This is a genomic window from Companilactobacillus bobalius (assembly GCF_009764355.1).
This window is the reverse complement of record NZ_LNUA01000029.1, coordinates 1-57,671: the sequence shown is the minus strand read 5'-3', so window position 1 is coordinate 57,671 and position 57,671 is coordinate 1. Positions and strand designations below refer to the sequence as shown.

The 57,671-nt window shown below is 34.8% G+C and carries 52 protein-coding genes and 1 tRNA gene (1 of these 53 running past the window's edge); 35 read left to right on the top strand and 18 right to left on the bottom strand.

Features of this window, described 5'->3' with window-relative positions:
- Nucleotides 1–1,041 carry the 3' portion of a cation:proton antiporter gene (locus ATN92_RS04065; RefSeq protein WP_056954861.1) on the top strand. 552 nt of this gene lie to the left of the window's left edge, so 1,041 of the gene's 1,593 nt are visible here — the last part of the coding sequence; its start codon lies beyond the left edge, outside the window; its stop codon occupies nt 1,039–1,041.
- 67 nt (nt 1,042–1,108) lie between these two features.
- Nucleotides 1,109–1,654 (top strand): 5-formyltetrahydrofolate cyclo-ligase, encoded by a 546-nt coding sequence (locus ATN92_RS04060; protein ID WP_056954859.1) that lies wholly within the window; start codon nt 1,109–1,111, stop codon nt 1,652–1,654.
- Between the two features lie 45 nt (nt 1,655–1,699).
- Here the strand turns inward: ATN92_RS04060 and ATN92_RS04055 are convergent, their stop codons facing one another.
- The 4 genes from ATN92_RS04055 to ATN92_RS04040 all read right to left on the bottom strand — a co-directional run bounded on the left by ATN92_RS04055 (nt 1,700) and on the right by ATN92_RS04040 (nt 5,097).
- The gene (locus tag ATN92_RS04055; RefSeq protein ID WP_056954857.1) at nt 1,700–2,446 is read right to left on the bottom strand and encodes a helix-turn-helix domain-containing protein; all 747 of its coding nucleotides are present in this window, start codon (nt 2,444–2,446) and stop codon (nt 1,700–1,702) included.
- Between the two features lie 16 nt (nt 2,447–2,462).
- Nucleotides 2,463–2,981 (bottom strand): ABC transporter permease, encoded by a 519-nt coding sequence (locus ATN92_RS04050; protein ID WP_220096145.1) that lies wholly within the window; start codon nt 2,979–2,981, stop codon nt 2,463–2,465.
- Between the two features lie 200 nt (nt 2,982–3,181).
- Nucleotides 3,182–4,036: an ABC transporter ATP-binding protein gene (locus ATN92_RS04045; RefSeq protein ID WP_056954853.1), complete on the bottom strand. Its 855-nt coding sequence runs from the start codon at nt 4,034–4,036 to the stop codon at nt 3,182–3,184.
- A gap of 104 nt (nt 4,037–4,140) precedes the next feature.
- Nucleotides 4,141–5,097 carry a LytTR family transcriptional regulator DNA-binding domain-containing protein gene (locus ATN92_RS04040; RefSeq protein WP_056954850.1) on the bottom strand — a complete coding sequence of 319 codons (957 nt, stop codon included), beginning with the start codon at nt 5,095–5,097 and terminating at the stop codon, nt 4,141–4,143.
- Nucleotides 5,098–5,365: 268 nt separating this feature from the next.
- Here ATN92_RS04040 and ATN92_RS04035 point away from each other — a divergent pair, with 268 nt between their 5' ends.
- Nucleotides 5,366–5,749: a YbgA family protein gene (locus ATN92_RS04035; protein ID WP_234032529.1), complete on the top strand. Its 384-nt coding sequence runs from the start codon at nt 5,366–5,368 to the stop codon at nt 5,747–5,749.
- 1 nt (nt 5,750) lies between these two features.
- Nucleotides 5,751–6,116 (top strand): TIGR02328 family protein, encoded by a 366-nt coding sequence (locus tag ATN92_RS04030; protein ID WP_056954848.1) that lies wholly within the window; start codon nt 5,751–5,753, stop codon nt 6,114–6,116.
- A 195-nt stretch (nt 6,117–6,311) separates the two neighbouring features.
- Here ATN92_RS04030 and ATN92_RS04025 read toward each other — a convergent pair.
- A tRNA-Lys gene (locus ATN92_RS04025) sits at nt 6,312–6,384 on the bottom strand.
- A 181-nt stretch (nt 6,385–6,565) separates the two neighbouring features.
- On the opposite strand from ATN92_RS04025, the gene yycF reads away from it, so the two are divergent.
- The 9 genes from yycF to ATN92_RS03980 all read left to right on the top strand — a co-directional run bounded on the left by yycF (nt 6,566) and on the right by ATN92_RS03980 (nt 17,655).
- Entirely contained in the window at nt 6,566–7,267 is a 702-nt protein-coding gene (yycF, locus tag ATN92_RS04020) for a response regulator YycF (RefSeq protein ID WP_054642603.1), read from the top strand.
- A gap of 319 nt (nt 7,268–7,586) precedes the next feature.
- Nucleotides 7,587–9,485, top strand: a complete 1,899-nt coding sequence (walK, locus tag ATN92_RS04015) for a cell wall metabolism sensor histidine kinase WalK (protein WP_056954846.1) — start codon at nt 7,587–7,589, stop codon at nt 9,483–9,485.
- Entirely contained in the window at nt 9,475–10,788 is a 1,314-nt protein-coding gene (locus tag ATN92_RS04010; RefSeq protein WP_056954844.1) for a YycH family regulatory protein, read from the top strand. Before walK ends, ATN92_RS04010 begins: the two co-directional genes overlap by 11 nt.
- Entirely contained in the window at nt 10,789–11,604 is an 816-nt protein-coding gene (locus ATN92_RS04005; protein ID WP_056954842.1) for a two-component system regulatory protein YycI, read from the top strand.
- On the top strand, nt 11,594–12,400 hold the full coding sequence (locus ATN92_RS04000; protein ID WP_056954840.1) for an MBL fold metallo-hydrolase: 807 nt from the start codon (nt 11,594–11,596) through the stop codon (nt 12,398–12,400). Before ATN92_RS04005 ends, ATN92_RS04000 begins: the two co-directional genes overlap by 11 nt.
- 89 nt (nt 12,401–12,489) lie before the next feature.
- Nucleotides 12,490–13,875, top strand: coding sequence for a S1C family serine protease (locus ATN92_RS03995; RefSeq protein ID WP_056954838.1), 1,386 nt, complete (start codon nt 12,490–12,492; stop codon nt 13,873–13,875).
- 394 nt (nt 13,876–14,269) lie between these two features.
- A complete protein-coding gene (rlmH, locus tag ATN92_RS03990) occupies nt 14,270–14,749 on the top strand; it encodes a 23S rRNA (pseudouridine(1915)-N(3))-methyltransferase RlmH (RefSeq protein WP_025085807.1) in 480 nt (159 codons plus the stop codon).
- Between the two features lie 148 nt (nt 14,750–14,897).
- Nucleotides 14,898–16,514, top strand: a complete 1,617-nt coding sequence (locus ATN92_RS03985; protein ID WP_056954836.1) for an SLAP domain-containing protein — start codon at nt 14,898–14,900, stop codon at nt 16,512–16,514.
- Nucleotides 16,515–16,701: 187 nt separating this feature from the next.
- A complete protein-coding gene (locus tag ATN92_RS03980; RefSeq protein ID WP_056954834.1) occupies nt 16,702–17,655 on the top strand; it encodes a hypothetical protein in 954 nt (317 codons plus the stop codon).
- A gap of 109 nt (nt 17,656–17,764) precedes the next feature.
- Here ATN92_RS03980 and ATN92_RS03975 read toward each other — a convergent pair whose 3' ends face one another.
- Together ATN92_RS03975 and ATN92_RS03970 are read right to left on the bottom strand one after the other, a co-directional pair.
- A complete protein-coding gene (locus ATN92_RS03975) occupies nt 17,765–18,703 on the bottom strand; it encodes a nucleoside hydrolase (protein WP_056954832.1) in 939 nt (312 codons plus the stop codon).
- A gap of 4 nt (nt 18,704–18,707) precedes the next feature.
- Complete coding sequence (locus ATN92_RS03970) at nt 18,708–19,133, bottom strand: MarR family winged helix-turn-helix transcriptional regulator (protein WP_056954830.1); 426 nt, start codon at nt 19,131–19,133, stop codon at nt 18,708–18,710.
- A 219-nt stretch (nt 19,134–19,352) separates the two neighbouring features.
- Here ATN92_RS03970 and ATN92_RS03965 point away from each other — a divergent pair, with 219 nt between their 5' ends.
- From ATN92_RS03965 to ATN92_RS19020, 10 genes are all read left to right on the top strand, one after another.
- Nucleotides 19,353–20,000 carry an NAD(P)H-binding protein gene (locus ATN92_RS03965; RefSeq protein WP_056954828.1) on the top strand — a complete coding sequence of 216 codons (648 nt, stop codon included), beginning with the start codon at nt 19,353–19,355 and terminating at the stop codon, nt 19,998–20,000.
- Between the two features lie 312 nt (nt 20,001–20,312).
- Complete coding sequence (locus tag ATN92_RS03960; RefSeq protein ID WP_054642593.1) at nt 20,313–21,659, top strand: PTS sugar transporter subunit IIC; 1,347 nt, start codon at nt 20,313–20,315, stop codon at nt 21,657–21,659.
- A 26-nt stretch (nt 21,660–21,685) separates the two neighbouring features.
- Nucleotides 21,686–22,615 (top strand): DUF7916 family protein, encoded by a 930-nt coding sequence (locus ATN92_RS03955; protein ID WP_056954826.1) that lies wholly within the window; start codon nt 21,686–21,688, stop codon nt 22,613–22,615.
- Nucleotides 22,616–22,811: 196 nt separating this feature from the next.
- Nucleotides 22,812–23,267, top strand: a complete 456-nt coding sequence (locus tag ATN92_RS03950) for a PTS sugar transporter subunit IIA (protein WP_056954824.1) — start codon at nt 22,812–22,814, stop codon at nt 23,265–23,267.
- Nucleotides 23,264–23,584, top strand: coding sequence for a PTS fructose transporter subunit IIB (locus ATN92_RS03945; RefSeq protein ID WP_234032528.1), 321 nt, complete (start codon nt 23,264–23,266; stop codon nt 23,582–23,584). The genes ATN92_RS03950 and ATN92_RS03945 overlap by 4 nt, the downstream gene beginning before the upstream one ends.
- 4 nt (nt 23,585–23,588) lie before the next feature.
- A complete protein-coding gene (locus ATN92_RS03940) occupies nt 23,589–24,689 on the top strand; it encodes a PTS fructose transporter subunit IIC (RefSeq protein WP_056954822.1) in 1,101 nt (366 codons plus the stop codon).
- A gap of 29 nt (nt 24,690–24,718) precedes the next feature.
- A complete protein-coding gene (locus tag ATN92_RS03935; RefSeq protein WP_056954820.1) occupies nt 24,719–27,388 on the top strand; it encodes a glycoside hydrolase family 38 N-terminal domain-containing protein in 2,670 nt (889 codons plus the stop codon).
- Nucleotides 27,389–27,508: 120 nt separating this feature from the next.
- Nucleotides 27,509–29,470, top strand: coding sequence for a BglG family transcription antiterminator (locus ATN92_RS03930; RefSeq protein ID WP_056954818.1), 1,962 nt, complete (start codon nt 27,509–27,511; stop codon nt 29,468–29,470).
- A gap of 386 nt (nt 29,471–29,856) precedes the next feature.
- Entirely contained in the window at nt 29,857–31,320 is a 1,464-nt protein-coding gene (locus ATN92_RS03925) for an MFS transporter (RefSeq protein ID WP_056954816.1), read from the top strand.
- 212 nt (nt 31,321–31,532) lie between these two features.
- The gene (locus ATN92_RS19020; RefSeq protein WP_256970469.1) at nt 31,533–31,667 is read left to right on the top strand and encodes a hypothetical protein; all 135 of its coding nucleotides are present in this window, start codon (nt 31,533–31,535) and stop codon (nt 31,665–31,667) included.
- 51 nt (nt 31,668–31,718) lie between these two features.
- Here the strand turns inward: ATN92_RS19020 and ATN92_RS19015 are convergent, their stop codons facing one another.
- The 10 genes from ATN92_RS19015 to ATN92_RS03875 form a co-directional block, all read right to left on the bottom strand.
- A complete protein-coding gene (locus ATN92_RS19015; protein ID WP_056954814.1) occupies nt 31,719–32,033 on the bottom strand; it encodes a GGDEF domain-containing protein in 315 nt (104 codons plus the stop codon).
- On the bottom strand, nt 31,996–32,850 hold the full coding sequence (locus tag ATN92_RS19010; protein WP_056954812.1) for a GGDEF domain-containing protein: 855 nt from the start codon (nt 32,848–32,850) through the stop codon (nt 31,996–31,998). The genes ATN92_RS19015 and ATN92_RS19010 overlap by 38 nt, the downstream gene beginning before the upstream one ends.
- A gap of 159 nt (nt 32,851–33,009) precedes the next feature.
- Nucleotides 33,010–34,380: a DHA2 family efflux MFS transporter permease subunit gene (locus ATN92_RS03910; RefSeq protein WP_056954810.1), complete on the bottom strand. Its 1,371-nt coding sequence runs from the start codon at nt 34,378–34,380 to the stop codon at nt 33,010–33,012.
- A 205-nt stretch (nt 34,381–34,585) separates the two neighbouring features.
- Entirely contained in the window at nt 34,586–34,969 is a 384-nt protein-coding gene (locus tag ATN92_RS03905) for a YxeA family protein (RefSeq protein WP_056954807.1), read from the bottom strand.
- A 237-nt stretch (nt 34,970–35,206) separates the two neighbouring features.
- Nucleotides 35,207–36,334 (bottom strand): 5-methyltetrahydropteroyltriglutamate--homocysteine S-methyltransferase, encoded by a 1,128-nt coding sequence (locus ATN92_RS03900; RefSeq protein ID WP_056954805.1) that lies wholly within the window; start codon nt 36,332–36,334, stop codon nt 35,207–35,209.
- Between the two features lie 539 nt (nt 36,335–36,873).
- Nucleotides 36,874–39,342 (bottom strand): hypothetical protein, encoded by a 2,469-nt coding sequence (locus ATN92_RS03895; RefSeq protein ID WP_056954803.1) that lies wholly within the window; start codon nt 39,340–39,342, stop codon nt 36,874–36,876.
- Between the two features lie 374 nt (nt 39,343–39,716).
- Nucleotides 39,717–40,721 (bottom strand): D-2-hydroxyacid dehydrogenase, encoded by a 1,005-nt coding sequence (locus ATN92_RS03890; RefSeq protein ID WP_056954801.1) that lies wholly within the window; start codon nt 40,719–40,721, stop codon nt 39,717–39,719.
- A gap of 91 nt (nt 40,722–40,812) precedes the next feature.
- A complete protein-coding gene (locus ATN92_RS03885; protein WP_056954799.1) occupies nt 40,813–41,730 on the bottom strand; it encodes a DMT family transporter in 918 nt (305 codons plus the stop codon).
- Nucleotides 41,731–41,900: 170 nt separating this feature from the next.
- Entirely contained in the window at nt 41,901–42,371 is a 471-nt protein-coding gene (gene greA, locus ATN92_RS03880) for a transcription elongation factor GreA (RefSeq protein ID WP_056954797.1), read from the bottom strand.
- Between the two features lie 141 nt (nt 42,372–42,512).
- Nucleotides 42,513–43,949 carry a C69 family dipeptidase gene (locus ATN92_RS03875; protein ID WP_056954795.1) on the bottom strand — a complete coding sequence of 479 codons (1,437 nt, stop codon included), beginning with the start codon at nt 43,947–43,949 and terminating at the stop codon, nt 42,513–42,515.
- A 127-nt stretch (nt 43,950–44,076) separates the two neighbouring features.
- Between ATN92_RS03875 and ATN92_RS03870 the strand changes: the two genes are divergently transcribed.
- The 10 genes from ATN92_RS03870 to ATN92_RS03825 all read left to right on the top strand — a co-directional run bounded on the left by ATN92_RS03870 (nt 44,077) and on the right by ATN92_RS03825 (nt 54,029).
- The gene (locus ATN92_RS03870) at nt 44,077–45,369 is read left to right on the top strand and encodes a nucleobase:cation symporter-2 family protein (protein WP_056954793.1); all 1,293 of its coding nucleotides are present in this window, start codon (nt 44,077–44,079) and stop codon (nt 45,367–45,369) included.
- Nucleotides 45,370–45,472: 103 nt separating this feature from the next.
- Nucleotides 45,473–46,249, top strand: coding sequence for an FAD:protein FMN transferase (locus tag ATN92_RS03865; protein ID WP_056954791.1), 777 nt, complete (start codon nt 45,473–45,475; stop codon nt 46,247–46,249).
- A gap of 123 nt (nt 46,250–46,372) precedes the next feature.
- Nucleotides 46,373–47,170 carry an FAD:protein FMN transferase gene (locus tag ATN92_RS03860; RefSeq protein WP_056954789.1) on the top strand — a complete coding sequence of 266 codons (798 nt, stop codon included), beginning with the start codon at nt 46,373–46,375 and terminating at the stop codon, nt 47,168–47,170.
- Nucleotides 47,171–47,406: 236 nt separating this feature from the next.
- Nucleotides 47,407–49,434: a BglG family transcription antiterminator gene (locus ATN92_RS03855; RefSeq protein ID WP_056954787.1), complete on the top strand. Its 2,028-nt coding sequence runs from the start codon at nt 47,407–47,409 to the stop codon at nt 49,432–49,434.
- A gap of 7 nt (nt 49,435–49,441) precedes the next feature.
- On the top strand, nt 49,442–50,080 hold the full coding sequence (locus ATN92_RS03850) for a bifunctional 4-hydroxy-2-oxoglutarate aldolase/2-dehydro-3-deoxy-phosphogluconate aldolase (RefSeq protein ID WP_056954785.1): 639 nt from the start codon (nt 49,442–49,444) through the stop codon (nt 50,078–50,080).
- On the top strand, nt 50,077–50,553 hold the full coding sequence (locus ATN92_RS03845) for a PTS sugar transporter subunit IIA (protein WP_234032527.1): 477 nt from the start codon (nt 50,077–50,079) through the stop codon (nt 50,551–50,553). The genes ATN92_RS03850 and ATN92_RS03845 overlap by 4 nt, the downstream gene beginning before the upstream one ends.
- Nucleotides 50,554–50,572: 19 nt before the next feature.
- Nucleotides 50,573–50,866 (top strand): PTS sugar transporter subunit IIB, encoded by a 294-nt coding sequence (locus ATN92_RS03840; RefSeq protein WP_054643972.1) that lies wholly within the window; start codon nt 50,573–50,575, stop codon nt 50,864–50,866.
- Nucleotides 50,867–50,898: 32 nt separating this feature from the next.
- The gene (locus tag ATN92_RS03835; RefSeq protein WP_054643973.1) at nt 50,899–52,269 is read left to right on the top strand and encodes a PTS galactitol transporter subunit IIC; all 1,371 of its coding nucleotides are present in this window, start codon (nt 50,899–50,901) and stop codon (nt 52,267–52,269) included.
- Nucleotides 52,270–52,288: 19 nt separating this feature from the next.
- Complete coding sequence (gene dgoD / locus ATN92_RS03830; protein WP_056954784.1) at nt 52,289–53,434, top strand: galactonate dehydratase; 1,146 nt, start codon at nt 52,289–52,291, stop codon at nt 53,432–53,434.
- Between the two features lie 19 nt (nt 53,435–53,453).
- Complete coding sequence (locus tag ATN92_RS03825; protein WP_056954782.1) at nt 53,454–54,029, top strand: hypothetical protein; 576 nt, start codon at nt 53,454–53,456, stop codon at nt 54,027–54,029.
- Nucleotides 54,030–54,088: 59 nt separating this feature from the next.
- On the opposite strand, the gene ATN92_RS03820 is transcribed toward ATN92_RS03825, so the two are convergent.
- Nucleotides 54,089–54,982 carry an aldo/keto reductase gene (locus ATN92_RS03820; protein ID WP_054643976.1) on the bottom strand — a complete coding sequence of 298 codons (894 nt, stop codon included), beginning with the start codon at nt 54,980–54,982 and terminating at the stop codon, nt 54,089–54,091.
- Nucleotides 54,983–55,117: 135 nt separating this feature from the next.
- On the opposite strand from ATN92_RS03820, the gene ATN92_RS03815 reads away from it, so the two are divergent.
- Together ATN92_RS03815 and ATN92_RS03810 are read left to right on the top strand one after the other, a co-directional pair.
- The gene (locus tag ATN92_RS03815; protein WP_056954780.1) at nt 55,118–57,007 is read left to right on the top strand and encodes a fructose-bisphosphatase class III; all 1,890 of its coding nucleotides are present in this window, start codon (nt 55,118–55,120) and stop codon (nt 57,005–57,007) included.
- 139 nt (nt 57,008–57,146) lie between these two features.
- Nucleotides 57,147–57,566: a helix-turn-helix domain-containing protein gene (locus ATN92_RS03810; RefSeq protein ID WP_056954778.1), complete on the top strand. Its 420-nt coding sequence runs from the start codon at nt 57,147–57,149 to the stop codon at nt 57,564–57,566.
- Nucleotides 57,567–57,671: the final 105 nt, after the last annotated feature.

Here is a 57,671-nt window from a genome sequence, read left to right as displayed (position 1 = left end):
TTCATTTCAGCTGGAGGTGGTGTTCTGTTTGGCTTTGCGGCAGCTTGGGTCATGGTTCTGTTCCGACAGATACTTTTGAGAAGCTCGTATAATTCCCTAAATGCGCAGAGTTTAATTTACATTCTGACACCATTTGTTTTGTATTATGCAGCTGAAGAAATTCACGTTTCTGGAATCATTGCCGTAGTTTGTGCCGGCTTAGTCCATAACGCCGAAGCACAGCGTAGCCGTTTGATTAACGCACCCCAAGTTCATTTAGGATTTGATTTAGTTTCAATGATTACTGAAATTTTTAATAGTACAGTTTTCGTAATTTTAGGATATATGTTTACGAAGATTATTTCCGATGAAAAATTTACAGATGCCTCGTTGACCTGGATCATGATTGGTATAACGCTTTATTTGGTCAATGTTTTGGCGAGATATCTCTATGGTCGTTTACGATTAGATTTTAACAATAAGTCGTCTTGGATCTTTGCCTTAGGTGGTGTTCACGGGGCTGTTACACTAGCTTTGGCCTACACATTAGCTGAATATCACGTAACCAATGCTGATTTCAATTTAGTTTTAATGTCGGAAAGCGTTCTTATCATCTTGAGTTTGATAGTACCAACGATTGCCTTTCGCTTCCTATTGAAGAAAGACGTAACAGATGATGATGCAGAAAAAGAAATCGACAAAGTTAGAGTAGAGATGGTTCACCGGGCAATTGATTCGGTTAATAAAATGTATCTACCCGATAATGTTAAAAAATCGGTTATCTTTGACTTGATGGCACAAAAACAGCGTACGAGAACCAGAGACTTTATCAAAGCCTGGGTTGAGGTCGTACGCCATCCAGAGTTTACAGGGGCAGAAAAAGAGTTGGAAATGCGTGCCTTTATGAATGCCTTTGTTCAAGAACGAGAGTATTTAGATATGATTTCACAAAGTGAAGTAAAGTACCAGAACTATGTTTTTGAACTTTACAATGAGATTCTTTTAGCAGAAACTTTGGTAATCGGGCCCACTGTTTCGGAAGATGAAGAAGAAACAGATTAAGTTGGTTCCTTTTCGTTAACGATAAATGTAAACTTATAAAGCAAGAATTTAAGACCGGGAGGGATTTATCATAGATAAAAAAACCTTGAGACAACAACAAATTCAAAAATTGAAAACCAATCAGGCTAAGACTAAAGTTGAAGCTGCCAAGTTATTGCAGAAATTGATGGCAACAACTGAATGGCAAAATGCTAAAAGTATTGCGACAACTGTCAGCAGTCCAATTGAAGTACCAACACCAATTATTGTGGAAGCAGCCCGTAAAGAAGGTAAAAAAGTTTATTTACCTAAGACAATGCCACATCGCCAAATGGTCTTTTTACCATTTAACAGTCGTGAAGATTTGATTACTAGTAAGTTTGGAATTCCTGAACCGGCATATGATGAAACGTTGGTTAATCAGGAACCAGATTTAGTGATTGTTCCCGGATTAGCTTTTGCAGAAGATTCAAATTATCGAGTAGGTTTCGGTGGCGGTTATTATGACCGTTTCTTGGCTCAATATTCTGGTTCTACAGTAGCCTTAGTACCTTCAGCAATGCGTTTTGCTACAGCTGATTGGGAAATTGAAGACTATGATGTTAAGATTCAAAAATTAATTTTGGTAGATTAAATTTTAAAAGAGTTCACTATGTATGATTCTATAGTGAACTCTTTTTTAGGAGAATTTTGGATTGAATTTTTGAAAGAGATTCTCCTTTTTAGTTAAGGCGAGAAGAACTCTTTGTTGATCATATACGTCGACACCTTGATAAGTGAATACTCTAATCAAAGTTAGAAGATTTTTTTCGAGAGATACATTGAGATTTATGGATAATTCTTGATTATTTTTCAGGGTACAAATTAATTGAAGAATATCTGGATTGATGTCGAATGGACCAGTACGGGGTCTTGTACGATAAATAACGTTAATATGATCGATATCTTGATATGAAATTGTTCGTTGAGTGAGGGGAATTATGTGGAGCAGTTGAGTAAGTTTAGTAGTGCTGGAAGAACTGAATGCATTTATTTTGAGACCATCCCTATTAATTAACCAATAATCGTTAAAACAACTAGGCAATGTTACGAATAGGCCGATTAATAGTACTAATAAAAATACCCAGAAAGGTTGATAGCCAAAGCCCGTGAATAGAAGACTAACAAAAATAATGAAGATAATAGAAAATATTACTCGTCTTAATTTGATTGGTTGACCGAATTGAAAATCGTCGGCTACTACTGGTGGGGTCAAATTGACCTTTTGTTTAGAAAATTGGATAATTTTTTGAGCCAAGGATTCATTAGGGTAAAATTGCTTGTTCTCAATTAATTCAACTTTAGCGATAGAAATACCTAGTCGATTGGATAATTCTTGATTGGAAAAACCAGATGTCTTTAAAATTTCACTGTAATCTATTAACATAATGAATCCCTCCAGACTAATCGAAATGTTTATATCTGTAAGCATAAATTAGAACAATAGAAAAAATAATTAACCAGACTATCAAAACACCAACGTCAAATAAATTCCAAGTGAATCTATGCTTGAGTAAACTCTGATTAATAAATTTGGCGATTACTCCTGAGTATAGAAAATCGGATATAGTGGAGATAGTCTTGTTAAAACCTTTAAACATAGGAATAAAAGTGAAAATAACGGTTGGTAATAAACTTAAAACACCAGCACTGGTTTGATTGTGAGAAAAAATTCCAACTGTGAAACCTACTAAGATACTGATGATAGTACAGATAATAGTGATAACTAAATAATTAATGATAGATACTTGTTGCCAAGAAGTACCGCTTAAAGGCACGAGAATAATACTTACTAAGGTAAGAATTAAAAGTGAAGGCAGCAAACTACCAATGAAATATTCAGTAGCATTGACCGATGAAGTCATCAAGACCCTTAGAGTGTGATGTTCTTTTTCTTCAGCAATTGGATAAGAACCAAACATGATTCCACCCATTGTTATGTTTAGGATGATCCCCATATTTAAAGTTAGAGCTCTGAGGGAGGGTAAATTAGATGGAAAAAAATTTTTAAAAGCGATAACGTATCCGATTGCCATCAGTGGCGCCATGAGTAATGAGAGGTTCTTTAAAATTAGGTGTAATCTCAAGATAAAAATTGCGCTTATTTTTCGCATTGATATATTCATTTTAGTTTTCTCCCCGTCACTTCTAAAAAGACATCTTCTAAAGTTGGTTCACAGGAATGAATAGTTTGTAGTTCACTATTTTCCATCCACCAATTGATTTTTTGTCGTGTCTCTTCAGAATCGGTTAATTTCAGTGCAGTATTATCTTTTAAAAGAATTTTGTATTGGATTTTCTTGTTGTACTTCAAACTTAAAGCTTGTGGAGAACCTATTTCAGCAATTTTTCCATTGTTTAGAAGTGCCACCCGATCACAAAGTTTAGCGGCCTCATTCATATTGTGCGTAGTTAGAAAAACGGTAGTACCAAAATTTTTTAATTCTAAAATTAATTGATGAATTTTTTGAGTTGTGCCAGGGTCAATACCATTAGTCGGTTCGTCGAGAAAAAGTATTTGAGGGCGATTGAGGATGGCTCGTGCCAAAATTAATCTTTGTTTCATACCTTGTGAGAATTTTTTGACTAATTTTTTTCTATCATTATAGAGATTGACTCGTCTTAATAAAGAATCAATACTCGTTTTATCAACGTTAAAGATACGAGCAAGGGTCCTTAGATTCTCGTAAGCAGAGAGACTTTCATATAAACCACTATCATGCGTTACGACACCGATATGCTCATAAATGTCTTCTTTGAAGTAGTGGCTGTTGTTTCCTAAAACGGTAGCGGTGCCGGAGTTTGCGATGAGCTGTCCCGTGAGTATTTTGATAGTTGTTGTTTTACCAGCTCCAGAGGGACCTAAGAAACCAAAGATCTCACCGGAACGAATTGAAAAATCAAGATTCTTTAGAGCCGTTTGGTTGTCGAAGTTTTTATAAAGATGTTTAACTTCTATTATTGGTGCGATTGCCATGTTGTTTCCTCCCTTGTTTTTACAAACATAGAATACAAGGAAAGAACAAATAAGTTTTCAAAAATTAGCGAGTTGTGGAAGAGATAGGTTGAAATGTACCCACATTATTGAAGTAGATCCTTGAGTTGATCCAATTTGGCTCGAGATAAAGGAAGAGTTTCTTTACTATTTTTTAAAATTAAAGTGTAGCTATTTTTGGAATAACTGATCAATTCTGAAATGCGTTGTAAATTAACGAGATAGGAGCGGTGACATCTGAAAAAGCCGAAGTGAACAAGCTTCTTTTCGAGTTCTTCCATTGTTAAAGAGGAAGGAAAATACTCAGAATTGACGGAAAAATTGCTAACACCATTGATACTTTCGATGAAGTCGATTTCGTTAGGACTGAAGAAAATTGTTTTATCATCAAGATGGCTGGAGAGACGGAAGATGTTTTGTGGTTTAGTGGAATCTTTATCTAGTTCTAAATCGATTTTTTCTAATTGATGGTCGACACATTGATATATGGTAGAACTGAGTTGCAAGAGTTCTTCCATATATGATGAAATAACGACAACAGTTGATTTCTGGCGAACGACTTTTAAGGCCTTGAGATAAGATTTGATTCCTTCGTTTGATAAGTCTCTTAAGGGACTTTCAATAAAAACTAAATCTGGTTGTGAAAGAGCAATTCGAAAAAGGTGTAGTCTTTCAATCTGATCAGTAGTAAGAGTGTTGGTTTTCATTGCCAAATTGTCTCCTAGAGAGAACTGGGGTGCTAGCTTCCTTATGTCGACGTGTTGAGCAGCTATCTGATTAAAGAATTGGAGATAACTTTTAACAGTTATTTTTTGGTAAATACCATCGTTATGACGCTTGATTGAGGTGCTTTGAGCGTGATTGGTGATTGAACCACTGTTAGGCAGGGTATTTTGTTCTAATAAATCAAAAAAAGTGTTTATTTCAGTGTGTGACATCTTTAAACCAATGTTTTCTTGTGAATTGATTTTTAAAGAAAGATTGTTAAAGATACTTTGATTTTTGTTCTGTTTGGCAACATCTTTGAATTCAATTAAATTCATTTTCCACTCCACAATTGAGACTTTAATAGTAATTCAATTTTAGCAAAGACCATCTCTTTAGAATGCCATTTCAACTAAAAAGTCCCACAATTTCAAGATTAGTTGAAATAGTGGGATTAGTTTTAACTTTTTTATTGGAATTATTAAATTATATTTTGAAATTCAATTTCTTGTATTCAAAACATAGTGTATATATGATTTTTATTTATAGAATATTATGTCATTAAGACGTGTGGATAATTTAATTGTTTAAATAAATACAGGGGTGATGATAATTATTAATTGGCAAAATAAGTGGGCATATAATAAATATTGGGTAATGTCGAAATCTCAAAAAAAGTATGATGAAATTCGTTTGATGGCTAAAAATAATGAGTGGTCCAAAACTAAGGACATAGAATTTGAAAGAGTTATAAAGTCTTTAGAGAATGTTGAGCCTACAAAGAAAACATTAACCAATGTTTATCAACATATTTGGGGTTACTTTAAGAGAATATGTACTGATTCTGAAAAAGAAGAGTATGTTAAATTAATTGCGTCTTTAGAGCCTGAAAATGACCAAGTAGGGCTCTTCTTAAGAGACTTGACCTATAAGTATCAAATAAAGTATCTTATGCAATCAAGAATAGTAAAGGAATTGGGAAAAAATTAATATGAGATTATGGCATGAAGATTTAATTTCCAAATTACCTAGACAACAATTACTAGGTCAACATAGAGAAATTGCGGCTCTTAGAGGTAACGGCTGGGGTAAAAAGCACTCTACTGTGAACTATGTTTTTAAGCATTCTCCTTATAAGCTGTATCAATTTCACCTGTTAGTCATGAATGAGATGGTCAGTCGAGGATATAAGCCTAACGATAATTGGTTTGATCCAAAGTATAGAGGGATACATTGTGAACCATATAATGAATTAGAAAAAACGCCTAATACACGTCCGATATATCCTGAGCATAATGATGCATATTTAAGAGAGTGTATTGATAATTTGAAGGCAAAAGGAATTTTTATTCAGTAGCATTATCTTAAGATACTATAGGTATTTGTGCAGTTAATCTTAATGAAAAATGTTATTTTGGCACATCATAGAAGAAAGTGTTAGTATGAGTAACTGCTAGTTTTATTACTAACATTTTTTGTTTGAAAAAATTAAAAAAAGACACTAAAAAACCGATCATGATTTTCATCATAATCGGTTAAGCGATAATTGCTATGGGTGGTTGGGGGATCGAACCCCAGACCCACGGATTAAGAGTCCGTTGCTCTGCCAGCTGAGCTAACCACCCATGAATTTCAATTGATTGATAAGTTGTTTCCCTCTCAACCAACGAGATATATCTTACCATAAGCTCCAAATTTATAGCAAGTACTTTTTTAAAAAAAGTTCAAAAAATTTAAGGTAGCTTTATGGGTATTTTGTTTTAATGGTTAATAACTAGTATAATAATTGTGTCAAGGAGATATAAAATGGCTAAAAAAATTCTAGTAGTAGATGATGAAAAACCAATTTCCGATATTGTTAAATATAACTTGGAAAATGAAGGCTACGAAGTCATAACTGCTTTTGATGGACAAGAAGCCTTGGATAAAGTAGATGAGGATAATCCAGATTTGATTTTACTAGATCTAATGCTTCCAGTTATTGATGGTCTTGAAGTAGCTAGAACTATCAGAAAAACTAAAGATACTCCAATCATTATGTTAACAGCTAAGGATACTGAGATTGATAAAGTCATTGGCCTAGAACTTGGGGCTGATGATTATGTTACAAAACCATTCTCAAATAGAGAATTAGTTGCGCGTGTCAAAGCACGTCTTAGATCACAAAGTCATATGCAGAGTGATGATAAAAAGACAAGTGAAATTAAAATCGGTGATCTAACCATCCTTCCTGATGCATATACAGTAACTAAAAATGGAAAAGAAATTGAATTAACACACCGTGAGTTTGAATTACTACATTATTTAGCTCAACATATAGGACAAGTTATGAAGCGTGAACACTTACTTCAAACTGTTTGGGGATATGATTATTTCGGTGACGTTAGAACAGTTGATGTTACTGTAAGACGTTTACGTGAAAAAATTGAAAATAATCCTAGCCAACCAGAATGGTTAATGACCAGACGTGGAGTTGGATATTATTTGAGAGATCCTGATGGAGAATAGAGAGGGCGGAGCAAAGGCGGTCAGCCTCCGAGGATTTGCCTAAGTAGTGGAATCGCACGTGTACTTTACGTGCAATTCCACTACTGTAGCAAACCGGAAGAGGTTGCCTTTGCGGAGCCCGTTTGCAGCAACATAAGCAAATAAACCATCGCAGCTGCAAACAAACTAAACCAACCATCAAAAGAGACTGAAGAATTTCATCATTGAAAATAAAAATAAAATTAAAAAGCTGATTGGCATATAAAATGTCAGTCAGTTTTTTTGTCATCTGGATAGCTGTATAATGTAATTAAGTCTGTATTGTTTAGGTGGAAATATTGTGAAAAATAGATTTGCTTTTTTACATTCAATTAATTTTAAAATCGGATTATCTTTTATCTTGATTCTTATAGTCACAATTGAAATCATTGGGGCTTATTTTGTACGTCAATTGGAAGATCAGAATGTTGCAAACTTTGAAACTTCTGTTTCAATTCCAGCGTATACGTTGAATCAAATTTCAGAGAATTTGACTGATAATGATGATCATACTCGTGACAATATCAGTAACGCGATTCAAGATTATTCGCGAATCAGTACTGATATTACCGATGTACAAGTCATTGATCGAAGTGGAATCATTGTTGGGGCCAAGGATTCCGAAAGTAATAGTATTATTGGAACGCAAACTTTGAAAGATAATATCAAACAGAGTATTCGAACTGATAAACGAATTACCCAAATTTACTATGAAAGAGATAACGGTAGTTCTTACGAATCGATCGTGCCAGTGACATCTCCAGATAATAGTACAGTTGTGGGAGCAATTTATGTTCGTGCCAGTATGGAATCAGTTTATACCGGTATTAATAACATTATTTTGATTTTCCTAACAGCTTCATTAGTAGCTGGACTTTTAGGTGCTGTGATTGCCATTTTCATTTCTCGAGCAATTACCAGACCGATTGATGAAATGAAGCAACAGGCCGTTCGTATGGCTGAAGGAGACTATTCTGGTCAGGTTCGTGTTTATTCACCTGATGAGTTAGGACAATTGGCTATGGCTGTTAATGATCTGTCGGTTAAAGTTGAAGAAGCGACCGAGAATTCGGAATCCGAACGACGAAGGTTGGATAGCGTTTTGACGCAAATGTCCGATGGTGTTATTGCGACAAACCGTCTCGGTAACATAACGGTTATTAATGAAATGGCACAAGAATTTTTGGATAAAGATGAAGATGAGGCTATCGGCCAACCATTAGTTGATATTTTGGGGATTAAAGATCGGACGAGTTTTGACGATTTGTTGGAGAATCCTGATCCAATGGTAATTGAAACCAATGATTCGAACGAAGATTATGATGATGCCAGTGGCGATAATTCATTGATTCTGAACGCTGATTTTTCATTGATCCAAAGAAACAGTGGCTTTATTAGTGGTATGGTTTGTGTCCTACATGATGTTACTGAACAACAAAAGATCGATAGTGAGCGTCGTCAATTCGTTTCCAACGTTTCTCATGAATTGAGAACCCCACTAACAAGTATCAGTAGTTACATTGATGCTTTGAATAATGGTGCTTGGAAAGATCAAAAATTGGCACCACAGTTCTTAGGCGTTACTGCTGAAGAAACTGATCGTATGATTCGAATGATCAAAGATCTACTAAGTTTGTCAAGAATGGACCAAGGTCGTTCGAAATTGGATAAGGAACTAGTTAACTTTAACGAGTTCTTCTCATATATTTTGGATCGATTCGATATGATGCTGAAAAAAGAGAAGGCTGATGCTAAAGAAAATGGTTCTAAGATTGCCAAAAATTATCGAATTAAACGTATTTTTACTAGCAAAGATTTGTGGGTAGAAATTGATACTGATAAGATGACACAAGTAATTGATAATATTATGAATAATGCTATCAAGTATTCACCAGATGGTGGTGTTATTACATGTCGTTTATTGGAAACTAATAAACATATAATTATTAGCATTTCCGATGAAGGATTAGGTATTCCTAGAAAGGATATCAAGAAGGTCTTTGAACGTTTCTATCGTGTTGATAAGGCACGTTCTAGAAAACAAGGTGGTACTGGACTTGGACTTTCTATCTCCAAAGAGATCGTCGAACAACACAAAGGTAGAATTTGGGTAAATAGTGCCGAAGGTAAGGGATCAACATTCTACATTTCCTTACCATTTGACCCTAACGAGACAGGAGGAGAATGGGATGAAGTTTAGTCGCTTGATCATTCAGATCTTATTAGTTATCGCCGTTATAACGAGTATCGTACTCTCATTCTTTATATGGACGAATACAGCTCGTTATCAACGAGGACGCAATATCGACGTTACATCGACACAATCGAATAAAAATGAAGTACCAATCAATCAGGTTATCAGTGCCACATCAGTAATTTGGCATGATAATGATGATCAAAAATTGATTTATAACAGCAATGATAATATTGCTTTGAGTATTCAAAAAATTATGCAAGATTGGAAAATTGATAGTCCCAAATTAGTTTCTAAAAAGGATGGGGCTTATTATCAAAAGATTATCCAGTCAAAAGATGTTATTCAATTAGTCTATCCAACTTCAATTTCAACAAGTATTTTGGGTTATTTGCTCAATAACAACAGTTTACGCAATGATAAGTCATATTCGTTCAATCGAATTTTGATTAATTTGAAAGATAAAAAGGATAGTAATATCTACTTGGCCAATGACAGTAATTACGCTGTTTATAAGGCACCTGTTAGAAATGCAACATCGGCACCAATTTCTAAATTAGTTAAAAAGGCTAATATTAATTTGAAAATTCGTTTGAACATTATGAAGCATGGTGTTTTCACTTTCTATACTGAACCTATTAAATTGAAATCTTACTCATATGTAATTAGTAGTAAGGATGATGGCGAGTATACAACGGCGTTATTCGATTCAAATACTAATGGATTGGTCACTTCTGAAGATAATGGCGTTTATACCTATAATTATGGTGAGTCAAAACGTCTAGTTTCGGATCATAATTCTGGTGAATTGAGTTTTGAGGATTATACGGATACCTCAGTTCCTAAGACTCAGTTAGCCTTCTTGCAACGTGGTTATCAAAAGGTGGTTAATCTTCAAAATTCCATCTCTAACTTACGTTTGTACAGTGCTAATTGGAAGGATAAGAATCTTGTCTTCAGAGAATATGTTGAAGGTTTCCCAATTTTCAAGAAGAGTGAATTCGGTTCGATTCGAATCAAATTCAGTCGCAAAGGAAGTACAGAACATTTCCTAAATAAAGTACTAGAAGTCCCAGTTCCTTCGGATCAGGCCTCAACTAAATTGAAATCGACAAGTGATATTTTTAAAGGACTAGAAAGATCAGGCTATTCACCTAATGATGTCCAGGATATTGAGGTTGGTTATCAATGGGAAAGTGAAGCTGATAATGAAAAAGTTGTCGATTTGAAACCAACTTATTACATTAAAATCGAAAATCACTGGAAACCATATAGTGACTGGGCAAATGATACTGCGGAGGATAAATAGATGGATTTTAGAAGAATTGAAGTAATTTTCTTAATCGTTTTTTTCTCATTAGATATCTTTTTATTCTTGTCATTTCGAAATAGTCAGCAATTGGTCAGCAGTTCTAGTACCAATACTTCAACTGTTACGGAAATGAGAAAGCGTAATATCAGTTTTGGAACTTTGGATACCAAAAATGGTAGTGCTTATTATTTAGGCTCACAACCAGATAATTCTTTAGCTCAAAATGTTAATAAATTACGTAATCAAGAAGTTCAATATGATGAAAATACTCGCAAACTTACAAGTAATTTAAACAGTACTATTGCGGTCACAACAGAGGATAGACAAAAATTAATGAATAAATTCATTAAGAAGGAATCAAATGTACTATTTGGCGAAGATTATAAGTATGCACCACAATTGTCAACGACTTCGCAAATGGTTTATGTAGGAACAGGTAAACTAGGTGAGATTTATGATAAGACTTGCCAACTGACCTTTACAATTGAAAGTGGTCGAGTTGTTAGTTATACTCAGACCCATATTAATACGATGATCATTTTACATGAAAGTCAGACAATCAAGAGTGAAAAAGAAGTTATCACTAACTTGTATGCCAACTCTGAAATACCAAACAACTCCAAGATTTCTTACGCCAACTTAGCATATACGAAATTATTGGTAGCCAAGAATAGTACGATTTATATTCCAGTTTGGTTTGTAACGATTAGAAATAAAGATAGTAAAGTTAGTTCTATTAAGAAGGTTAATGCCTTTACGGGCAATATTATAAAGAATTCAGCAAATGGAGATAATAGTTACAATGCCCAATGATGATAGTTTAAAAATTAGTGTGCTTGCTAGCAGCAGCTCAGGTAACGCTACATATATTGAGACCCCGAAACATCACGTTTTAGTTGATGCAGGTCTTTCAGGTAAAAAGATTAAAGAGGCGATGGAAAGTATCGGTAAAGATATTAATACCGTTGATTCCTTGTTTGTGACCCACGAACATACGGATCATATTAAAGGTGTTGGTGTTTTAGCTAGAAGATATAATCTGAATGTTTATGCCAATCAAAAAACGTGGCAAGCAATGTTGCCCAAAATCGGTAAAGTACCTGAAGATGAGATCAATGTCTTTGAACATAATAAGATTATGTCTTTAGATGATCTGGATATTGAAAGTTTCGCAGTTTCACATGACGCAGCTGATCCACAATTTTATAAGTTTTATCATAATGGTAAAGAATTCGTTATTTTAACGGATACGGGTTATGTATCTGAACGTGTTCAAAAGACAATTGAGAATGCGGACGGCTATTTGTTGGAATGTAACCATGATGTTGAAATGTTACGTGAGGGCTTTTATCCTTGGCCATTGAAGCAAAGAATCCTTAGTGAAAAAGGTCATCTTTCAAATGAAGATGGTGCTCACACGTTGATGGATGTTATCGGTAATAACACTAAACAGATATATTTAGGTCACTTGAGTCATGAAAACAACACTAAACAAGTTGCACGGACAGAAGTTACACAGGTTTTGGAAGATCATGATTTTGCAGTTGGACACGACTTTAAAATCAACGATACCGATCCTGCTATAGCTGATCCGTTGATTGCGTTGTAGGTATTTATAAATAAATCATATGTAGTTCATAATTTTTTCATAATTGGAAGTTATATTATAGTTAAAAAATATGGGGAGTGAATAATTACATGAATAACGATGAAAAAAACGACAAATCTGAATCAAGAGTAGAAGAAAAGAAGCGTAGTTCTAATGGCAAGGAATCTAGCAGCAATTCTTTACTTAAGACAGGAATTGTAGCTTTTATTTCTGCCGCTTTAGGTGTTGTTATTGCCTTCGCAGGGTTCACTTACTTCGGTGGTAGTAATAACTCCTCAAACTCCGCCGCAGTTGGAAATACTGCCGGTACGACTCAAGTAAGCAATACTAAAGTAAACACTTCTAGTTCAATGTCAGGTGCTTATAAGAAAGTCAATGGAGCGGTTGTTTCCGTAATTAATCTTCAAAAACAAAAAGAACAATCCAGCAATGGTGATATTTCATCCATCTTTGGTGATTTGTTTGGTGATAGTGGAAGCAGTGACAGTAACTCTTCTGACGATTCACAATCAAATGACAGTAATTCTTCAGATTCCAATTCATCTGATTCTAGTTCAAGTTCTTCTAATAGTAGTAAATTACAAGAATACAGTGAAGGATCAGGTGTGATCTATGCTAAACAAAATGGTAAAGGTTATATTGTAACTAATAACCACGTTGTTTCCGGATCAGACTCTTTGGAAATCATTCTGGAAGATGGTACAAAGGTTGCCGCTAAATTAGTCGGTACTGATTCTACAACTGACTTAGCTGTATTAGAGATACCTGGTAGTAAAGTGCCTGCTACAGCTTCATTTGGTAACTCAGACAATGTAACACCTGGGGACCCAGTAATTGCTATTGGTTCACCATTAGGTAGTGAATACGCTACAACAGTTACCCAAGGTATCATTTCAGCAACAAATAGAACTGTAACAACTCAAGATCAAAATACCGGACAAGCTACCGGTGAAGCAACTGTTCTTCAAACCGATGCTGCGATTAACCCCGGTAATTCAGGTGGCCCATTAGTTAATGCCGCAGGACAGATTGTTGGTATCAACTCAATGAAATTAGCCTCAAGTACTGATGGTTCATCAGTTGAAGGTATGGGCTTTGCTATTCCAAGTAATGAAGTAGTTAAGATCATTAATCAATTGGTTGAAAATGGTAAAGTTGAAAGACCTTCATTAGGTATCAAAGTACTTGACCTAGATCAAATTACTGATGATTCACAATCAAGCTTGAAGTTACCAAGCAGTGTAACTAAAGGTGTGGTTGTCTACAGTACAACAAGTGGTTCTGTAGCTAAGGCCGCTGGTATGAAGAAGTACGATGTGATCGTTAAGTTAGGCGATAAGGACGTCAAGTCTGTTGCAGACTTACACACAGCCTTGTACTCACATTCAATTGGCGATACTGTAAACATTCAATATTACCGTAATGGCAAGCTGAATACAGCTAAAGTACACTTAACAAAGAAAACATCAGATTAATGAAAAAAGACGTGGAAACGGACAAATGCCAGTTTCACGTCTTTTTTTGAACATTTTTTTGAATATATTAAATTTTCTTCGGTAATAGAAAAGACTAATCAACAGAAGTTATCCACAAGTGTGAATAACATGTGTAAAAGTCGACAAAATTTTGATATAACGTTGTAGAAAAGTTATCCACAGTTTTACCCACGGCTGTTAATAACTTTTAACTATACAAAATATCTATTGACTAAAAAAGCTTTATATCAACCAGGAACGTTGTTACACAAGCTTAGACAAACTTTTATTCTTCGGTGCAAAAATAAATTGTCATGATAATTCGGATTTTAAAAATCATTTGGCAATTAACTGATAGTTTCGTATGATATTTAACTGAGGAGATTTGTTAATTATGAATATAAAAATGGTTACCGTTGGTAAGTTAAAAGAAAAGTATTTTAAAGCGGGGATTGCTGAATACGCTAAGCGTTTGGGGGCTTTTTGTAAGTTCCAAATAGTAGAATGTCCTGACGAAAAGGCACCAGAAAATCTTAGTGAGGCTCAGGATGAAAAGGTTAAGCAAATAGAGGGTGAACGAATATTAAGCAAAATTAAGGATAAGGAATATGTGATCCTACTTGATTTGCGTGGTAAAGAATTAACTTCAGAAGAAATGGCCAAAAAAATCGATGACTTATCCACATATGGGACAAGTGATATTACTTTTGTCATCGGTGGTTCACTTGGAGTTAGTCCTGAAGTTACAAAGCGTGCTGATTACAGTGTTTGTTTTGGTAAATTCACTTTGCCTCATCAGTTGATGCGTTTAGTTTTGACTGAACAAATTTATCGTTCATTTATGATTATCAACCATCGTACATACCACAAATAAAATTACGTAAGGGTAGCTCAGAAATGAGCTGCTTTTTTATTAAGAATTTATTTTGTTTTTGGGTAATATATTGTTAATAAAAAATTTCCTCCTAGAATTAGAGTTGAATAAATAAGTACTTAGATAATTTCCTTTGGGGATGTAGATAATGAAAAATAGTAAAAAGATTTTAGCAGCTTCTGCTGTAGCAATTATGTTGGCACCAGCCGCAATTTCCGCTCTTCCACAACAAACTGCCCAAGCTAGTGGTTTGGTTGGATTAGTAGGAACAATTAGACGTGATGGCGGACAAATCGTTGACGATAACGGTAATATCACTAAATCAACTTTGCCTAACTTCAGTTCATGGAAATTAGGTCAAACTAAACAATTACGTGGTAAAACTTATTATCAAGTTGGCAATAATGAATGGGTTGCTTTTGATTCAATGGACATCGCTGAAAATGGCGTTAAGTTAAATGAATATGCATCTAACTATAATGCTGATGTTCGTAACGTTGCCACTGTTGGTGCTAATACAACTATTGTTAATAGTAATGGTCAAAATACTGGTCGTACTTTACCAAAGGGTAGTCAATGGCAATTAGGTGCTATCTCTACTATCAATGGTGCTGTTTACTATGAAGTAGCTACTAACGAATGGATTGCTGCTAGTTCTATTACCAATATGACTTCTAGCGATACAAGTAATCAAGCAGCTGGTAAGCAAACTCAAACAACCACAAACACTACAACGACCACATCAACTACAAATACAGCAGCCAAAAAGGTTGGAACTTTGAGTTCTACAGCTTCAATTTATGGTCCTGATGGAAAACCTATGGGCATGACTTTGCCACAAGGTAGTCAATGGCAATTAGGTAATTTGATAACAGTCGGTAGTAAGAAAATGTATCAAGTTGCAACGAATGAATATATCGATGCTACTTTGGTAAATGTTAATGGACAAACTTCAACAACACCAACCACTGCTACTGGTTCTAATGATTCAGTTGGAAAAATTGGAACAACCATTGCTAGAACTGGAATTGTTACCGCAGATGGAATGGAAACCAATATGACTCTTGCTCAAGGTACACAATGGAAGCTTGGTAAGACTATTAAAATCAACGGTACTTCTTTCTATGAAGTTGGAACAAACGAGTATGTTGTTGCCAATAACTTAACTATTAACGGTAGCAATATGACAACTTCAACTAATACAACACCTACAACATCAACATCTACTAATAGTGAAGTTAAAATAACTGCTAATCCTGATTCTGGTGAAATTGGTACAGCAACCGCTGAATTAGCTATTGTTAATGATTCTGGAAAGAGTACCGGATCATCCCTTCCAAATGGCAGTCAGTGGAAATTAGGACGTATCATGAACGCTAACGGTATGATCTACTACGAAGTTGGTAATAATGAATGGATTCCAGCTAGTGATTTAACAATTACTAGATCAAATGGTTCAACTACTTCAACAACAAACAACACAACTACTAATACTGGTATTCCAACACCAGGTAATGGTTTAATCGGTACAACAACGGTTGCTCAAAAGACATATGATCCATCAACTAATACTTACGGACAAACCTTGCCAGTTAACACATCATGGAAGATTTCTAAGCTAGTTGTAAATAAATACGGTTCATACTGGGGCCAAATCTCATCAAACGAATGGGTTTGGATCAGTACAGTTAGATTGAACAGTGGTCTTAACTTGAAGACATACGCTGTCAGTGAACCTGAATTTGCTGTTAGAATTAATAAGTAATTATTGAAAGTAAGTTATCTATTATTGATAGCTTATTTTTTTGTCTAATTTTGTGTCGCTTTTAAATGTGTAAAAAGTTCGTGAAAAAAGGAAAAAAATGTCAACAAGGCGATGGAATGTCATAGTGTGACATTCCATTTTTGTACAATTATTAAGTAAATTAATAAAAGATTAGGGAGGCAGATTTATGACAAAAAATTATGAGGTATATGACAGACTTACAAAGGTAAACGGAGAGAAGTATGATACTGGACTAAAATTGGATAAGGATTCAAAAAGTATCAGTATTGATAACTATGGTACTTTCTTAAATGATGTGGCAGATTTACCTTCAAACGAAGAGTTAGATCAAGAGTTTTCTGATTCCCTTAAAAAGGATGTTTCAAATGAGGATAGTCGTTTTAAAAGAGAATATATTGATAAGTTTCATCATATTGATTTCAGGTATAAAGATATTTTTGATAAGGAATCAAAAGACTATGATCCTGATGGAGAGTTCAATAACAACTATATGTTCTTAGCTATGAATTGTGCAGCCCGTCCAAATCTTGAAAGATCTGAGTGGAAAATGTTCCATGATGTTGATGATAAACATGATTCACATATGCTTAACCTAAGATTAATGATTAACAACATTGATGCAAAAGGATGTTACGTTACTGACGCTATCAAACAATGTATTAGCAGTGACTCCAGTTATATTTTGAAAGAATTTTTCGTAAAAAAGCCTGGTTTATCTTTTAATAATTCAGATGTATCGGATGAGGAACGTGCTGAACAACTTTTGAAATGGGATAAGGAAAAACATATTGATATGGAACATGCCTTAACTGATGTTAAGGAAAAGAGAGATATTTACGATAAATCTATAGACGTATTAATTCATGAATTGAATTCAATAAAACCTAAACAAGTTGTTATATTTGGAACTACACAAAGTAATCCTGATACCGATAGCAATACAGGTTTAGTTAAAATGATATCTGAGTCAAAAAAATTTGACGAATATGAAAATGGAGCTGAACTTCGAAAATTACTTCAGGACGCTATTTCGGTGACCCACTACGGAAATCGACATTATCCAAGCACTAGAGATTTTTATATGAAATTTAAAGATGCAATCAAAAATAAATTAGATTAAATTCAAGTCGAATAGGTAATTAAAATTTTATAAAAATAGTCTGGTAAAAAAGAGTTCAAAACTATTAGATTTTTATCTAACAGTCATGAACTCTTTTTTTTATGAAAATTTATTTTTCATAACTTTGAATTGAATCAAACAGGAACTTAACAAAAGCTTCACGGTCAACATCTTCGAGAACTTTGATACTGTTCTTTTGTGGAGCATCGGTTCTACGATCGGGATATGTCATCCCTCGATATTGGTCGTTACTCAAGGAAACATCCATTGAGTAGTTAGTGCTCTTAGTAAATAACTCAGGAGCAATTAAACTGATAACGGCACAGGCATCATGAATTGGGATTTTGGTCATACCTTTTTCTAACTCGGCTTTAGTATAGAAATTTAGGATTGAACTGGCCATGACGCCGACACGGCCCAAATCTTTAATTTTACTAATTTCGTCCATTGTTAAAAAGGCTTTATTTTCAGTCAGATTGAGTCCAGAAAGGGTGATTGGTAGTCCAGAGTTAAAGACGATATCCATTGCTTCAGGGTCAACGTAAGCATTGAATTCGGCTGCTAAGGTAATGTTACCTTGAAGAGTTGAGCCACCCATAATATAGATGTGTTCGATATTTTCTTTAACTTCGGGGAAGGTCTTCAATAGTAAGGCGACATTAGTTAGTGGTGCTGTGGCAACTATATTAACTTTCTCGTCACTTTTAGAAATACGATCGTACATGTATGTAACGGCGTTATGACTAACTAACGGGTAATTTTGGCTGTTGTCAGGGAAATCATAGCCGTCCATTCCAGTTTTACCGTGGATTTCACCAGCAGTCTCCACTTGCTTAACTAAAGGAGTTGCTTGTCCAGAAGCCAATTCGGCATTTGAACCTAAAAAAGTTAATAGTTTTTTAGCATTTTTAGTTACGTAATCTAGTTTTACATTGCCACCGACAGTAGTTACGCCAATTAAATCAGCCTTTTCGGGATGCGCCAATAGTACAGTTAGTGCAATAGCGTCATCAATTCCGGGATCGCAGTCCATAATTACTTTTGTCATTCAATTAGACCTCACTTTTTAATTTTTGAGGAATCTTTTTTAGCGCATGGATGAAGCTATGGCGTTCCAAGGTTCCAAGAGTAGATAGAATTTTTTGATTATTATCTTCGATAAATTTATCGATGGTAGGTAATAACGTTTTAGACTTGTCAGAAAGGATAATTGTTTTCAAACGTGAATCATTTTTGACGGGAACACGTGAGAGTAAATCATCTTTTTCCATCGTTTTAAGGATGTTAGTAGCTGTAGGTCGACGAATATTGAAATTTTCTTCAATATCTTTTTGATAAGTGTCATCTTTACAATGAGCTACGAAATGAATAATTTGCACTTGCGTACCGGTCAAATCATACTTATGAGCAAAAGTATTGATATCACGAGAGATCTCATTGGATGCAACTTTGATTAAATGAGCAACATCACTCGCCATAAAGAAATCCTCCTTTGAGATTTAGAATACGAAGCAATTATAACATTTCGGAGTCAGTGGAATCTTTAGAGAAAAGCTATTTGTTATTGATATTATTCCAATAATATTTCAACTTTTTGAAATTTATAATAATTATTATTCAGCGAGAAATATTTTTTGTAATAAAATAAAAAGAACTCTATATTGGACTATGGAAACTAAAAACAGGGGGAAAAATAAATGGCTAAAGTTTTAATTTTAGGTGCTAACGGTAAAATTGCTCGCTTAGCAGAACATATTTTTGTTGATACAACGGATACAAGTTTGAAATTATATCTTAGAGATGCAGAACGTCTTGATGATTTCGTTGACTCACATGACAAGTTGACTGAAGCAATCGAAGGGGATTCAACTGATGTTCAAAATTTGGTTGAGTCAATGAAAGATGTTGATCTTGTTTACGCTAACTTAGCAGGTAATAACATTACTGCTCAAGCTAGGGCTGTTGTTGAAGCAATGCACGCTGCTAATAAGACACGTTTGGTTTGGATTTCAACATTAGGTATTTATGATGAAGTACCTGGCAAATTTGGTGAATGGAATAAGAAGATTTTAGGTGACTACATTACAAATTATGCAGCCGCTGCTAAAGTAATTGAAGATTCTGATTTGGATTACACAATTATTCGTCCAGCTTGGTTAACTGATAAACCAGAAGTTGATTATGAAGTTACTCAAAAGGGTGAAGATTTCAAAGGTACAGAAGTTTCGAGAAGATCAATTGCGCAAATTGTTGTAGATATTTCTCAAGATCCTGACAAATTCAAGCGTGAATCAATTGGTGTTAATAAACCAAATACTGACGGTGACAAGCCTGCTTGGTATTAATTAAATAAAAGATGTCGAAATCAAGCTGTGATTTTGACATCTTTTTTTGTGTTGTCACAAATAAAAAAACAAATTCCTACCGTTATGCAAAATTGTATTCACACAACTAGTTAACCATTGGAGAAGACCAACAAATGGCGTTATAAAGACTCGTCTTTTTTATAATAAAAATTGTTGTGTCAATATCAATATTTTTAAATAATGTAGAATATATTTTTTCGAAAAAAACAAATCGCTATTGATTGGACTATACCATCATGATAAGGTTCTTTATGCAACCGGTTGCAATAAATCTTGAGGGAGCAAATTATTATGGCTAACAGTAAACAAGGCGGGGGCTTCATGGCCTTTGTTGAGAAACATCTAATGCCAATCGCTGTTAAATTAGGGCAAATGAAACCTTTGATTGCAATTCGTGATGGTATTGCAATATCAATGCCACTTATTATCATTGGTTCTTTATTCATGGTTATCAATAACTTTCCGATACCTGTATGGACAGCATGGTTAGCTAAGACAACCATTAAAGGGGTAACTGTCGCAGCAATCTTTGCCAAGATAGTTAATGGATCATTTGGTTTAATTGGACTAATTAGTGCTTTCGGTATCGCTGCAAGTTATGCAGAGCAATATAAAACTGATGGGAAATCAGCTGGGGTTATTGCTTTGGCAGCATATTTTGTTGTAACACCAAGTATTATGAGTGGTGATAAAGTTCCTGTTGAAGGAATGCCTTATAACTTCTTAGGAAGTCAAGGTTTGTTCGTTGCCATTCTATTAGGTTTATTAGCTGGATGGATTTTCCAGTGGTTTATTAATAACGATATTCAAATTAAATTACCAGATACAGTTCCACCTGCAGTTGCAAAAAGTTTCAGTGCTTTAATTCCTGGAGCTGTAGTTATTACTATTTTTGGTGCTCTTTACGCAATCTTTACATGGACAGGATTAGGCAATGTTCACTTGCTATTATTCCATATTCTATCCAAGCCACTAGGTCTTTTGGGAGATACTCTTGGAGGAACTATTGTAGCAATTATGCTTAACAGTTTATTCTGGTTTATTGGTATTCATGGTGGAAATATTATTAATCCAATTATTTCACCTATTTGGTTAATGAATACTGATGCTAACCGTGTTCTATTCCAAGCTGGACATCTTGATCTAGCTCATCATGCTCATATCATTACTCAACCATTTATGGATAACTTCGTATACATGGGTGGTGGTGGTGCCACTATTGGACTTGTTATGGGTATTGGTATTTTGATCTTTATGAAGAGATCAAGTAAACAATTAGATGTTATGGGACCTTTGACTATTACACCAGGTATCTTTAACATCAATGAACCAACAATGTTTGGTCTACCAGTTGTTTTGAATACAACTTTAATTATTCCATTTATCGTGGCACCTTGTGTAAATGCTATTACAACTTATTTTGCAATGGCAACAGGATTGGTTCCATTATGTAATGGTACAATGGCTTCATGGACAATGCCTCCAATTATTTCTGGATTCTTAGTAACGAATAGTTGGACTGGATCAGCCCTACAAGCCGTAAATATTGTGCTTGATATTCTAATGTACTTCCCATTCTTAATTGCTATGAATAAGCAACAAAAGCTTGAAGAAGCTGGTAAAGAAGTAGTTGCTTAAAAGAAAATAAAGGAGAAATTTTCAATATGGTGAAACGATTAATCAGTGCAGATACTAGCGATATGTTAGCAATGGACGGAGCCGAATTGAAGCAAAGTATCAAAGCTAGTGAAGGCCGAGTTGTTTTAAGCGAAAACGTTGTTGGTCATGAACCAATGGACGGTATCACAACTTCAGAAATCGCCGCTGCCTTTGGAGCCGATTTGATTTTACTCAACGGATTGGATGTATTGAATCCAATTATCTTGGGACTTTATCCCGGTGAAGAAACTTTGGCTACTGCTAAAGCTCATCATGATGGTGAAAGTATTCATCGTCTTCAAAAGTTAGTTGGACGTCCAATTGGTGTTAACTTGGAACCAGTTGATCCTAACGCTAAAATGGCCGAAGATCGCTTAATTATTCCTGAAGGCCGTATGGCAAGCGAAAAAACTTTACAAGAAGTAGAGAAGTTAGGTTTCAACTTTGTTGTCTTGACAGGTAATCCGGGTACAGGTGTTACTAATGCTCAAATTGCTGCCAACATTAAAGTTGCTAAAAAGAACTTCCATGGCTTAGTTATTGCTGGAAAGATGCACGGAGCTGGAGTTGATGAACCAGTTGTCAGTGAAGAATCCGTAAACGCCTTTCTTGAAGCTGGAGCTGATGTGATTTTGGTTCCTGCAGTCGGAACAGTACCTGGTTTTGATGATGCTGAACTTAAAGAAGTCGTTAAGTTGGCTCATGATAAAGGCGCACTAGTTATGAGTACAATTGGAACTAGTCAAGAAGGATCAGGTAGTAGCTATATCGAAAATGTGGCTATCAGAAATAAGATCGATGGTGTAGATATTCAACACGTCGGTGATGCTGCCTGGGGAATTCAATCACCATTTGAAAATATCTTTGCAATGAGTAAAGCTATTCGTGGTGAACGCCATGCAATCGTTCGTATGGCTCGTTCTATCAATCGTTAAAAATTAATTCAAATAGGGATGTTATTAGGTTTTGATACCTAGTAACATCCTTATTTTTTTGTTGTTTTTATCTATTTTTCCAATATAAAAAATGATTTCCAACTTTGTTGGAAATTGGTTATAGTTACAAAAAAATAAATCCTACTAGAATAATAAATGTAAGGGGTTACAAGAAAGAATGAAAGGAGGAAAACTAATGGAAATACCAGCAAGAAATATTTTATTAGATATAAATGTATCAGATCGTGATGATTTATTGCATTTTATTTCAGATCAATGTAAGTCATTCGGATACACAGACTCAGCCAAGGGTTTGTATGAGTCCTTTATTCAAAGGGAAGCAGAGTATTCAACTGGTTTACAAGAAGGTTTTGCAATTCCACATGCTAAGACAGATTTTGTGAAATCAGCACAAATCGTTTATGTACGACTTAATCATCCGATTGAATGGAAGACATATGATGATAAACCGGTTACAGATATTTTTGCACTTATGGTTCCTGAAAGTGGGGTTGGCACAGTTCATTTAAAGATGTTATCAAATTTGGCTACAGCACTTTTGGAAGATGATTTTAAAAAGAAAATTCGTGAATTAAACGATTCAGAGAAAATTTCAGAATATATAACTAATGAGATTGGGGTAAATGTATGATGACAAATATTGTAGGAATTTCAGCATGTCCAGCAGGTTTAGCACACACACCAATGGCTGCTAAGGCTTTGGAAAAGGCAGGAAAAGAATTAGGATACAATGTCAAAATGGAGCAACAGGGTTCTATGGGACCAGTTAATGCCATTACCCAAGATGAGGCAGATGCAGCAGACTTTGTATTGATCGCATCTGATCAAAAGATTACAGGTATGGAACGTTTTAAAGATAAGAAGGTTTTACGTGTTGATATCAACGTATGTATCAAAGCACCAAAGGCAGTACTTAAAAAATGTGTTTCTACTGTAGAGGGGGCATAAGCTCATGAAAAAGCTGCTATCTGATTGGAAAGGATATTTGATGAGTGGTATTTCCTACATGATTCCTACCGTAATTGGTGGTGCGATGATTGTTGGTATTCCACAGTTAATTGGAATGATATTTGGGGTTAATGACCTCACAAAGTATAAGAGTGCTCAAGGTTTCTTCCATATTCTTTATCAAATTAATCAAGTAGGTTGGATTGGAATTGGCTTAGTAAACTTGGTTATTGCTGGTTATGTTGCATATGCCATTGGTGATAAGCCAGCTTTAGGTGCTGGATTCATTGGTGGACAATTGGCAAGTACTATCAATGCCGGATTTTTAGGAGCATTAGTAGCTGGATTTGTTGCTGGTTATGTTGCTCGTTATTGTAGAAAAATTAAAGTTGGCGAAGCTTGGAAGTCAGCTGTTCCTCTATTAATTGTGCCATTATTGACAACCGGTGCTGTTGCATTAGTTGTAGGTGTTATTTTATCTGGACCATTGTCATGGTTGAATACTACCTTGGTAGCTTGGGTTAAAGCTATGATTAACAATCATACCAATGGTGCAATTGTTGCTCTTGTATTAGGAGCCATGATTGGTACCGATCTAGGTGGTCCTATTAATAAGGCCGCTTGGATGGTAGGTAATATCCTCTTTATTGAAGGTATTTACGGACCAGCATTAATGACAAACATTGCTATTTGCTGTATTCCATTAGGTTATGCTTTAGCAACATTCATTTATCCACGCAAGCGTTTCTCTGACGAAATGTTTATGGCAGGACGTAACAATTTGATTATGGGTTCATTTGGTATTACAGAAGGTGCTATTCCATTCTTCCTAACAAGTCCATTGAAACTATTACCAGTCAATATGATTGGTGGAGCCTTAGGTGCTGTAACTGGTGAATTATTAGGTATGCAATCACATATTCCTCCATTAGGTGGTTTACCAGGGATTATTACTGCCGATAATAAACTTGCTTATATTGCAGGTATAGCGGCAGGAGCATTATTTATAGGATTAGTAGCACCATTAGTTGCTAACTTCAACGTTTCATCTGACGAAGAGGAAAGCGATATTAGTGAAGACGATATTAAGATCGATATTGAATAATTAAAAATGAAAGAGGTTGAATTTTTAAAATGGTCAAGACAGTTCATGTTTTTCCACATACTCATTGGGATCGAGAATGGTATTTCACTACATCACGTTCAAAGGTTTATTTATTAAAGGATTTGATGCATGTTATTGATAATCTACAACACAATACTGGTTATGATCGTTTTATTTTGGATGGTCAAGCTTCATTGGTTGAAGATTACTTGAAATGGCGTCCTCAAGATAAGAATGTTATAAAACAATTAGTGGCAGATAAAAAATTAATAATTGGGCCTTGGTATACACAAACGGATCAATTCGTTATTTCTGGTGAAAGTATTGTTAGAAATCTTCAATACGGAATGGATGTTTGCAATAAATTAGGTACATATATGAATGTTGGCTATGTTCCTGATTCATTTGGTCAAGAATCAAGTATGCCTCAGATTTATAAAGGTTTTGGAATTCCTGATACTATGTTTTGGCGTGGAGTTTCTGAAGAGAATGTTAACCACACCGAATTTGTTTGGAAAGGCGAAGATGGTTCCAAGGTAAACGTTTATCAGATACCATCTGGTTACTATATTGGTGGAGTTGTAGATGAAACACAGTTAGATAAGATTATGCATCAAGAGCCATTTGCGTCAATCGTTAAAAGATCAACTACGAGTCATATCGCTTTTCCTAATGGTTTTGATCAAGCTCCAGCAAGAAAAGACTTGCCAGAACTAATTAAGAAACTTAATGATGCTAATAAAGATTTTCATTTTGAAGTTAGCTCAATTCAAGAATATATTGATGCTGTTAAGAGTGAAAAGCCAGAATTAGAAGAAGTTAGCGGTGAATTCACTAACGGTAAAAATATGAGAATTCATAAGTCAATTTATTCATCACGTTCTGATCTAAAGAAGTTAAATACCAAAATTCAATATTACATAGTCAATGTTCTTGAACCAGTTTTGACGATGGGTGAACATTATGGTGTAGATTATCCTCGTGAGGCAGTTAATGATATTTGGAAATTAATGTTTGAGAATGCTGCACATGATTCCATTGGTTCTTGTGTTTCCGATACTACTAATGAAGATGTTTATATGCGTTATAAGCAAGTTCGTGACATCAGTACAAACTTAGTTGAAGTTACGCTCAGGGAAATAGCTACACAAATTAAAAAGAATAAGAAATATGAAATTAGTTTGTCGGTATTTAATACATTGCCAGTTGATAGAACGGAAATTACAAAAGTTTCATTCTATGCACCATCTCAAGATTTTGAAATTGTAGATGAAAATGATCAATCTGTTGATTTTTCAATTGAGTCTTGTGAAGACCAAACTGAGTATATAGCCGGTCAAACAATCCAATTGAATCCTGGGGAGAAAATTTATAAACCTGAAAAGATTTATAAGGTAGTTGCTTCTATTTTTGCAAAAGATGTACCGGCAATGGGATACAAGCAATTGTATATTAATGAAAATGCAAAGAAAAATGAAGTAATTAAGGCAGTTGATGACAGAATTTTGGAAAATGATAATTTCAAGATTGTCATTCAAGATAATGGTTCATTGACAATTACTGATAAAGCTTCTGGAAAAGTTTATGAAAACCAAGCAATTCTAGAGGAAAATGGTGATGATGGAGATTCCTTCAATTATTCACCTGCCAAAAAGGATTTAATCGTTTATTCAACAGATCAAGCAAATACTATTTCAGTAACTAAATCTGATTTAGTCTCTTTAGCAAAAATCGACTATGACTTTTCAGTACCAGAAAATCTAGATGATAGAGCCAAGAAAATTTGTAATGTTAAGATGCCAGTGTCAGTTGAAATTAGATTGGAAAAGGATTCTTCAGTAATTAAATTCAATGTAAAGATAGATAACCGTGGACCACTAGACCATAGATTATGTATTGATTTTGCTACAGGTATTAGTTCTAAGGTTTCATATGCTGATCAACAATTTGGAACGATAAAGAGACCCGTTTATCGTGAAAAAGAAATGAAGTCTTGGGCAGCAAATAAGGAAAATTGGAATGAAAAACCAATTTCAATTGAAACTTGTCAATCATTTGTTGCTTTATCAAATAAAGAAAATACTGTTTCTGTATTTCCAAAAGGTGTTCGTGAATACGAAATTATTGGCAAGGATTATTCAACCATCAGATTAACCTTATTCCGGACATATGGAATGATGGGTAAAGTTGATTTACTTTATCGTCCAGGTAGAGCTTCAGGTGAAAAAGTTATTGCAACGCCAAATGCTGAATTACAGTCAGAGTTGAGTTTTGAATTAGGATTATCAATTACTAACAAGGGATTCGATGATAGTGAAGTAGCATCTAAAGCAAAGAATTATGATACACCGGAACAATATTATGAGTATGCAGATTTCTTGAATGGTCGTTTGATATTCAATATGGATTCAGTTGATCGTACTTTGGATGAAAATGGAAGTATTTTACATACAAAAGGTAATTTGATTTTAAGTACCTTGAAGAAGGCTGATCATCGTAGTGGTTATATTGCTCGTTTCTATAACGGCTATGGTGACAAAGCAACTGATGATCGAATTGTATTTAATAAGAAACCTAATAGAGTTGAATTAGTTGATTTGAAAGAAGATACTATCAAAAAACTTCCAATTGTTGATAATACTGTCAAGTTGAATGATATTACACATGCTAAAATTAAGACTATTTACTTTGAATATTAATTTCGGTATCTGAATAAAGAATAACCAATCTTCAAATTTATATTGAAGACTGGTTATTTTATTTCTACACGAATCTCCATCGGCTTGTTTGAGTTTTATACATGAAGGAGTGGTAAAAAAATGCTGAAACTATCTTACCCAAGATTAAAACAGATATTAATGATAATGATTTTGACAAAAATTGAGGTACCGGGTAGTGAATTATCAAAACGATTGAATGTTAGTACTAGGACTGTTCGTAGCGACGTTACGAAATTGAATTCGGATATTAGTGATTACAAATTAGAGATAATGAATCGTCGAGGTAAGGGATATTATTTGGAGGTTAGTGATTCACAACAATTAGATAAACTAAAACGTGATTTGAATAATCTAGAGAAAAAGACAAGTTTAGATACTTCTAGTGGTAGGATTAAATATTTGTTAAACAGATTGTTGACCAGCGAGGAACCAATCTCAATTGACGATATATTAGATAATTTGTATATCAGTATTAACACTTTGAACAATTATATTATTGAGATAAAGCAAATTATCAGTAAATATAATTTGAGAATAGTTCATAAAAATAATGGGTTGTCTTTGGTAGGGGATGAGGAAAGCAAACGCTATTGTTTTATAGATCAATTGGAAAATAAAAACTATAAGGAATACGTTTTAGGCTTCACTACTAATGAGCGTAAGTTATTTAGTAATATTGATTTAGATGACATTAGTGAAGTAGTTAATGACTTTATAGATAGGGAAATGAAAGAGATTCCTGATTATAATCGCAAAAATATCATAATTCATGTTGCTTTGTCCCTATCTAGAATTGAATCCGGACACGTTTTACAGAATTTTAATAGTGAGTTGCAAGTATCCCAAGATTTTCAAAATGAATTTGATAAGATGTTTGATAGATTAGAACAAAGTATTGGTAATAGAATATCCTTGCCTGAAAGGGAATACGTGAAATACCATGTGGGTTTAAATAATCCACAGATAGTTAATAATTCAAATGAGCCAGAAGTGGAATTAATAAAGAAAAGTGTATTGCTTTTTTTGGATAAAATACGGGATAATTACACGTTTAACCTTTTAAATGATGATCTTTTAATAAAAAATCTGACGGAGCATATTAAAGCTGTTATTAAGATAAGCGATTTAGATAGTACTAGAAAGAATCCTTTATTGGACGTTATCCTTTCAACATTTCCATTAGCATACGAGATGACCGTTACATCGATAAATATTCTAGAACATCAGTTAAAACTACATCTTTCGAAAGATGAGTTATCGTTCATAACGCTACATGTTGGTGCCTCAATGGAAAGAAATTACAGTAATAAGTGGAAAAAAAGGAATGTGGCCATTATTTGTGGATCAGGAACAGCTACGGCAAATCTATTAAAGATAAAACTAGAAAGTCGATTTAGTAATTATTTAAATATAATGGGTGTTTATTCTTATGCAGAATATTGTAGTGATTCCTATCCTAAAGAAGTCGATTTCTTGATCTCAACTGTTCCTATATTAAACAGTAAGGTTCCGGTTGTTGAAGTTGATTTGTCCAACTTTGCCAATGACAGTAAAGAACTGTATGATTTCATAACTTCAACCTCTAATGGGCAACAAGTCCTATATAGTCTATTTAAACCTGAATTAGTTTTTGTAAATAGTAATCTGCAGACGCGCAAACAAGTACTAGATTTCTTATGTGACAAATTGGAAGAACAAGCCGTTGTTAGAAGTGATTTTAGAGAGAAAATGTTTGAGCGAGAAAAAATGTATTCAACCGCTATTGGTGGAGAAATTGCAATACCACATCCTATCAAGTTTGCCGCTAATAAATCTAACGTAGCGTTTATGCAATTGAAAAAGCCAATTGTGTGGGATGATAATGACAATAAAATCCAATTAATTTTTCTTTTAGCAATAAATGAAGAAGAATATCCTAAGATTCAAACGTTATTTAGTTTTTTAGTTGATTTGCAGAGTGATACTAGATTCTATAATGCAATCAGTAAATGCAAAGATTCTAATGAAGCAATGAAGGTTATTAATTCATTTATTCAGAATAATATTAATCAAAGGGCTTAGGAATAAGTAATTATATTTTTCTGACTAAATAATCAAGATGTTTTTTAGTCTGGAGTAAAATTGGGAATGCATTCAACTATGAAATTATTGTTAACGGCTTTGCCGTTTACAATAAGGCCGGTCTTGGAGATCCATGATTTCACCCAAAGTGTGAAATCATTAGCTTCAAGCCGTGCCCATAGTGTTCCAATGTATTCCCAATTTTACGGAAGACGGGAATTTAAATATAATCCAATTTTGCTAAGAGTCTCAGTTCTTTAGAGGCTCTATTTTTTCGTGTTTTTACCTATTTTAATGAAAAACATAAATAAATTTCAGAAAACACTTACGAAAATAATTTTTTTCTGGTATATTAATCCACTGTTGCAACAATTTGGAGGAAAATTATGAGTCAATCTCAAAAAATTAATACAAGACCCGAACATCCAATCTTGTCACTATTGGGTGTCTTAATCGGTGGATTTGTAGGAATGTTTAGTGAAACTTCATTAAATATTGCCCTTCCATCAATCATGAAAGCTTTTAATATTGAAACAGGAACAGCACAGTGGCTAGTTACAGGTTATATGCTTGTAATTGCAATTGTTTTACCGCTTTCTAGTTTGTTAACAAAACACTTCTCAACTAGGGGATTAGTTAGATTTGGTTTGTTGGACTTCATTGTCGGTTCAGCAATTTCTGCATTAGCAATGAACTTCCCAATGCTTTTGGCAGGTAGAATGATTCAAGGTATCGCTACCGGACTTATTTTGCCACTTATGTTCTCAATTGCTATGAGAATCTTCCCACCTGATAAACTAGGTGCCGCTCTAGGTATGGCTGCCTTAGTTATCATGTTTGCCCCAGCTATTGGACCTACAATTTCAGGTATTATCTTGGGTGCATTGTCATGGAGATATATTTTCTGGTCATTCATCATTTTCCTATTGATCGGTTTGTTCATTATGGAAAAGAATTTGACTAACGTGTTTGAAGTAACTAAACCCAAAATTGATTGGTTGGCTATTGCTCTTTCAACTATCAGTTTTGGTTTGATCGTTTTTGGTATCAGTTTCTTGAGCAAAAATATCGCTACAGCTTTGATTGCTTTAGTCGTAGGTATCATTTTCTTAGTTGTCTATATTAGACAACAGTTGCATGCTAAGACTCCAACTTTGGATTTCTCAGTTTTGAAAACTCCAGAATTTCTAACAGGTTCAGTTCTAGTTATGTTAAACTTTGGTATTACATTGTCAGCAATGTATTTGCTACCAATGTACTTGCAAAATGGTTTAGGTGTTGCTGTAGCCTTGACTGGTGTCGTGATGTTACCAGGTGGTATTATAAACGCCGCTGTTTCATTTGGTGCAGGTCGTGCTTACGATAAAATTGGTGCCAAGATGATGTCTCGTTTAGGCTTCCTAATTTCTATCGTTGGTTCAGCAATGTTCCTATTTAGTAATTCAAATAGTTCCTTAGGTTATATCATTGTAGCTCATATTATTTTGATGATTGGTGTTCCATTGGCTATGTCACCATCACAAACATATGGACTCAACTCATTGGATGCATATCAATCCGCAGATGGTTCTGCTATCATCAATACTTTCCAACAAGTTATTGGTGCCGTAGCAACTGGTATTGCCACAATTCTATTGAGTACAGGTCAGGCAAACTACTTTGCTAATGGTGGACATTCAGCAAAACTAGCTTTCACTAACGGTGCTCATTATGGATTTATGTTTACATTGATTTTAGCTGTCTTCGGATTCATTTTGGCTTTCCGTGTTCACAATAAGAGCAAGGAAACCGTTGATGTTGAAGAAACAGAGGAAGCAACTTCTAAAGACAAAGAAGCTGTTACAGAGTAATAAAAAAATAGAAAACAATTGATACTTGTTTAATCTCGGCTGACATAATTCGTTCAGGCGGGATTTTCTATTTCAATAGAGTTATTGTGAAAAATTTCTGATGATTTTACTTGAAATTCAACGCAAAAAATGGTTGAAATATATTAATAATTCCTTTACAATAATAGGGTTAATAAGATAAGTTAAATTGTAACGGGAAGGAGGGTTTTTAGATGTCACAAAATACACATAAAGGTATGACTGGCCACCGCCGTCCTGTAAACCAAAAAAATGGTGCAGAAAAACGTGCCCGTACACAAGCTGTTCTTGACTTCCTAAGAGGTCGCGACGCAAAAGAATCTAAATAATTAAACAAAAAGAGCTAACGAATTTAATTCGTTAGCTCTTTTTTTGTCCTGTTAAATAATTGTTATTTCTTTACGACCATTGCGTTTAGAATGATATAAAGCTTTGTCGACTCGAGAGTAGAAGTCGTTAACTGAAACGTCCTTTTTGCTAATCTCAGAAACACCAACTGAAATAGTGATGTGAATCTTATTTTTATCGACATCTACTTCTGTGTGATTGACCGCTTCAAAAATTTCCTTGACGATTGCTTGAGTCTCTTTGACGTGATAATGGGGGAAAATAATATTAAATTCCTCACCACCGGTACGATATAACTTAATACTCTTGTCATTTTTTGCGAGTACAGTCTGTACAACCTCGACCACTGTCCGCAAAACCTTGTCCCCAGCTTAAATGTCCATAAGTATCGTTAATGCTCTTAAAATGGTCAATATCGAACATCATCATAGTGAATTTTCCATCCGAAATGACGTTATCTTTGAAGAGTGAACGAAAATCAATATCGAAGGCATCATAGTTATAAGCATGAGTTAACTTATCATGTGTGGCATCCCGAAACAGAGCGGCTCTCGATTCCAAATCGGTGTAAAGAATTGCAATGTAACCGAAAGTAAATAATTCAATGATGAATAGATAGATAACTTGCCGGAAGAACATTGGATTGCTGATAGAGAATTTTACTTTGACGAAGAACCAATAAGCAAATCCCGAAATCAAACTAACAATTAAATAGGATAAAAAAGGAAACTTATTTTTAGTGTGGTTTTTGATATAGTTCAGTGAGTAATAGAAGACTATTAAGACAATTGCTAAACACCATGATTCCCAACTGGTTAAAGCTGAGTTAAAGGCCATAAAGGCAACAACGATTGGTCCGAATAAATGGTATTTAAAAGGAACACTTAGTATCACAGTGTAAAAAATGATGGAAACTAGTTGAAAATTAACATAGATCCAAGATTGATTTTTGCCGCGAATCGAAAGTTGCATGATGAATAACAAAGATAAAATATAGATAATTCCGAGAATCGAACGTAGGAGATATCTGTCAGTATTTCTACGCCGAACTTTTAGAATTAATCTAACCCCCGCAAAGAGTATTTGAAAAACAATAAAGGCTCCCATGATAAAAAAGAGGCTAGCGATTAAAGGTGCGTTATCTAGAAAAATTTTAGTTAACAAAACTATGTTTCCTCCTGGAACCTTACAATTAGTATTTGTTATAAAATAATTATAATCATTTTGCTCGAATAAATTAATAGACAAATATAGTAATTTATTGGAAATTTTTACCAAAAAAGAACCAATAATTCATAATTTAACGAATTATTAGTTCTTTAATTAATCAATATCAGGTCGATGTAGTTTGTGGGTCATGATCAAAGCAACAATTAAGAATCCTAAACATGCTAGGAATCCAGCTTGAATGCCAGTGGCTTGATTAACTGTACTACCGGTCATAACTTTGTCAGCTAAGGTAATAACAGCAATGATGATGGCTGTTCCAAAGGAAGCAGCTATTTGTCTTAAAGTATTGAAAGTTGCCACGCCATCGGAAATATATTTCTTAGGTAGAGAACTTAAAGCGTGAGTTTGAATAGGTATCAAAATCAAAACTAAACCTAACTGACGAATGGTTTGTCCAACGGTTAACATCAAAACTGAAGCATTAACGTCAATAACAGCTTGCATAAAGGTACCGAAGCAGTCGATCAACACTCCTGTGACCACGATTCGTTTGATAGGATATTTATCAAAAAGTCGACCACTGACAGGGGACATGAAGCCAGTTAAAGTTGCTCCGGGTAATAGAGCTAGTCCAGAAATCAGAGGACTTTTATGAAGAATGGTCTGAATCATTAGTGGTAAAAGAATAGTGTTACCGTACATAGTTAAAACAATCAACATATTGATAACAGTTGCAAAGGTAAATTGTGAATGCTTAAAAATTTCGAAATTAATAATTGGCCTGGAAGATTTATTTTCCATAACTGAAAAGATAACGATCAGAATTAAACCAATTACGGTATAACCTAAAACGTTGAAAGTGAAGAGGTTCGATTGTCCGATATTGGAGAAACCAGTTAATAGGAAGAGAAGTCCAAAACTGATAGTAATCAAACTGACGGTATCGAATTTAGGATTCTCGGTTGTTTCGATTTGTGGCAATAGGAAGATTGATAATAAAACGACGACAATGATGAATGGTAGGATCAGGATGAAAAGATATTGCCAAGCAAAGTACTCTAAGATTACTCCTGACAAAGTTGGTCCGATAATGGGGGAGAAATTAAAGGCTAATCCAATAATCCCCATAACGGCTCCTTGCTTGCTCCTGTCGGTATATTGCATGGCGAGAACGTTGACTAAAGGCATCATCATACCAGTACCAATGGCTTGAATCATCCGACCGACGATAACAAGCATAAATGAATTGGCTATGGCACCCAGTAGAGTTCCGACTAAAAAAATGGAAGAAAAGGCAATGAATAAATGTCTAAAAGAGAATTTCTTTATAAAATAAGCACTGGTAGGGATCATGATGGCATTGACTAAAGTGTAACCATTAGTTAACCACTGAACGGTGGAAGAATTAACGTTGAAAACACGCATGAAGGTTGGTAGAGCAGTATTCATTAATGTTGAACACAAGACACCGAAGAAAGTTCCGAAGACCATGATGTACAGTGATTTTTTGATTTGTTTTGACATAAGTTTGAACCCCTAAAATCGAAAGTAGTAACCTATCCATTTTAGTTATCAAATTTGTTATGGTCAAATCGGATTCTGATCATTAACTTTTTTCTAAATTTTTGAAACAAAAATAGCAGTATCTACTTGGAATTGCCGACACATGGAGTTAAACCTCCGAATGTGATGTGTTTGTCCTAAGTAAATGCTGCTTTTATTTTTAATTTTATAGATTCAATTTAGTGTAGACATCGCTAGGCATGTCTTTCTTGAAGACTTCTTTATATGAATAGACGTAACTGCCTTTTGTATCAAGTTTTAGGTAATGGCCTTGCTTTAATTTGCCCATACCCATGAATTCGATGGGATGTTCTTTACCATCTTCATCGTAACTTTTCAATTTGTATGTGTAATTGCCGTAGCCATCTTTATCCTTAGCATCTTTATTATCAATCTTTACATATCGAGGTTCACGTTTGACCAAAATATTGTAGTTGTTAAATGCCTGTGAAACCTGACTAGTGTTGTCTTTAGTGTAGAAACAAGCACCTAAATATCCTAATCCTATAATAACAATACCTAAAAGAAAAACCCTTAGAAAACTTCTCATTTGCGTTACCTCCTGAGAAATATACTAAGGGATTTAATTATTTTTTTACATTTGATCTACTTACATTATTCTTACAGATTTGTAAGCCGGTTTACCACCAATCAAAGTGAAGTGTGTAGTCTACAATCCTGTTGAATAAGTCTGCTAAAATTTTCATCATAATCAGCGCCTCCAACATAGATAAACTTTAATTTCTACTTATATTATAGTTCTTGTTGAAAGCGCTATCAATAATTATTAACCCCAAACTTCATCTTGAATGGATTTAACTAATTTTAGTTTGGCCCATTCTTGTTGTTCGGTTAGAACATTGCCTTCTTCGGTGGAAGCAAAGCCACATTGAGTTGATAGCCAAAGACGATCTAATGGCAAATATTGACTGGCCTCTTTAATACGATTGATAACTTCTTGGCGATCTTCGAGTTCACCTGATTTGCTTGTGACTAAGCCTAAAACAACTTTTTTATCACCAGAAACTTTGGCAAGCGGTTCGAAGTTACCGGCACGTTTAGAATCATATTCTAGGAAGTAAGTGTCGACATTCTCTTTGGCAAATAATGTATCAGCAACAGGCCCATAACCACCGGAGAAAGCAAAATCAGAATGGTAGTTACCACGGCAAACATGAGTATTGATGGTTAAGTCTTCGGGAAGATTTTCAATAGCTTTGTTGTTCAACTCAAGTAGAATATCTTGAATACCTGAGTTGGCATATGCTTTACCGTCGGGGGTATTTAAAAAGCTCTCATCTAGGAATAATCCCCATGAACAGTCATCCAGTTGAATGACACGAGCACCTTTATCGTAGAAAGCCAAAATAGCGTCATGATAAGCTTTTTCGATGTCTAAATATAAATCATTGATATTTGGGTAAAATTCTTTGATTTTCTCATCATTGGTTCCACGGATGAGTTCAACATAGAGTTGTGAGGGGGCGGGGATAGTTTGTTTAGGTTCGATATCTAAATGATCAGTTAGTGACTTGAGAAATTCAAAATCCTTGATGAAAGGATGAGTTTCAGGATTGAATTTGATATGTCCAGATAGGATGGCAGTATCGTCACGAGTTTCTTCATGAGCAAAATGATAACCCTCACCATAATGAATATGGTCAATGCCTTCAAAGCCCCAGAAGAAGTCTAAATGCCAATATGAGCGACGGAATTCTCCATCAGTAGCGTAGTCTAAACTTGCAGCAACTTCTTTATTAACAAGATCTTTGATGGCTTCGTTTTCAACGGTTGTTAGTTCTTTTTGAGTAATTTGATTATCGAAGTAGTCTTGACGGGCTTGCTTAAGGACGTCTGGTCTGAGAAAACTTCCTACATGTTGGAATCCAATTTTACTTGCTGTTTTAACTGTCATATTTAAATCCTCCTGGGTCTATTTAATCTTTTGTGGTATTGGTTGAATGATGAGTAGGGAATAGGAATACGAATGTTCTGCAAACATTCCCATAACTCTCTCTAAGATGACAAAATCGTTAAGAGATAAAGGAAATACGAATGTTCTTTGAACATTCCCATAACTCTCTCTAAAACGACAAAGTCGTTAAGAGAGAGTAAAAAAATAATCGTCCCTACAATACAGAATTTATCTGCACTGTAGGGACGATTACTCGTGGTACCACCCTAATTTATATTTTGTTTGCACAAAATACCTCAACGACACTGTCATGTCCGGGATGATATCGCATCCTTGCGTATTCCCAGCTTGCACTAGGATAAGACTCCAAGCTCATCTTCAATTAATTGTTCGTTCCGTCTTTTCACTGGCTGACGGTCACTGGAAAACTACTAAATTAATTTACTCTTCTCTTCAACGTCTAATTTGATTAAATAGATTTTAATTATTTGATTGGTGAATAAGTTACACCTCGAATTATATTTTGTCAAACGTCTTTTTTAAATACTGTTGGTTACATGCCAAGTAACGAGTCCACTGTATTTACCTGATTCGCTAACGCCGGTCTGTTTCAGTAAGGGGCCAGTATCATCGGTCCAATCTTTTGAGATTACTGTTGTTACCAGTTGATCACTAACAACATCATTTTCGGCAATGGGAACTTCGTCTGAAGTTAAATCATAAGTGGTGCCATCTTTCTTTTTATAAACTAATATACCGTTAAAATTGATGTCGCCTTTCTTTATCGCTGAAGTTGAAACGGATAATTTCCATGGATTACGTAAGCTTGTGACACTAACCGAATAACCACTTTTCCGTTTTAAATATTTATTAGTTGATAAATAATTGATGTCTTGGAAATCTAGATCCTTAGATGCATTCACATCTAAAAATTTATCTTGTAAAACGTTCACGGTGTATGTAACGGTATTCGATTTAATATCATCTTTATCCGTAGCCATAACGGTGATTTTTTGAGTCGTTTTTTCTTTAAAAATATTCCAAAAATCATTGCCGATAATACTTCTCAAAGGAATGGTACCGGTGGCTGATGTATCGGTTGAGTTGGCTTGAGAGCTGCCAGTATACGTTTTACCCGCAACACTAATATCGTAACGGATGGGGTCATCTTTTTTGAAGTGATGATTTTTGTCATAACTAAGTTGTGTTGGTAAATTTAATTTTTCATCAGCATCGTTGTAGACGATATCTATTGGATCGGGATTCTTAAAGTTTAATAGCCAGTTCTTTTGGTATGTGACTGTGAATTCCGGTGTACTGGTTGTTGAAATCTGATTTTCACCTGAGAATTTAGCTGGTTTTTCTGGTACATCGATATCGTGGTCAGTAGTGTTATCAGCAATACCATTGATAACAATATCGGCATTTGTATAAGCCGTATTGCTAACTTTTCCCAAGTTTTCAGCTAATTTAAATTTCAAAGCTTGATCAGTAAGGTTAGTACCGCTGATGTATTCAGTTTTAGTATTTCCGTTTAAACTATTTGTATAGTTTATCGTGGCAATATTGCCATTATTGTCAGGTGTGTAATTAATATTGGTTGGTAAATCAATATCAGCGGAAATCTTGTTCCAATCGGCACGGCTATTTTCAGTATCGTAATTAACGTTATAGTCAATAGTCAGCTTATCGCCATGGGCAACGGACTGATCAGTTGAATCATCTGTAATTACTTTTTCTAAAGTATGGTCAGTGATGGATGTTTTTGCTTCGGCATGGACCAAGGCAGGAATTGATTCGAAGACAACTAGTTTACTATAAACCCCTGTAGAACGCCCATTGGCGCCGGTAAATCCCCAATATAATTTATTGTCTTTAATGTTACCGAAAATACTAGGGTCAACTTTGACGGTTTGATCAACTCGAGGATATCCTCCAAGAGTAGTGGTGTCATTGTTGATAGTTCCGTCTAAATATTTGTCATTGAAAGCATATTTTATTTGTGCCGATTCACCATTTTCGGCATGCTTCCAAGTGAAAGTAACGTGATGCCAATAAATTGGATTCTCATCAGTACCTGCATCAACCAATTGTGCTGCCTTGGTTCCGGAGTGAATAACAGAGGCTGCGGTTGTAAAACCCTTCCAAGCTGAATTAACCTGATTTTGAGCTCCTGTAGCTAGTAGAGCATAGCTGCTTGCCAAACCAGGGTATGTGACGGCGATATGACCATAACCACCACCAGCTCCGAATTGAGAATTTTCCGGATAGTTGGATGGAATAGGATTCTTGTTAGCAGTGTCCCTAGTGTCATAACCGCTTAATGTGTAATAGTAAGTACCTGGACGAAGCCCTCCAGGAACAAAGTTAACTTGAGTTGGACTTTCATCGTGTTGTGAAATTGCGTCATTTTTTTGACTATCAAATTCTAAGGCCATACTGTTTTTGACGGCAGTACTGGCAATATAATCAGGATTAGCAACGGTTGGTTTACTTTCTGTAAGGTAATAATACGAAGTTGTTCCTTTGTCATAGCCATAAACTCCAAGTCCTTGGTAACCAGCACCCATGGCATTGTAACCACGAGGGTCATTTTGTAAAACTAACGCCATACCTTGTCCATTCAAGAGTTCGTTATCTACTGCTGCTCCAAAATATAACCAAGCAGAAACGGTTTGATCTTTTCGAATATCGAGATAGTTTCCTGCCGAGGTGTCTGACCAAGCTGCTCCGTATTTACCTGAACCATCCGCTAAATCAAGTACTTTTCCATCTTTAGCGGTTCGAGCGTAGTTGTATAAAAAAGGATTATCAGTAACAGTGTTTAAAGGCGGAGAAATATTAAAGAACTTTTGAATATCAAGTCCAGCGGGAGCACCGTCGATTGCTTGTTGAGTTTCATCGGCTGAAGTAAGGGTTGTTGTGGTTAAAGAAAAAATAATTACGCTAAATAAAATTGCAATGAAAATAGACATGGGCAAATATACCGAATTTTTAAATACATTCATACAAACGACTCCTCCCTAAAATAATTAAAAATGTAAAGGTTAACAGCCTTATTATAGCAACGATGCGTACGATTAATAGGCTCCTAAAAGTGTGTCACCGTTATATGAATGCTAAAAATGTAACAAGCTCAATCGATTGAAGAGATACGAAAGAATATAAATTTATTTAATTTTATCGAACGAAAATATTATCTATAATTATTGTTAAATCAAGTTATATGGAAGATATTTATTTAATTATCGTTCAAAGAAATAAGAAATTTTGCTTTATGCGTTATAGTATTTGTAACGTCACGTAAGAACCGAATGGATTAAAATTATCGTTACAAAAAGGGTACTATCCTGAATAGGATAGTACCCTTTGAATTTGAACTCTATTTAGTTGTATCAACAATATTATTTGGTTTAAGTCCTTCAATTAAGGCCTTGTTTGAATCGAATGAAGTAGTGATCATATTGTGAATAGCTGTTTCTGTATAAAAAGCACTATGCGGAGTAATGATAACATTAGTTCTCTTAGCTAAATTCTTAATCTTTTCGTTTGGAATGTTATCAACGCTACTCCAAACTTTACCAAAGACAGAGTTTTCATTGTCAAGAACGTCAAGTCCAGCTCCAGCAACTTTACCACTATCTAAGCCTTTAATTAGGGCATCAGTATCGATTAATTCACCACGGGCACAATTAATGATGTAAACACCATCTTTCATTTGTGAAATGGCTTTGTCATTGATCATGTATTTATTAGAATCGAATAATGGAACATGCAAAGTAATGATATCAGATTGTTTGTATAATTCTTCCAAACTATCTACGTATAAACCTTGTTTTTCAATATCATCATTGTGGTAAACATCATAAGCCACAACTTTGGCACCGAAGCCTTGTAAAATCTTGATAACTACACGACCGATATGTCCAGTACCGATAACACCAACTGTTTGTTCACGGTATTCTTTACCAATAGTAGGAGCCCAAGTGAAGTCACCGTTATCGAATTTTTCGTCGAATTCAGGCACACGACGCAATAAGCGACCCATCAAAAGAACAGTATGTTCAGCGATGGCATTTGGAGAATAAACAGGTACATTTGTTAAAGTAAATCCAAGATCATTTAGATCTTTGAAGTTGAAGTTATCGAAACCGACATTACGGATTGAAATATACTTAATACCTAGTTTATTAAGTACTTCCAAAGCTTCTCTAGTGTAAGGTGAAGTCTGTAGTGTTACGACACCATCAGATCCTTCGGCTAATCTAGCTGAGTCAGCTGTCAAAGTGTATTTAGTAAAGCCCACTTCAATATTAGGGTTAGCTTCTTCCCATTTCTTTAAAGATGGTTCTTCGTCTTCACGAATTCCATATGCAAATATTTTCATAAATGGATCCTCCTTCTAACGCACACCTTTATTAAAACAAAATTGTGAAAAAAAAAGAAGCCGAATCCATTATTCGACTTCAGAAATCCAATTATTCAGTATCATAACGATTCAATACATAAATAGCTATAATAACGATCACAGCACCGATTACTTCGGCAAGATTAACTGCGTAATGAAGGAAAATCACACTTAAAATCAATGTAGTGAATGGTTGCACAGCATCAGTGATACTAACGATAGCGGCTGTTGTATATTTAGTACTAATAACCATCAATAGGAAGGCTAGAACGGTACCAAGCAGAATAACTGTACCAACACCTAGGACACTTCCAGCAGTCATCTTAGGGGCATTGACCCAGAAAGGATTGAATACGTTAGAAATCAATCCGGCAATTAACATTCCCCAACCAGTGATTAAAATTCCGTGATATTTGGCAATCAATTTTTGTGGAATCGTAATATAAAGTGCAGCAGTGATACCACTACCGATACCCCAAAGAACGGAAATAAATGGGATAGAGAGATGTCCTAAGTCACCACGAGTAATCATAAGAACAACACCAATTAAGGCAATGACAAAGGAAATTACGTCCACACGTGAAGTTTTCTTTTTAGTAAAGATTATGGCACCAATCATGATAAATAAAGGTGAGAGGTACTGTAGAATTGTTGCTGTTGATGAGTTACCAGTTTTAACAGCGTGAAAAAAGGTAAACATATTAGCTAATAAACCAAAAACGGAAAAACTAAGTAGTGTTAGAAAATCTTTTTTATTTTTAAAGACAGCAAAGAATTCCTTTTTAGGTAAAACGACTAAGCCAACTGCTAACAATAAGATACCAGCTATAAGTGTTCTGGTACCAATAAACCACATTGTGGGAATATTCAAGTTCTTAGCAACGAACTGTAAAACGGTACCTGAAACTCCCCAAAGAGCAGAAGCACAAAATGCTAGCCAGAAACCACGATCAAGGGTTTTCTTGGCTAACTTTTTACTTTCATCCATTAAAAAACATCCTCCTAAAAAATCAATACTTTATTATACCTGTGGTTATCGAGTTTTGACTATTCTTTTTTTTATATCATGGTGTTTACCAAGAATAGGTATGTAACGGAGGTAGCTTTAAACGGGCATTCTTTTGAATTGGTACGTACCATATTTAAATAATTATGAAATCAATTTAACTTAATTTCGATGATTTTAACTTGATAAGAACTATCCGGTGCGCTTACCGTTACGATATCATTGACCTTATGATTTTCCAGAGCACTACCGATTGGTGAAGCAAAGGAAATCTTATTTTCAGTCAAATTGGCCTCTTGTTTGCCGACCAATTGATAGGTAACTTGATCGTGATCATCTAAGAATTCAACGGTTACGAATTTACCAATATCCAGTTTGTCATTATCAGCAGGGACAACGACATCAGCGTACTGAAGCTGTTTATATAGAAAACGTAAACGACCTTCCAAGTGACCAAGATCCCTTTTGGCAGTTGAATATTCAGTGTTTTCAGAACGATCACCCAAAGCAGCAGCGGCGGCCAATATTTTAATCTTTCCGGGACGAATTTCTTTTAAATGTTTAATCTCTTGCTCAATAGCTTTATATCCAGCAGGAGTCATCTTATTAAATGTTGGTTCCATTTTGAAAAACCTCGATATATTAATATTTCTAAGTAGAAAGATAGTTCAAATCCGGTTTGAACGCAAGAGTAGAGTAAGGGATAAAGTCATAACAAAAAATCTCTCCAACTCATCAAGAGTCAGAGAGATTATTATTTGGTTTTATAGGTTAGCATCCATGTTGAATGTGAGTTTTGAAAGATTAATACCCTTTGTATAAAGTTCACCAAAGAAGTCATGTGTCTTGTCTCTCATTTCCTTAACAACCTTTTGGTTTCTATCAGTTAAGAATTCAACTAATTCGTCACCTGAGTAGTTAGCTGCAAGCTTATCAGTTTCAGCAACTGAGGCACGTAATTGTTGACGAATATCTGTTAAGTAGTCGATGTCGTCTTGGATGAATTCACTGTAGTTTGATTCAACAAGAACAGATAGAGCGTTATACATCCAGTATGCATCCTTGAAGTTAAACTTGAGTGAAGCGTCGTTATATGAATCGTCTGTTTCATTCATGTTTGTGTAGAATGGAATGTATGGTGTGAATGTTGGGAATCCGATACATAACCACATGATAGCAGCGAATTCTTCAGGAACGTCATTTCTGATTTGAAGAACGTGTGAGTTTTGTGTTCTGTTCAAACCGATTGGACGGTAACGATGTTTGTCATCTTCTGAAGCATATGGGCTATATGGATCATATGGTGTTTCGTTGTAGTGTGAACCAAGAACATATTCAATATCATCAACAGTGATCTTGTGATCTGTCTTCATGATGAATGGTAATTCACCATCTTCTGGATCTTGTTGGATCTCAGGATTGAAGTATTTTTGACCGAACCATACACGTGGTGTGTTGTAGTGACGATCTTTAAGATTATCTGTACCAAAGATATGTCTGAAGTTAAAACCAGTCTTGTCTGTGTTCAAATGATTCTTTTCAACAAATTCTTGGATTCCTTCTGACCACATGAATTCATCAGAGTTATCGAAATCAACTTGTTGGATAGAAACACGGTTAGCACAAACAGCATAACTGTCATCAGGGATTCTTTGAGCTACCCAGTGATGACCTGTAACGATTTCCATGTACCAAACATCGTCTTTATCACTGAATAGAAGTGAGTTACCAGCTGGTGAACCAAATTTCTTGATAAGATCACCAGTGCGTTGAACGGCACCTTTAGCTGAATCAACATAAGGAAGAACCATACGAACAATAACGTCTTCGTCCATACCATCTTTAACTAATGGGTCAAAAGCTAAAGCACGTTCGTTACCGTAAGTACTTTCAGTAGCTGACATAGCAACGTTCTTACCATTGATACCACTTTCGTCATAGTAACCGAATTTCTTGTAGTCAACGTTAGGAACTGCAGGCCATTTGTAACCATTTTCGGGAACTTCAGACTCGAAGCCATTTAACCATGATTTAACTTTGCGACCTTTTTCACCTTTAACAGCAGGGTTTAATACGAAACTGTGTGGGGCAACGGCAAAAAATGTATCGTCATTTCTGGCGATCATTGTTGAACCGTCGATACTGGTGTTTTTACCAACTAAGATAGTTGTACAAGCGTCATCTAAATGATTTTTATTCATCTCTTAGAATTCCTCCTATTTTATACTGCTTTCATTCTATCATAGATAATGTTCAATTAATCCAAACTTCGCCTTTAATAACTTTCAGAAAAGATGTTATAATTTTCTAAATATAGGAGGGGCAATAATGGATCTTAATATGAATGATAAGAGCGATTCTTTTTTTAAGAATCTGCTATTAGGATTTCAACATTTACTAGCCATGTACTCAGGAGATATCTTGATACCGATCTTGATCGGTGCATCTTTGGGCTTCAGCGCTAAGGAAATGACATACTTAATCTCAGTAGATATTTTTATGTGTGGGGTAGCCACACTGTTACAAATTAAACGAACACCTTTGACTGGGATTGGATTACCGGTTGTTTTAGGATCGGCGGTCGAATATGTAACACCGTTACAAAATATAGGACATCACTTTGGAATAGCCTATATGTATGGCGCTATTATCGTGGCTGGTATTTTTATCATGTTAATTTCGAAAGTATTTGCCAAATTAAAGAGATTCTTTCCACCAGTTGTTACTGGTTCTCTAATAACTTTGATTGGGTTTACTTTGATACCAGTAGCTTTCCAAAATATTGGTGGTGGCGACGCTACTGCTAAGGGTTTCGGTAACTCAACTAACTTGATTCTAGGATTTTCAACAGCATTGATTATCGTTGTCGTAAGTATTTGGGGTCGTGGTTTTATTCAACAAATTGCGGTTTTAATCGGTATTGTGGCTGGATACTTAATGGGAATTGGTATGGGTCAGATAGGTTTTGCAAGTGTTGGCTCAGCACACTGGTTCCAAATCCCACGTCCATTTTACTTTGCAACACCTAAGTTTGAATGGTCATCAATTCTTGTTATGCTCTTGGCAGCTTTAACATGTATGATCGAATCAACTGGTGTTTACTACGCCTTGGCTGAATTGACAAAACGTGATTTGGATGAGAATGATTTGCAACGTGGATACGCATCTGAAGGGTTAGCAGCTATTCTTGGTGGTATTTTTAATACCTTCCCATACTCGACTTTCTCACAAAATGTTGCGGTTGTTCAATTATCAGGAATCAAGAAAAATAAACCAGTTTACTTCTCAGCTTTTCTATTGATCATCTTAGGCTTGATCCCTAAGGTTGGGGCGGTAGCTGAGTTGATTCCCAATGCTGTTTTAGGTGGCGCAATGTTGATTATGTTCGGTACCGTTGGTATTGAGGGTATCAAGATGTTATCTAAAGTTGAAATGAATAATAATAATATTATGATTATGGCTGTTTCAATCAGTTTGGGACTTGGAGTAACGGTTCAACCAACCTTACTTCATTTCTTACCATCAACACTACAAACTATTTTAAATAATGGTTTAGTTGTCGGAAGTTTTTCAGCAATTATTTTGAATTTACTTTTGAATTCTAATAAAAAAGAAGCTTAAAATTTTTCACAAACTTTGGTCATATTTTCATCACATTTAGTACGTATACTTATCGATAAATTAGATGAGCATACGTATTTTTTTACGCAAAGGAGTGATAAATATGACTGAATATAAATACATAAGTACCGTTTTAAATAAATTTGATATGCCGTTGGAAATTAAGCTGGCAGTACCGAAAGAAGAAACTTTTGACCAAGATATTTTGGATCAAATTGTTAAACAAGTGGACACTCAGGTTAAAAAGTATGATGAACTGTTTTCGGTAGAGAATAAGAATTCCTTTTTAAGCAGATTTCAAGATGGCGATGAAGCAGCACTGATGATTTCGGAAACCTTTAGAGAAGTCTATGAACAGACGATTACAGCCGAGCAGATGACACAACATTACTTTAGCTCCTACTATAATGGTAAATATGATCCGGTAGGCTTGTTAAATGGTTGGATCATTGATCAATTGTTCAACCAATATTTGATTAAGTTACTTGGCGTGGACAATATTGATGGAGTGTCATTGAGATGTGGTGAAGACGTTCGTTTGGCTAGTCGACCTGATATTGATTTCAACTGGCGCATTGCTATCAAAGATCCCAATAACCTGGATATCTTGTTGGCAACTTACTTTTTGCAAAATGGAGCAGTTTCAACTTCAAATGAAGTTCATAGTTTAAGAAAAGAAACTAGCAATGTTGAACAAGTAACGATTGTAACTAATAATGCATTAGATGCTAAGATCTGGTCATCAGCTGGAATCTCAGCAGGTACTAATAAATTTCCTGAATTCATCGAAAGATACCATTTAACTGGGATGATTGTTGACAAAAATCTTGGTATGGAAAACTTTCGCGATGGGTTTACTGACAAAGTAGCTTTGAGGTGAGATGTGTAACGACGTTATACATCTTATTTTTTTGCCATTTTATTCTAATTTTGGTCATAAATAATTCAAATTCGACCGATATACTTTAAGGTGTATTAAGAATTAGAAACCGAGGTACACCAAATGAAAAATGAAAAGTATTATTTAAACACTAAAACAATCAATCAAATGAATATGAATTTTTTAATTAAATTAGCAACACTAACAACGAATGCTACCGTTATGGAACTTTTAAAAGTGACGACTGAAAGAATCGATGAACGTCTTCAAGAAATTGACCGTCAATTTTCTGCCTTTAGATATGACTCTTTAGTATCCAAATTTCAACGTGGAGATCAGAAACCTTTAACGTCTTCCAACGACTTTAAACAAATTTATAACACCGCTATATTGTCCGAACAAATGACTAACGGAATCTATAAACCGTATTTTGCTGGAAAATTTGATCCTTCAGTAATAGTTAAGAACTGGGCAATTGAGCAAGTCTTCGATGAAGTACTTAAACCACTTTTGAAAAATCCTGAAGTAGTAGGAGTTTACTTGAGTGGTGATCGAAATATTAAATTTGCTACCAAACAGAATTCTGATTTTCGCTGGGAGATTAATATTCCCAACGCTGAAAAAGATTTGACGACTTATTATTTGAAGAATGGTGCTATTTCAACTTTCGAAAATGATGAATTTTTGGGTAACACTTATAAAATGAATCAAGCTGATAATCATCAGACAACTGTTATCAGAAGTAGCTTGATTGAGGCTAGTATTTGGGCTTTAGTTGGTTCTTCATCTAAGAAGGAAGAGTTCATGTCCTTCATTAAACATTACAATTTGACGGGAATTACTGTTGATAAACAGGACAATGTTTTGAACTTCAATTTAGGCTCGATTATTGATAATAAAGAAATAGTATTAAATAAGTAAATCTAAAAAAGGGCTTCAATAATCTGAATGTGAAAACTCAGATTATTGAGGCCTTTTTTTTGTACTGAAAAACTTACTGGTATGGCATTTGTTTTGAAATTATGAATTTTCACTATTTAAGGTAAGTTCAATTTTGCATACTCATTTAGAAAATGTAAGACAAAAGTCGAAATGAAAGCGCATTCCAATTTGCTATTTTCTGGGCTAATCTATAGACGTGGAGCGGAGGTGAAATATTGGATGACAGGGAAACAGTTGTATTAAAGCAAATAATTCATTTTCAGGTTAGTAAAAGTTTTGAACTGGAACGTAAATTAAATTTAACACCGAGACAACTTTCATATTCATTGAAAAAAATAAATATTGAATTGAAAAGAAATAATTTATCCTCGATTACTAGATCTAATTCAGGACAATTCTTTATTCCCAATGAATCAAAAAACTTTTTAGAAAAACAGATACAGAATATTCCCGATACAAATAGATACTTTAACGAAGACCAAAGAATGTACCTAATTATCTTGTACCTTCTTACTAGCGGAGAAATAGTTTCATTAGTTCATATATATGAGTTTTTAAATGTAAGTAAGACAACGGCCACGTCAGATTTAAAAAATGCTAAAAGATACCTTAAAAAGTACAACTTGGAATTAATATATTCGCGAAAAGATGGTTATAGAATAAATGGTTCAGAATTGAAAATTAAACAAATCATAAATGAGCTGGTTGCAATAATTCTACGTTTCGAAGATGGTATGGAATTGATTGTGGAAATATCCGATATTTCAGTAGGCTCCATAATTCATTACACGCATAAGATTGAACAGCATTTGAATATTACGTACTCAGATCAATCGTTTAATCAATTAGTTTATTCTCTAATGATATTGATAGCCAGAAATCGTTCATGTCAGGTTTCAAAGGAATCGTATTTTAAGACAGATATTCGTGATACTAGCGAATATGATTTCATATCTAATGTTATTCCTGAAAAATGGATAGCAAATAAAGACGATTATAAATGGATTTTATTGTTATTCATTTCAGCAAATACTGTAGAAGGACAGATTCAATACCAAAATTCTGATTTATTAAAAATGGTTCATGATATGGTGCAACAGTTTGAATCTTTAACCTATGTAGAAATAAAGAATAAATCGGATTTTGAAAAGAGGTTGGTTGCACATATTCAACCGATGATTTTAAGAATTAGATACGGATTACATTTGAAAGATTCAGGAATTAAGTCAGCTGTAAAAAATGTTAAGAATCATCAGATGTTTGTTGATACGGTACGTCAAATTGTAAAACCTTTGGAAAAAAAATTAAACTCGGCTTTGCCAAAAGATGAAATTGAATTATTATCCTTTTACTTTGGATCTGAACTTGAGAATTGGAAACCAGAAGAGAAAAAAAGGGCTGCAGTTGTTTGTAGTAATGGAGTAATTGTTTCCAGATTGATGTTTAAAAAATTGAGAGAAATGTTTCCTGAAATAAGTTTTGTTTCAGCATCTTCTGTTAGAGAATTTCAAAAGTTTAAAAATGATTTTGATGTAGTGTTTACAACCGTGCATTTAAAGACGGATGCAAGACAATATATTATTCATCCGATTATGACAACCGATGAATCCTTGAATTTACGATATCGAGTGCTTAGAGATATTAGTTTTGGTAATTCAGAAGAAATGTTAGATGGATTAATGAATATTATTAGTCGACATGGACAAATAGATGATGAAGTTCGATTGAGAAAAGAAATTCAACTATTTCTATTAAGAGGACAAGACGATGAAGTAAAGGAAACAGAATATTTACCAGACCTATTAGCATATGTAAAACCAGAGTTTATTAATTTTACCGATCAGAAACTTTTGTGGACTGAAGCATTGGAATTAGCAACGAGACCACTTATGAAAAAAGGAATTGTAACAGATAAATTCCTCAAACAAATTATTAAAGAGAGTTCGTCAATGAGTAATTATAGTTATTTTGGTAAGAACATGGCTATTCCTCACACGACTCCGGATATGGGTGTTAATGGAAATGCATTTGGTTTTTTGATTAGTAAAGAGCCAATAAAGTTTCCAAATAACGCGGACGTTCATATTATTGTTCCATTGGCTGTTGGAGATACAACAAGTCATTTTAAAGCAGTAGAACAATTGGCAAATATAGCTGCTAATGCTAAAGCAATGAAAACATTAATTAACGCTGATTCTAGAAATAAAGTAATCAATGAAATAAAAAGAAGAATTAAGGAGTGAGTTACTTATGGATCTAAGAAATTATCCAAAATTTACAATTATCATGCGCGGGTATACTCAAGAACAAGCCATGACAATTATGGAAGCGATGGATGGGTTCGAAAATGACTTTGGTATAGAAGTTACGATGAATACTGAACATTGTCTTGATATTATCAGAGATGGCTATCTTAAATTTGGTGAAAAATATCAAATCGGTGCTGGTACAGTTATGGACTTAGAAGATACTAAGAATGCCATTGAAGCAGGTGCAAAGTTTCTTCTAGGACCTCAGTCATTTACTAAAGAAATGATTGATTATGCGCATGATCATGGAGTAGTGACTGTTCCCGCTGCAATGACTCCTACAGAAGTAACTGGGTTGTTCGAAAAAGGAGCAGATATTGTAAAAATTTTTCCAGCTTCAACGGTAAGACCTGATTACTTTAAGGCAATTCAAGCTCCTTTAGGTAAGCTACCCTTGATGGCCGTCGGAGGAGTTTCTTTGGAAAATGCCGGTGAATTCTTGGACAATGGCTGTGATTATTTAGGAATGGGATCAAAGCTATTTAATAAGGAAGATATTAGAAATGAAAACGTTGAAGGGTTGGCCAATTCTTTAGCAACATTTGTAAAAGATTTTAAGAAAAGAGGAGCACTCGTTTGAAGGTAGATATTGATTTAGATAAAGCATTATTTCTTCCACATATGACCGCGGATGATAGCACTGATGTTATTGAACAACTTTCTTCTCAGCTTTATGAAAGCGGTTACGTGAAGAAGGATTATATAAATGCTATTAAAAAAAGAGAAATGGAGTATCCAACTGGCCTCCCATCAAAGAGTCCGGCAGTGGCGATTCCCCATGCGGATTTTAATTTAGTTAATAAGACAACTGTGGCGGTTGGTACCTTAGAGACGCCAGTAGAATTTCATGATATGGAAGACATAAAAAAAACAATTCCTGTTCAAATAGTAATCATGCTTGCAATTGGGGAGCCACATGGCCAAGTAGAAATGCTACAAAGAATTGTTGGAATTATACAGGATGAAAAATTACGGAATGATATTTTGAATGCTAATACATCAGAAGAATTATTGAATCTAATTGAACCATCATTGTTAGGAATTTTAAATTAATATTTGGAGGAATTATATTATGCCAGCACGTATATTAGTAGCTTGTGGAAACGGAATCGCAACATCAACAGTTGTTGCTTCAAAAATCAGAAGTTTCATGGAAGACAAAGGTTTGCCTGTAGATACTACTCAAACTAAGTTAATGGAAGTACCCGGTAAAGTTGAGGGTTTTGATTTATTAGTAACGACAGGAGAATTTGATGGAAAAACACATGGTGTACCTTACGTTAAAGGAATGCCAATTTTAACCGGAATAGGGGCAGACAACACTTTCAATGAAATTTATAAGATTATAAAAGAAAAAGAAGGTTAAATTACGATTTAACTATCAGGGGGTGAATAAACATGCATATTATAATGGATGTCTTTAACTGGTTGATTGCTGCTGGACCGACGGTATTATTACCAGTAATTATCACGATTATTGGTCTTATATTTGGATTAAAGATTACTCGTTCATTTAAATCTGGATTGACGCTTGGGATTGGTTTCGCTGGTATCAAATTGATTCTTGATTTTATGACAACAAATGTTGGACCTGCCGCTAAAGCAATGGTAGATAGAACTGGGGTTCATTTAACAGCACTAGATGTTGGATGGGGTTCAATCGCCGCTGTTACATGGGCATCACCAATTATTGCAATTTTGATTTTTGGAATTCTTTTAGTAAATATTATTTTATTGATTTTAAAGAAGACACATACCTTGGATGTTGATATTTGGAATTATCATCATATGGCAATTGTCGGAGTTATGGTTTACTTCGTTACTAAAAATATTTGGTTAGGTATTGGTTCATCAATTTTGATGGCCTTGATTACTTTCAAATTAGCCGACTGGTCTCAGCCAATTGTTGAATCGTTCTTTGGTATTCCAGGAGTGTCCTTGCCAACAGTTTCGGCTTTGTCATCACTAGTTATTGCTTGGCCTTTGAATTGGCTTTTGGATAGAATTCCTTTCATGAGAAATAATAAGTTTTCTATAAAGGATGCTCAAAAGTATTTAGGATTCTTTGGAGATTCAATGATTATGGGTCTGATTATCGGTATGGTCATTGGATGGTTAGCTGGATACGATCTAATGAAAGTTATGCAATTAGGTGTTTCAATGTCAGCTGTCCTAGTATTGATTCCAAAGATGACTTCATTATTTATGGAAGGATTAATGCCAATTTCAGATGCCGCACAAAAGTGGTCTGAAAAGAGATTTAAAGGTAGAAAACTCTTTATTGGTTTGGATGCTGCCGTTGTTGTTGGTAATCAAGATGTTATCACCACAGCTCTGATTATCATTCCATTGACTATTGCAATGGCTTTGATTTTACCAGGAAATTCAGTTCTACCATTTGCTGATTTAGCTGTTGTACCATTTAGAGTTGCTTTGGTTGTAGCACTTACAAATGGTAATTTGATCAAGAATATTATTATTGGATTAGTTGTAACAGCTTCACTTCTATGGTGTGGTACTGCAACTGCTCCAGTATTAACTGCAATTGCCAAGTCTGTTGGTATTAAATTAGGTGCAAATTCACTATATATTAGTTCATTTGCGGCCACATCAATGATTCAAAGTTTCATCGTATACTTTGCATTCACATGGCATCCACTTATTTCTATACCAGTATTAATCATTGCTTTCGCTGGAATATGGTACTTCTTTGATGGTATAAAGCATGTTAATAAGAATATGGAAATGCAGGATGCTGTAACTGATTAATAGATTAGGGGTAGATATTTTGAAAATTTCTGATATTAAAATTTATAAAGTAAAGCCACGTTGGATTTTTATTAAAATTCTAACTGATGAAGGTATTACCGGATGGGGCGAAATGATTTCAGGAACTAAAACTGAAACAGTAGTAGCCGGTGCTGAAGAGATGGGTAAGAAAATCATTGGACGTGATCCATTTGAAATTGAACGTATCTGGCAAGAGTTACATCGTTCATTCTTTAGAGGTGGTCCTATTAACGGAACAATTATTTCAGGAATTGAGATGGCCTTATGGGATATTAAAGGAAAAGCATTGAATGTTCCAGTTTATGAACTATTAGGTGGAGCTGTTAGAGACAAGATTAGAGTATATTCATGGATTGGTGGAGATCGTCCTAGTGATGTGGCCAAACAAGCCAGAGAACGTGTTGATAAAGGATTTACTGCAATTAAAATGAACGCAACTTCAGAATTACACTATGTTGATTCTTATAAAAAGGTTCAAGCAGTAGTTGATCGTGTTGCTTCGATTCGTGATGAAGTTGGCGATGATCTTGAAATTGGAATTGATTTTCATGGACGTGTTCATAGACCGATGGCTAAAGTTCTGGCAAAAGCATTGGAACCATATCACCCTATGTTTTTGGAAGAAGTTGTTTTACCCGAAAATTGGGAATCATTTGATGATATTGCTAGAGAAGTTTCAATCCCATTGGCTACCGGTGAAAGACTTTATACTCGTTGGGCCTTTAAGAATTTGTTCAGACAAGGTGCAGTTGATATTGTTCAACCAGATGTAGCTATGTGTGGAGGTATCTTAGAAACCAGAAAGATTGCTGCTGAAGCGGAATCATTTGATATGGCCTGCGCACCTCATGCACCATATGGACCAGTTTCATTAGCTGCAACTTTGCAAGTTGATGCATGTACACCAAATGTGTTCATTCAGGAACAAAGTCTGGGTATCCATTATAACCAAGGCTTTGATCTATTAGATTTTGTTAAAAATAAAGAAATCTTCCAATACAAGGATTCATATGTTCAACTACCTAAGAAACCAGGTTTGGGTATTGAAATGGATGAGGATATGATTAAGGATGTAGCTCAACAAGGTTTGGTTTGGAGTAATCCTTCTTGGAAGAACTATGATGGTACAATTGCCGAGTGGTAGTTAACAGGAGGTAGCAACAATGGGAGAATCTATCATAATGATAGTTTTAATAGGTGCCTTGTTAGTATTCGAGTTTCAACAGCAAGCATCAATTAAAATAAAAGCTAAGTCATCAAATTTGAAATACTTAATAGCAATCGTAGCAGCATTATTAATCGTCGTTTTATTTTGGTCACACTCCATGCAATCAAACATAAAAGTAGTTTTAATTGCTGTATTGTTTGCTAGTGTTGCGTTTTATAATCAAGGACTTGGAAATGATAAGGTCGTTACTTACGGTTCATTATCAAAGGCTTCTGATTATGGTAGATATGATCAAATTATTGTTGAACCTGTTAAAAAAGACACTATGGTAACATTTGCATCTAAAAAAGGTGGTAGTTATTCTTTAATGTTTACGGATAATGAGGAATCAATTCGACATTTTATTCGTAAACGCGTTCCTAAAACAGTCAAGGTATTGACTGGAGAAGAGTATCAAAGACAACTAACTATCAAAAATAGAAAGCATAGAAGTTTAGAGTCTAAGCAACTAGAAATGATTAGAAATAGACCGAATAGAAATAAATTTGTTGCTATTAGAAAAAAGAGTTAAATAAAAAAATAAGCTAGAAAAAATCTATCATAGATTTTTTCTGGCTTATTTAAGTAAATTTACTTTTCAGAGTCGTCCCATTCTTCAACAGAGTCAACATAACCATCAGGGTTACCGCTCCAGAAGAAGTCGCCGTACCAAAGACTTCTCTTATCATTATCGAAGCCATTGATTTCTTTCATATCAGCATCGCTTAATTCAAAGTCATAAACATCTGAATTTTGAACGATTCTTTCTTCGTGAACTGACTTAGGAATAGTAATAATACCATTTTGTAAGTCCCAACGAAGGATAACTTGAGCAACTGACTTGTTATACTTGTCAGCAATTTTCTTTAATCTGGCGTCACCTAGAACAGAACCACCACCAAGTGGAGACCATGCTTCAAGTAGAATATTGTTTTCGTCACAGAAGTTCTTGATATCAACTTCTTGGCAAAGGGGATGATATTCCATTTGGTTAACGGCAGGTTTGATTGAACAATTCTTAAGAATATCCTTTAATCTCTCAATATTGAAGTTAGAAACACCAATAGCACGTGCTTTGCCTTCTTTGTAGATTGTTTCCAACGCACGCCATGTGTCCAAGTATGTGCCATCTACTGGCCAGTGAATCAAGAGAAGATCTACATAGTCTGTTTGTAATCTCTTTAATTGACCTTCAAAGTTGTCGAGTGTTGATTGATAGCCTTGGTCACCATTAAAGATCTTTGTTGTTAAAAAGATATCTTCACGTTTGAGACCATTATCTGCAAAGCCCTTTTGTAATCCTTCACCAACACCAGCTTCATTACCGTATTGTTTTGCAGTATCAATAGCTTTATAGCCGTGTTTCAAAGCCCATTGTACAGATTGAGAAGCACCCGTATTGTTTACTTTCCAAACACCCATACCTAATTGGGGCATTTCAACACCATTATTCAAAGTTACAGTAGAATCCAATTTTAAATTCATATTCTAACCTCCTATAAGTATAATTTTAACTCAAATATAACTGTGATACTTGGAATATTGCTTTTCGTTTGGTATAGTTCAATCTGAATGCGCTATCATTAATATAGAATGTATTGTTCCTGGGGGAAGCTATTAATGAAAAATAAATTTACGAACGTAATTGAAAATAAAAACGAAATTAAATCTGAAATTATTAATCTATCTGCTACTCTGAATTTACCCAAGGGAACAGAAGCTTTTATCAGTGATGTTCATGGAGGATATGACCGTTTTTCGCACATTATGCGCAGTGGTGCCGGTAATATTAGTAAAAAAGTATCAGAAGTTTTTTCTGGTAAATTGATGCCGGTCAATCAAATGAAATTATCTTGTTTGATTTATTATCCGTCAGAAGTCCTTAAAGAAACCAAGAGTAAAATTACCGATGCAGATGAATTAGAACAGTGGTATATGGATTCATTCAATAATCTAATTGAGATGTTGCGCTATGTGGCTAATAAGTATCCTAAGAGCCTCGTGCAAAAAGCTATTCAACCGGATTTTTGGAATATTACTGAGAATCTATTGATGATCGATACTAATTTCAAAGATAAACGACTCTATTATCAAGGCTTATTGTCCAGTATTGAACGTTTGAATATGGCCGATGATTTTATCATTGCTATCAGTCATGCAATCCAACGTTTGGCAATTGAGAGGATTCACATTGTTGGAGATATTTATGATCGAGGTTCACGTCCTGATTTGGTCATTGATTATCTAATCAATCACTGGCAAAATTTTGATATCCAATGGGGAAATCACGATATTTTGTGGATGGGAAGTATGGCCGGCTCCAAATTATGTATGCTCAATTTGATCAGAATTTGTGCCCGTTACGACAATCTAAGATTACTAAATGATGCTTATGACATCGACATGACTTCTATGATTAAGTTAGCTCGTCACAGTTATCGTCCACTATCGAATTTTGATCCTAAAGTTGATTTGACTGAAATATCGGAAGAAGATCGAATCACTGATAATTGTGTCCAACAAGCCGCTGCTATTATGCAATTCAAATTAGAAGGTCAAGCTATAAAACGTCGTCCTGAGTTTGAAATGGATGATCGACTATTCTTGGACAAGTTGAGTCAAGATAAGAAGTCAGTCAAGATTGATGACAAAGATTATCCAATCGAAAATGGTTGTTTCCAACTAGTTAATCCCGGAAATCCCTATCAAATTTCACATCCCGAACAAGTCGTATTGATCGATTTAATTAATCAATTCATTCACTCAACCAAGTTAAACGAGCACATGTGGTTTATGTACGATCATGGCTCAATGTACCTTAAGCATAACGGAAATCTTTTGCTCCACGGTTGCGTACCAGCAGACGAACAAGGCAATTTTGTTAAATGGAAGATAGACGGTCGTAATTATTTAGGGAAAGATTTGAGTGACTACTTCCAAGTTATAATGCGGGATGCAATGCGCCATCCCACAACCGGAGATTGTTTCAATTCTGATGTGCTCTGGTATCTATGGTGTGGAAAAGACTCGCCATTATTCGGTAAGGATAAGATGACTACATTCGAACGTTACTTCATAGATGATAAAGAGTTACAAAAAGAAACCTTGAATCCCTTCTATAAATTACGTAAAAAAGAATGGTTCGCCGATCGAGTTAAAGATGAATTTGGAGTGGGAGAAGAAGGACATATTATAGTAGGACATACACCAGATATTGACGAAGAGAATCTTCCTATTATGTCCAAAGGAAAAGTTATTCAAGTAAACGGTGGCCGCCCCAAGATGGAACACAATGGAGGATTCACTCTGTTATACGATTCCTATGGAATGCAGCTATTACAATTGAAACCATTTATTTCCTTATCAACTTCATTGAAAGATTTGAACGATGTGATTTTGAAACGAAAGATCGTTGAAAATTCGGTTGAACGAAAAGTGGTCATGGATACCGATCGAGGAGATAAGATAAAACAACAAATAGCTGATTTGTCGGCAGAACTAAACGATTAGAGAGCGAAACAAACTCGTTTCTACTATAGAGCACAGAACAACGGTTACACTTAAATAGAACGTAAAAAAGGTCCAAGATAATATTGAAGTGCCCTAAAATTGTTAGACATAATCTAACAACTTTAGGAGCACTTTTTTTATGACCAAATACTCTTCAGATTTCAAAGTTAAATTAGTAAACGAATACCTTGATGGACAAATTTCTATACTTGGATTATCAAAAAAATATGGAATGCCCAGTAAATCACCGATTTATCGTTGGGTCCATGAAGCGGAGGCGAATGGACTTGATTATTTGATAAGTAAGAAATCCCATAAAGAATATTCTCAAGATTTCAAATTATCCGTGATAGAATATTATAAATTACATGAGATCAGTCGCCTTGATACTGCAATTTATTTCAAGATATCACCCAGTCAAGTTGATTCATGGATCTATAAATATAATCACTATGGTGTTATCGGATTAAGGCGTCGTCCCAGAGGGAGACGACCGTTAATGGCCAAGAAAAAAAAGAAACAAACACGTTTAAATTCCATAAAAGAAGAGAAATATTAACAAGAGATTCTCGATCTAAAAGCTAAACTACATGATGCCGAAATGGACCGTGATATTTTAAAAGCACTAAAGACCTTGCGAGAAAACGATCACAACTCGAAAAAG

What these genes read in the sequence shown, in the direction of transcription:
- ATN92_RS04010 (WP_056954844.1), top strand. Translation starts at nt 9,475, where the DNA reads ATGAAGTTTAGTCGCTTGATCATTCAGATCTTATTAGTTATCGCCGTT.
- ATN92_RS03940 (WP_056954822.1), top strand. Translation starts at nt 23,589, where the DNA reads ATGAAAAAGCTGCTATCTGATTGGAAAGGATATTTGATGAGTGGTATT.
- ATN92_RS03980 (WP_056954834.1), top strand. Translation starts at nt 16,702, where the DNA reads ATGACAAAAAATTATGAGGTATATGACAGACTTACAAAGGTAAACGGA.
- ATN92_RS03960 (WP_054642593.1), top strand. Translation starts at nt 20,313, where the DNA reads ATGGCTAACAGTAAACAAGGCGGGGGCTTCATGGCCTTTGTTGAGAAA.
- ATN92_RS03870 (WP_056954793.1), top strand. Translation starts at nt 44,077, where the DNA reads ATGGATCTTAATATGAATGATAAGAGCGATTCTTTTTTTAAGAATCTG.
- ATN92_RS03850 (WP_056954785.1), top strand. Translation starts at nt 49,442, where the DNA reads ATGGATCTAAGAAATTATCCAAAATTTACAATTATCATGCGCGGGTAT.
- ATN92_RS03905 (WP_056954807.1), bottom strand. Translation starts at nt 34,969, where the DNA reads ATGAGAAGTTTTCTAAGGGTTTTTCTTTTAGGTATTGTTATTATAGGA.
- ATN92_RS04055 (WP_056954857.1), bottom strand. Translation starts at nt 2,446, where the DNA reads ATGTTAATAGATTACAGTGAAATTTTAAAGACATCTGGTTTTTCCAAT.
- ATN92_RS03860 (WP_056954789.1), top strand. Translation starts at nt 46,373, where the DNA reads ATGAAAAATGAAAAGTATTATTTAAACACTAAAACAATCAATCAAATG.
- ATN92_RS03930 (WP_056954818.1), top strand. Translation starts at nt 27,509, where the DNA reads ATGCTGAAACTATCTTACCCAAGATTAAAACAGATATTAATGATAATG.
- ATN92_RS03865 (WP_056954791.1), top strand. Translation starts at nt 45,473, where the DNA reads ATGACTGAATATAAATACATAAGTACCGTTTTAAATAAATTTGATATG.
- ATN92_RS03840 (WP_054643972.1), top strand. Translation starts at nt 50,573, where the DNA reads ATGCCAGCACGTATATTAGTAGCTTGTGGAAACGGAATCGCAACATCA.
- ATN92_RS03945 (WP_234032528.1), top strand. Translation starts at nt 23,264, where the DNA reads ATGATGACAAATATTGTAGGAATTTCAGCATGTCCAGCAGGTTTAGCA.
- ATN92_RS03935 (WP_056954820.1), top strand. Translation starts at nt 24,719, where the DNA reads ATGGTCAAGACAGTTCATGTTTTTCCACATACTCATTGGGATCGAGAA.
- ATN92_RS03970 (WP_056954830.1), bottom strand. Translation starts at nt 19,133, where the DNA reads ATGGCGAGTGATGTTGCTCATTTAATCAAAGTTGCATCCAATGAGATC.
- ATN92_RS04050 (WP_220096145.1), bottom strand. Translation starts at nt 2,981, where the DNA reads ATGTTTGGTTCTTATCCAATTGCTGAAGAAAAAGAACATCACACTCTA.
- ATN92_RS03895 (WP_056954803.1), bottom strand. Translation starts at nt 39,342, where the DNA reads ATGAATGTATTTAAAAATTCGGTATATTTGCCCATGTCTATTTTCATT.
- ATN92_RS03955 (WP_056954826.1), top strand. Translation starts at nt 21,686, where the DNA reads ATGGTGAAACGATTAATCAGTGCAGATACTAGCGATATGTTAGCAATG.
- ATN92_RS03885 (WP_056954799.1), bottom strand. Translation starts at nt 41,730, where the DNA reads ATGGATGAAAGTAAAAAGTTAGCCAAGAAAACCCTTGATCGTGGTTTC.
- ATN92_RS03820 (WP_054643976.1), bottom strand. Translation starts at nt 54,982, where the DNA reads ATGAATTTAAAATTGGATTCTACTGTAACTTTGAATAATGGTGTTGAA.
- ATN92_RS03890 (WP_056954801.1), bottom strand. Translation starts at nt 40,721, where the DNA reads ATGAAAATATTTGCATATGGAATTCGTGAAGACGAAGAACCATCTTTA.
- ATN92_RS03835 (WP_054643973.1), top strand. Translation starts at nt 50,899, where the DNA reads ATGCATATTATAATGGATGTCTTTAACTGGTTGATTGCTGCTGGACCG.
- ATN92_RS03900 (WP_056954805.1), bottom strand. Translation starts at nt 36,334, where the DNA reads ATGACAGTTAAAACAGCAAGTAAAATTGGATTCCAACATGTAGGAAGT.
- ATN92_RS03810 (WP_056954778.1), top strand. Translation starts at nt 57,147, where the DNA reads ATGACCAAATACTCTTCAGATTTCAAAGTTAAATTAGTAAACGAATAC.
- ATN92_RS04000 (WP_056954840.1), top strand. Translation starts at nt 11,594, where the DNA reads ATGCCCAATGATGATAGTTTAAAAATTAGTGTGCTTGCTAGCAGCAGC.
- ATN92_RS03925 (WP_056954816.1), top strand. Translation starts at nt 29,857, where the DNA reads ATGAGTCAATCTCAAAAAATTAATACAAGACCCGAACATCCAATCTTG.
- ATN92_RS03825 (WP_056954782.1), top strand. Translation starts at nt 53,454, where the DNA reads ATGGGAGAATCTATCATAATGATAGTTTTAATAGGTGCCTTGTTAGTA.
- greA (WP_056954797.1), bottom strand. Translation starts at nt 42,371, where the DNA reads ATGGAACCAACATTTAATAAGATGACTCCTGCTGGATATAAAGCTATT.
- yycF (WP_054642603.1), top strand. Translation starts at nt 6,566, where the DNA reads ATGGCTAAAAAAATTCTAGTAGTAGATGATGAAAAACCAATTTCCGAT.
- rlmH (WP_025085807.1), top strand. Translation starts at nt 14,270, where the DNA reads ATGAATATAAAAATGGTTACCGTTGGTAAGTTAAAAGAAAAGTATTTT.
- ATN92_RS03950 (WP_056954824.1), top strand. Translation starts at nt 22,812, where the DNA reads ATGGAAATACCAGCAAGAAATATTTTATTAGATATAAATGTATCAGAT.
- ATN92_RS04030 (WP_056954848.1), top strand. Translation starts at nt 5,751, where the DNA reads ATGAGATTATGGCATGAAGATTTAATTTCCAAATTACCTAGACAACAA.
- ATN92_RS03975 (WP_056954832.1), bottom strand. Translation starts at nt 18,703, where the DNA reads ATGACAAAAGTAATTATGGACTGCGATCCCGGAATTGATGACGCTATT.
- ATN92_RS04045 (WP_056954853.1), bottom strand. Translation starts at nt 4,036, where the DNA reads ATGGCAATCGCACCAATAATAGAAGTTAAACATCTTTATAAAAACTTC.
- ATN92_RS03815 (WP_056954780.1), top strand. Translation starts at nt 55,118, where the DNA reads ATGAAAAATAAATTTACGAACGTAATTGAAAATAAAAACGAAATTAAA.
- ATN92_RS03985 (WP_056954836.1), top strand. Translation starts at nt 14,898, where the DNA reads ATGAAAAATAGTAAAAAGATTTTAGCAGCTTCTGCTGTAGCAATTATG.
- ATN92_RS04005 (WP_056954842.1), top strand. Translation starts at nt 10,789, where the DNA reads ATGGATTTTAGAAGAATTGAAGTAATTTTCTTAATCGTTTTTTTCTCA.
- ATN92_RS04035 (WP_234032529.1), top strand. Translation starts at nt 5,366, where the DNA reads ATGATAATTATTAATTGGCAAAATAAGTGGGCATATAATAAATATTGG.
- ATN92_RS03995 (WP_056954838.1), top strand. Translation starts at nt 12,490, where the DNA reads ATGAATAACGATGAAAAAAACGACAAATCTGAATCAAGAGTAGAAGAA.
- ATN92_RS19020 (WP_256970469.1), top strand. Translation starts at nt 31,533, where the DNA reads ATGTCACAAAATACACATAAAGGTATGACTGGCCACCGCCGTCCTGTA.
- ATN92_RS03965 (WP_056954828.1), top strand. Translation starts at nt 19,353, where the DNA reads ATGGCTAAAGTTTTAATTTTAGGTGCTAACGGTAAAATTGCTCGCTTA.
- ATN92_RS03910 (WP_056954810.1), bottom strand. Translation starts at nt 34,380, where the DNA reads ATGTCAAAACAAATCAAAAAATCACTGTACATCATGGTCTTCGGAACT.
- ATN92_RS03875 (WP_056954795.1), bottom strand. Translation starts at nt 43,949, where the DNA reads ATGAATAAAAATCATTTAGATGACGCTTGTACAACTATCTTAGTTGGT.
- ATN92_RS04040 (WP_056954850.1), bottom strand. Translation starts at nt 5,097, where the DNA reads ATGAATTTAATTGAATTCAAAGATGTTGCCAAACAGAACAAAAATCAA.